Here is a 55,241-nt window from a genome sequence, read left to right as displayed (position 1 = left end):
CGCGACTGAACCCGCCCCACCACCGGATCGTCGTAGAGGCCATCCTCGATCCGGTTGCCGAGGGGCACCAACGCCCAGGCAGCCAGCGCAGCCAGGGGAAGGGCACCGCTCACCGGCCAACGCCAGCGGCGGCAGCCGGGGAACACCCAGCACAGCACCGCGCTGCTGATCAGGGGCATCATCGCCAGCAGGCCAGCGGTGGGCAGCAGGCCGAACCTGGGCAGCAGCAGCAGCGGAAAGAGCAGGGACCCCAGCAAGGCCCCGAGGTAATCCAGGGCCAGCACCCGGGCCAGGGCTTTGCGCAGGTGCTGCTGGCTCTCCAGCAGCCTGGTGAGCAGGGGCACCTCCATGCCCCCCAGCACCCCCACAAGCACGGTCACCACCACCAGGGCCAGCCAGAGCGGGCCATCGACGCTGAACAAAGCGAACAGCGCCAGCGGTCCCAGCAGGCAGAGCGGAGAGAGGCAGAGCTCCACCAGCAGGAAGGCACTCAGGAGCCGCTGCTGGGGCCGCTCGCCGCCGCCCACGAACTGGCTCAGCCAGGCCCCCAGCCCCATGGCCGCCAGGAAGGTGCCGATCACCATCCCCGTGGCCAGGGCCACGTCGCCGAGCAGATAGCTGGCCTGGGTGACAAGCATCAGCTCCAGCACCAGCCCCACGCTGGAAGAGAGCGCGGCGGTGGCCAGCAGCACCCGCACCTGCAGCGGCGAGAAGGGCGGCATGCCTACTTGGCCGTCCCGGGGCCCCGCCCCTGGAATCCAGGCCAGTTGGAGCGACCGCTGCGGGGCACCCACTGGCCGCCCCGGTAACTGCCGCGGTAGCTCACCCCACTGGATCCTGACGGCACCCCCTCCTGCCCCAGCTGGAACAGAAAGGGCCGGCTGACCGCGGTGACCGTGCCCACCGTCACCGCCGAGAGGGTGAGCACCAGGATCAACGTGCGCTCGGGAGCCATCTCAGGCCTCCAGCGTCAGCACCGCCACCGGGTGGGCGCTGAGCACGCCGTCCTCCAGCACCAGCCTCATCCACTCGATCTCCCAGGGCTCACCGCCATCGGCGATGGTTTCGGGCAGCGTCAGCCGCAACCCCAGGCTGGCGGGCTCGTCCACCTTGAGATGGAGCACCTCCTCCACCGTCAGCCAGTGGTCGCCGTCGCTGGAATGGGCCGCCACCGGCAAGACCCTCTTGAAGCCCAGGCGCGAGCGGCCGAGGGCATCGCTCACCTCCAGCTGCAGCTCCGCCTGCAGCCGGGGGGCGAGGGGGCCGGCGTCGCTGGTGGATCGTTCGTAGCGGGCCCTCAGCGCCACACGCACCAGGCCAGGCCCCCCCAGGCGGCAGCGCAGGCGCAAGTGGTTGTCTTCCAGCCGCAGCACCTTGCGCAGGCGCCAGTTGCGGTAGATGGATCTCATGGCGATCCCCGCCATCAGCAGCGTCACCAGGGCGGTGAACCACAGCAGCGGCGCATCGACGCTGTGGTTGCGCACCTCCAGCAGCACCAGCAGGGGGCTCTCCAGGGGCCGGCCAGCCGTATCGAGCAGATCCTCGAGCGTGAGCCGCAGCCGGTACATCCCCGCTTGCGGCGGCCGCAGCGACAGCCGCACCCCGTCGTCGCTCTCCTCCCAGCGGCCACTCTCGCCCCCCTCCGACCAGGTGCCGGTTTCGCGCCAACCGTCCTTCGCCAGCTCCAGCACGGTGGCGCCGCCGGCATCGAGCAGCTCCACCCCCAGGCCCATCGAGCTGTTCACGGGCAGCTCGGCCCGCAGCTTGATCAGCGGACTGCCGAACCCGCCTGATTCCAGGCGCAGGGGTTCGCTGGTGCTCGACTCCTCCGGTGCCACCGCGATCTGCTGGCGCTGGGGCCGCTCCAGCAACGAGAGCAGCAGGACCAGCAGAGGAATGAGGGGCAACAGCCCCAGCAGCAGCGGCCAGCGCCGCACATCCGCCGGGCCGGGCTTTGCACCAGACCGGTCCTTAGCCTGAAGGGCGCTTCGGGATGCCGCCATGGTCAAACCCCTGCTCCAGCTCCTGCTGACGGTCGGGTGGACCGTCGTCGGGGTCATCCTCATCTATGCGGGCCTGTTGCTGTTCGACAAGCTCTCCCCGATCGACTATCGCGCCGAGATCCGCAAGGGCAACGTGGCGGCCGGCGTGGTGCTGGGGGCTGTGATCCTGGCCATCGCCGCGGTGGTGGTGGGCATCCTCACCACCTGATCCGGACCCCCCCGCCTTGGCCTCCCAGCCCGTTGCACTCGAGCCGATCGAGGCCTGGTTCCGCCACAAGGGCTGGCGACCCCTTCCCTTTCAGCGTCAGTGCTGGAAGGCCTATCTGCACGGGCAGAACGGTCTGATCCAGGTACCCACCGGCGCCGGCAAAACCTATGCGGCGGTGATGGGACCCATCGCCGCCATGCTGGCGAATCCAGGACCGGGCCTGCGCCTGCTCTATCTCACGCCCCTGCGTGCCCTCAGCCGCGACCTGGCCCTGGCGATCCGCGAGCCAATCGAGGCCATGGGCTGGCCGCTGACGCTGGGCATTCGCAACGGCGACACCGCCAGCAGCGAACGCAGCCGTCAGCTCGCTCAGCCACCCCAGATCCTGATCACCACGCCGGAATCGCTCTCGGTGCTGCTGGCCAACCGGGCAGCGCAGCAGCTGTTCGCGGGCCTCGAAGCAGTGGTGCTGGATGAATGGCACGAGCTGATGGGCAGCAAGCGCGGCACCCAGACGGAGCTGGTCCTGAGCTGGCTGCGGGGGCAGCGCCCGGGGCTGCGCACCTGGGCGATCAGCGCCACCATCGGCAACCTGGAGGAGGCCGCCCGGGCAGCGGTGGGGGTTGGGGCGACAGAGGACCCCCTGCTGGTGAGGGCGCGGGTGCGACGGGGCACGGAGATCCGCAGCCTGCTGCCGGAGTCGATCGACGGCTTCCCCTGGGGGGGCCACCTGGGCCTGCGCATGTACGAGCAGCTGGTGGCGGCCCTGGATCCGGCCATTTCCACCCTGCTGTTCACCAACACGCGCAACCAGGCGGAGCGCTGGCACCAGTGCCTGCGTTACGCCTGTCCCGAGATGGAGGACGGTCTGGCCCTGCATCACGGCTCGATCGACCGGGCCGAGCGCGAGGCGATCGAAGCCGGGGTGAAGGCGGGGGACGTGCGCTGGGTGGTCTGCACCAGTTCCCTTGATCTGGGGGTCGACTTTCAGCCGGTGGAGAGGGTGGTGCAGATCGGCAGTGCCAAGAACCTGGCCCGGTTGCTGCAACGGGCCGGCCGCTCGGCCCACAACCCCGGTGGCACCTCCCAGGTGCTGTTCATGCCCACCAACGCCCTGGAGCTGCTGGAGGTGTCGGCGATGCGGCGGGGACTGGGGGAGGGGCTGGTGGAAACCCGCCGGCCGCCGGTGGCGCCGCTGGATGTGCTGCTGCAGCACCTCACCAGCCTGGCCTGCGGGCCGGGCTTCGATCCGGAGCGGGAGCTGGAGCGGGTGCGCAGCAGCTGGAGCTACCGCAACCTCGATGAGTCCAGCTGGCAGTGGTGCCTGCGCTTTCTGGAGCACGGCGGCGACTGCCTCGGCGCCTATCCCCGCTTCCGCAAGCTGGAGCGGGAGGAGCCCTGCCTGTACCGGGTCAAGGATCCCGCCATCGCCCGCCTGCACCGACTGGGAATCGGCACGATCACCTCCAGCAGTTCAATCAGCGTCAAGGTGGTGCGCGGAGCCACCCTCGGCCATGTGGAGGAAGGGTTCGTCTCGCGCCTGAAGCCGGGTGATGTGTTCTTTTTCGCCGGGCGGCAGCTGGAGTTCGTGCGGCTGCGCGACATGACCGCCTTGGTGAAAGCCAGCACCCGCAAGAGCCGCACGGTGCCCGCCTGGGCCGGGGGCCAGATGGCCCTCTCCGATCTGCTCAGCGTTCACCTGCGCCGGGAAGTGCACCGCTGTGCCGGCGCCATCCAGTCGGCGGATCCGGCGGCAGCCAGCGCAGAAGATCACCGGCTCGACACGGCTGAACTGCGGGCCCTGGAGCCCCTGCTGCGCCGCCAGGCCGACCTCTCGCGCCTGCCGCGGGAAGATCAGTTCCTGGTGGAGGTGACCCGCAGCCGTGAGGGCAGCCACCTGTTCGCCTACCCCTTCGAGGGGCGCTTCGTGCATGAGGGGCTGGGCTTCCTCTGGGCCGGCCGCCTGACGCGGATCCAGTCGGCCACGATCACGGTGTCGGTGAACGACTACGGCTTTGAGCTGCTGGCCCCCCGCGGCTATCCCTTCGAAGCGCTCTACGAGGACTGGAGCGAGGCCCTGCTCGATCAGACGGAACTCGAAGCGGATCTGGAGGCTTCGATCAACCTCTCGGAGCTCTGCCGCCGCCGCTTCCGGTCCATCGCCCAGATTGCCGGCCTGGTGGTGAATGGCTTCCCGGGGCAGAAAAAGAGCGGTGGTCAGCTGCAGATCAGCGCTGCCCTGCTCTTCGATGTCTTCAACCGCCATGAACCCGGCAACCTTCTGCTGGAGCAGGCCCGCCGCGAAGTGATGGATGAGCAGCTGGAACTGGGTCGCCTGCGCCAGGCCCTCGAGCGCCTCAGCCGCGCCCAGCGACTGCTGGAGCGCACACCACGGCCGGGTCCCTTCGCGTTCCCGCTGCTCGTGGAGCGCCTGAACAACCGCATGAGCAACGAGTCGGTGCTGGAGCGGGTGCAACGGCTGGTGGCCGAAGCCCGGAAGGCTGAAGACGACGGCTGAGCCGGGTCAGCTCGGGATGAGCGGCGAGAGTGGGCGCCCCTGGGCTGGGCCCGATGACCATGACGATCGCGCTTCAGCTGCTGCTGGCGGCGGGTTGGCTCGCGGCCTTCGGGCTGCTGGTGCTTTTGCTGGCACTGGAGCTCACCATGGGCCGCGCTCCGCGCCTGGGGGCCACCCCAGCGGGCGCTTCGAAGGGGGGTGATGCAGCCAACGGTCGCGACATCCTCAGCGTGATCGTGCCTGCCTACAACGAGGCAACAAGGATCAACAGCTGCGTGGGCGCCCTGCTCGCCAGTGAGCTGGGGGGGATGAACTGGCGGCTGGTCGTGGCTGACGATGACTCCAGCGACAGCACCGTCGAGGGGCTGGAGGCACTGATCGAAGCCGGAGCGTTCCCATCCCCGCCCCTGGAGGTGCTGCGCTGCGGGCCCCGCCCAGCCGGCGAGCGCTGGAGTGGCAAGACCTGGCCCTGCAGTGAAGCGGTGCGACTGCTGCCCCAGCGCCCCACTCCCGATCCGGACCCCGCCGCGACGGAGTGGCTGCTGTTCATCGATGCCGATGTGAACGTGGCGCCGGCGGCCCTGGCCAGTGCCGTGGCCGAAGCCCGCCGCAGCGGGGCCGATCTGCTCACCCTCGCTCCGCGGATCCGCTGCGGCTGCCTGGCCGAATGGGTGGTGCAACCGATCGTGGTGGCGCTGCTGGGCCTGGGCTTTCCGATCGCCCGCGCCAACAATCCCGACGACCCCACCGCCTTCGCCGCCGGTCCGTTCATGCTCTTCCGCCGCTCCAGCTATGAGGCCATCGGGGGTCATCGAGCCCTGGCGGCGGAGGTGGTGGAGGATCTGGCCCTGGCGCGGGCGATCAAGCAGCGGGGCCTCAGCCTGCGCTACCTGCTCGGCATCGACCTGCTGGAGCTACGCATGTATCCCGATTTCGGCTCGCTCTGGGAGGGCTGGACCAAGAACTGGCATCTGGGACTGAACCGCAACCCGCTGCTCACCCTCGCCAGTGGCGCCGTGGTTCTGGGCCTGTTCAGCGGCCCCTGGCTGCTGCTGCTGCTGGCGGGGCTGCAGGCGATCCAGCAGCCGTTGGCCTGGCCGTCACTGCTCACGCCGGCCCTGGTGGGAGTGGCCCTGCAGCTGGCGGTCAGGCTCTGGAGCCGCTGGCGTTTCGGGCTCGGCCTGCGCCACTGGTGGCTGGCCTGGCTGGGGGGTCTGGTGATTGCCGCGATCGCTCCGGTCTCGATCTGGAAAACGAGCACCGGCCGGGGCTGGACCTGGCGGGGCCGTTCGCTCAGGCCTTACTGAGCTTCTTGACGATCCAGTTCATCAGCACCAGGGAGCCCACCAGGGCAATCAGCAGGGCGATGGTCATGGGGGAAAACCTTCTGGCGTTATTATGTCGGGTCGCTGAGCAGGGAATCCACCAACACCGTTCCATCCCGCAGCAGCCGCGCCACGGTGAGGTTGTTCACCGGTTCATCGTGGCCACCCTCCAGCAGCCACTCAGCCATTTCCATGCGCAGGGCATAGGCCTCCTCGAATCGTTCATGGCTCTCGAGGGCGTGCAGGCGGCACTCGAGCCAGTGGCGGGTTTCGCCCGGTAGCTGGCGCTGGAGGCGTCGTCGAGTCACTGGAGCTCTCCATCCATGGCTGAATCCTGGCCGAGCGCCTCGCGTTTGGTGTAGCAAGAGGAACACATCCGGTTGGACACTGGACGCCGCTGGATGCCGTCGCGATGAGCCACCACTGCCTTGGGCCTGCCCTGGCGATCACCGCCCTGCTGGCCAGCCCGGGTGGGGTCTGGGCGGCAGCCACCACCTATGACACCCGCCACGACTGCCGCCTCTGGCGGAGCAGCCGCGGCCTGGAGCGGGTCGAGATCGCCAACCGCCTCGGTGCCGCCAACCTGCTCACAAAAGAGCACAACTTCGCGGTGGCCACCCCCGGCGAATCCCGCAGCCTGTACAGCAGCTCCGACATCCGGCGGCTCTGCGCGCTGCAGTGAAGGCGAGGCGGATCCTGCCGTGGGTTCCTACCTAACTCGCCACCGCCACCAGCCAGCGCCCACCCGCCCCCAGCACCAGCGCCGCGGCGCTGCCCCACCACAGGGCCGCCCGGCTGTTCAGCAGCAGGCGGCGCAGCAGCACCAGCGACCCGCCGACCCCCACCACCAGCACCAGGCTCTGGCAGAAGGCAATCACGTGGTGATCGGCGCTCCAGCTGGGCAGAGGCCGCTGGAAAGTGACCGGCAGCAACCGGCCCGCTTCCGCCATCCCCACCGGCAGATGCCGCGCCAGCAGCAGGGCCCAGAGAAAGGGCAGCAGGCCATAAAGCCCGAGGCTCAGGCGCCGGGCGGCCCGGGCCGGCGGCGTCAGCCAGCTCCCGAGCCGAAGCGCCACCAGGGCCAGGGCCGAGGGCAGCGCCAGGGCCAGGGTGGCGAAGGCCAGACGCGGCAGCAGGGGACCCTCCTGCAGGCTGTCGGGGGCCAGGGGCAGTCCCCCCAGCAGGCGATCCCAGAACTTCAGGCAGACGCCGCCGGCCAGCACCAGAATCAGACCTGCCTCACCGTCGGGTGGGGTCATCTCCCGCTGTAAATCAGCGGCGGGAGGCCGCAGGCTCAGTTGCACGGAGCGGTGCGGGCAGGCCTGGGCGCAGGTGAGGCAGAGAACACAGTTGCGATTGTCCTCAAGGTGGGCCGGGTGGGTGCCGAGCGGGCAACCAGCTGTGGCCAGGCCCTCCCCGTCGGCGGGACCGCCTTTGAAGCAGGCATACGTGCTGCAGCTGCCGCTGCAGGTGCCCACCTGGGCGCGCAGCTCCAGCACAGAAAGCTTGGCAAACAGGCCGTTCATCCCCCCCACCGGGCAGAGATAACGGCACCAGAAGCGCTTCTCGAAGCGCAGGGAACCGATCACGGCGCCGGCGGTGATCAGCAGCAAGAGGCAACTGCTCAGGCGGGCGCTGTTCTCCAGATTCGCCAGCTCCTCCCAGAGCAGGATCGCGGCGAAGCCGGCGGCCAGGGCCGGCGCAGCCCAGCGGTCGGTCTCCCCCCTCGGCCAGCGGGAGGGCTGCCAGCCCAGGGCAGCGGCCAGCTTCTGGCTGATCTCGCCCCAGACCATGAACGGGCAGAAGGAGCACCAGAGGCGGCCCACCAGGGGATACCCCAGCAGGATCAGGGGCCACCACCACGCCCAGAACAGGTTCAGCATCCCGTTGTGGGCACGGTCCTGGGGACCCAGCCACAGCCACAGATTCACCAGCACGAACACCCAGCTCACCAGAGCGAAGAGCAGGGCGTTCCACAGCCGCGGTGAGCGCATCCGCAGACGCAGGGACGGCTTCCAGCGCCACAGATCGAAGCGCGGGCGGATCTGACGGGAGGGGAGCCAGAAGACCTCTTCCGGAAGCTCCGGTGGCGGCTCGCCTTCAGCCGGAACCGGCAGCTGGCGCAGGGCCCGCTCCACCAGATCCTCAAGCTCGCGCACATTGCCGGGGAAGTCACGGGTCTGCAGGCGCCGGATTAGCTCCGTGCCCACCACCGGCGCCACCGGCCAGCCCAGGGCCCTGCTCTTGAGACGCAGGTCGTAGCGCAGCCAGTCGCCCAGGTCCTGGCGCCGGACCCTGAGCGGCGGCACCCGGATCAGCGTGCAGACGCGCTCAAAGCCGGGCACCACCGCCTCGGTGGTGAAGAACACCCTGCCGGGGAAGTGGTGGAGGGCTTCGGCTGGATCCGGGGCCTGCCAGCGGCCGCTGCTGGCCAGCTCCAGCAGGGCAGGCAACAACTGGGGATCGACCCGATCGAGCTTGTCGATCAGCAGGGCACCCACCTCGGGATTCTCCAGAAAGGAGGCCTCACCGCCACGGCCGGCGGCACCGAAGAGCTCTACGCCATCGCCCCGCAGCAGCGCGCCGTCAAGCCGAACCATCAGCTGCCGCCTGGCAGGGGAGCCGAAGTGGATCAGGGCGGCGATGTTGTCCTTCTCCAGCCCCGGTTCGCCGCTGATCAGCAGCGGGCCGCCGAGCGGATCCTGGGAGGCCGTACGCACCGCCTCGCGCAAAGCGCTGGCATAACGGCTGTCGCCGACGATGCCGCGACGGGCGCGGCCCACCAGATGGGGCGCCAGACGGAGCAGGCTGTCGGCCACTGGCGCTTCCTGCTGATGAGGCTCCATTCTGCGGCGAGGATTTACACCGCACCCATCCCATGACCCTGACTCTTTACGGAGGAGCCCGCTCGCGGGCCTCGATGCCGCGCTGGTATCTCGCCGAAAAGGAGATTCCCTACACCTGGCGCCTGCTCGACATGCAGGCTGGAGAGCACCGGCAGGAGGCCTTCCTGGCCCTCAATCCCTTCGGCAAGGTGCCGGCCCTGGAGGACACCAGCGCCGAGGCCCCTCTGGGCGGACCCCTGCGCCTGTTCGAGAGCGGCGCGATCCTGCTCTACCTCGCTGATCGTTACGGCCAGGAGTACACCAGCCCCGAGCAACGGGCCCTGGCCGAGCAGTGGGTGCTGTTCGCCAATGCCACCCTGGCCACGGCCCTGTTCGTGGAGTCGGCCCGGGAGCGGGAGTTTCCACGGCTGATGGCCGCTCTCGACCAACTCCTCGCCAAAGGGAGCCCCTTGATCGGTGAGGCCTGGGGTGTGGCCGACTGCGCCGTGAACGCTCACCTGGCTTACCTGCCGATCTTTTTCCCCCAACTCGATCTGAGCCCTTACCCGGCGGTTCAGGCCACGATCGAGGCCACCCGCGCCCGGCCCGCCTACCAGGCGGCGATGGCCACAGACTGAGCGCACGCGGCGATGGCGGATCAACCCCTTGATCGGGCCCCCTTCCACTGGCGGGGGCAGCGGCTGGAGCTGCTGGCAGCCAAGGCCCTCTGGGATCCCCGGCAAGAGCTGCTGCTGCTGGCCGACCTGCACCTGGGCAAGGCCGAAACCTTCCAGAGCCACGGTATCGCCCTGCCCAGCGACGGGGATGCCGGCACCCTCAACGCTCTCCTGACCCTGGCCCACCGCTGGCGGCCCCGGGAGGTGGTGGTGCTGGGCGATCTGATCCACAGCCGCATCGGCCTCACCACCGAGCTGCGCCAGAAGCTCAGAGCCCTGCCCCAGCTGCTGGGCTGCCCCTTGAGGCTGATCGGCGGCAACCACGAACGTGGCAGCTGGATTGAGGGACTGCCCCAGGAGCCGGCCACGGCCCGGGGGGGACTCTGGCTCAGCCATGGCCCCGAAGACCTGCCCCCCGCCGGGTCTGCCGATCTTCTGCACGTCTGCGGTCACCTGCACCCGGTGGCGCTGATCGGCGACCGCAGCGACCGACTGCGCCTGCCCTGCTTCAGCTACAACCCCGGAGGCGGGCGGCTGGTGCTGCCCTCCTTCGGGCAGCTCACCGGCGGACAGCCCTGCGATCCGCGCGAGCAGGTCTGGCTGGTGGCTGACGGGGCGATCGTGCCCTGGCAGGAGCTCAGCCCTCGGCCGCCAGGGCGCGCACCACGTCGCCGCGGGTGAGCACCCCCACCACGGTCTCGCCCTCACGCACGAACAGCCTCTGGGTGGAGCGGTCGTGCAGCAGCTTGGCGGCGGCCGCCAGCGTCACCTCGGCGCTGCAGCTGTGGGGATGGCGGCTCATCACATCGCCCACCGTGTTGCCGAGCACCTGGTGCACCTGCTTGTCCCAGTCGAGGGGATTGCGCAGGTAGATGACGGCGTCGAGCAGCATCACGTAGGGGCCGGCATCAAAGCCGCTCTCCCGCACCATCAGATCCTGCTCACTCAGTTCTGCGATCAGGGCCCCCTGCTCATCGAGCACGGGCAGGCCGCTGATGTGGTGATCACTCATCAGCTTCACCGCCTCCTGCAGCGGCGTGGTCGGTGTCACCGACAGCACGGGTGTGGACATCGCGTCGGCCACCCGTACGGTTCCTGGGGTGTCGGGGGTCATCGGTGCAGAGCGTCTGCAAGGGTTCTAGGCCAGCGTGGGGGCTCGCCCAGGCCCCGCCGCCATGACCCCTTCAACACCTGAATCCGCTGGCGGGCGGCCCGCCGTTCCCCTGGCTCGCCGCCTGGCCGACGCACTCACTGTGGCCAGGGCTTTCCTGGGACTGCCGCTGTTGCTGGCCCTCGGTGCCGGTCAGGCGGGGCTGGGCTGGGCATTGCTGCTGCTGGGCGGCTTCAGCGACTGGGCCGACGGCTGGCTGGCCCGGCGCTCGGGCGGCGGCTCGGTCTGGGGGGCACGGCTCGACCCGCTCACCGACAAGATCCTGATCAGTGCCCCCCTGCTCTGGCTGGCCAGGGAGGGGACCCTGCCCCTCTGGGCGGTGTGGCTGCTGCTGGCGCGGGAGCTGCTGATCTCCGGCTGGCGGGCCGGCCAGGCCAGCGGCGCTCCGGCCTCAGCCGCCGGCAAGGCGAAGACCGTGCTCCAGTTCGCCGCCCTGCTGCTGCTGCTCTGGCCGCTCACCTGGCCCCTGGCCAACGGTCTGCGCAGCCTGGGCTGGTGGCTGTTCTGGCCCTCGCTGCTGCTGGCGCTCAGTTCAGGCGCCAGCTACCTGCGGGCGGGCCTCAGCCGGCCAGCAGAGCCTGATCGGAGCTGAAGTCGGGGGTGGTGGCTCCGCGCAGGGCGTAATCATTGCTGTAGCTGTCGGCCAGGCCGGCTTCGAGATCGAAGGCGGGCGACCAGGCCAGCTCCCTCTGGACCCGGTGGATGTCGGTGAGGAAATGGGCCAGGCGCAGGGGGAAAGCCTTGCGGGCTTTCTTATCGAGCCCAGAAGGATCGAAACTGCGGATCTCCACGGCCTCGGGCTCGACGCCGCAGGCCTTTGCCGCGGCGGCCACCAGGCCCCGGAAGGTGACGCCCTTGGCGCCACTGCAGTTGTAGATGCGGTTGGCCGCGGCCTCCACATCCAGGCAGAGGGCCATCGCCGTGGCCAGATCACTCACATGGCCCAACTGGGTGATGGTGCTGCCATCGCCGGGCAGGGGAACCGGCTGGCCGTGGACGATCCGATCGAAGAACCAGCTCTCCACCGGGTTGTAGTTGCCGGGTCCGTAGATGTAGGTGGGGCGGAAGCTGGTAAAGGGAATCGCCTGCTGGCGCAGCCAAGCTTCGGTGTCGAGCTTGCCGGCATGGCGGCTGGCGGGGTCGGTTGTGGCCTCCTCATCCAGGGGCCAGAGCTCGCTGTCGGCATAGACGCCGGCTGAGCTGACGTACACGAAGCGATAGCTCGGTGCTCCGGTGCGCTCCACCACGGCCTGACTGTCGGCGCAGCTGCGGCCACTGGAGTCGATGATCACGTCGAAGGCGCGGCCGCGCAGCGGCTCGAGGGCAGCGGGGTCGCTGCGGTCGCCAGAGAGATGCTCCACCCCCTCGGGCAGGGGCTGGCGGCCACGGGTGAAGAGGGTGAGCTCGTGCCCGGCGGCGAGCAGCTGAGCCACCAGCGGCTTGCCGATGAAACGGGTTCCACCCATCACCAGGATCTGCACGGTCATTCAGCGGGGAGGGCGCCATTCAAGCGGCCGGGGAGGCTGCCGCTGCGATGCTGAACGCCGAGGATCGCCCGTCAGACCATGCCCCGCTGGACCGAGCTGCTGCGCTCCGTCAACAACCTCAAGCTGCTGGCGGCCATTGGCCGCAGCGGCGGCGATCTGCACTCAGTGGCCGATCTGGTCGACAACATGCTCGAGAGCCCGCAGATGGACGCCTGCGTGCGCCGCTTCCGCGCCGTGCCGGGGGGCGCCGAGATGATGGACCAGCGCTACCCGCCCCTGCAGCCGGACATCGAGCGCATGATCCAGATGCCGGAAGGCAGCCTCGGCCGCGGATACGCCCAGCTGATCCGCGAGCTCAACTACGACCCTGAATTCTTCCGGCCCCGCCCGATCGACACCGAGGCGCGCTGGCTGACCCAGCGGATCGCCACCACCCACGACATCCACCACGTGGTGACGGGTTTCGGCACAGGCCCCGTGGGAGAGAACGGTGTGCTGATGATCACCGCCAACCAGATCGGCTTCCCTGCCTACGTACTGCTCAACAGCGCCGCCCAACTGAACAGTTTCCGCCAGCAGAGCCAGCATGGCGCTGTTCAGCTCGATTTCGAGCAGCTCAGCGCCGCCCTGGCCCAGGCGATGGCCATCGCACGCTCGGCCTCCTGCCTGGCGGCGGTGCGCTGGGAGGAGGGCTGGGAGCGGCCGGTTCAGAGCTGGCGCGAGGAGCTGGGAATCCGCGAGCCGGCCGATCTCGAACCCTATGGGCTGGGTACAACCGTGCAGGTGTAGGGACAGCTATCACCCCTTGATCTCAACGGCCAAACCGCCAATCCCCACACCAATCGCTCCGCTGGGTTACGGGGTGTCTGTAGGCCCACCTTGTGATCCTCTCGTGGCGCTCAGCCTCGTCGAGAGCAACCTTTTCTGAAGGGGGATAACGGCGGCAACTACCCAGGGATGGGAGAGAACTGGAATCCCCATGCCAGCCCTTCCAGAAGCGGCAGTTTCCACAGCACTGATTTTCTCGCCTCACGACATACCTTCCGTTACCGAATTAAGAGCAGTAGCCCAGAAAATTAGGCCCACGTCCAGGCATTGATCCCTGACGACTCAGCGTCCGACCCTGACCCCACGAATCGAGTCCATCAATCCAAAAACATTGAGAAGCCAGACGACTACGGCAACCACAACAACGACATTCAAGATCATCCTGATCTTATGATCCATTGGTATGTAGTTATTGACGAGCCACAACAGCACTCCAACAACCACGAGCGTAACGATGAATGAAGACCAGGAATCACCTTGACACGGGAATCCGCTGTCAAGGCCAACTCCGATTCACCTCCCACCGATCAGATTCCCCTCCTCCCACTGAGAAGACGAAAGATGATAATGATTACAGCAATCACCAGCAATAAGTGAATCAAGCCTCCCAAGGACGTGGAGGTAACCAAGCCAACCAACCACAGAACGACCAGCACAACAATGATCGTTTCCAGCATGATGATTTTGCGAGTGATGTTTTAAAGCGAGGGTCATGGACGCACCCCACCAGAATGGTGGACCGCCTGCGGCCTGGATGCCGCCCAAGAATCGATCAGTTGAGGTTGTCGGCAAGTCGATCCGCCACATCAGCGACAGTCTTCGCCGCTGACTTGGCCCCCGCCTTCAGATCTTCTGCCACATTCATGGCTGATCCCTGCACCTGCTTTGCCTTGCCCTGAATCTGGTGTCCGGTATCACCAGTCAGTTCGCCATAGGCGGACTCAAGACGGCCTTCCGTCTCTTTTGCTTGTGCATCTAGTCGATTGGACATGGTACTCAGTGCGATTGGACTGAAGGAACAAAGATCTGACGCTGCCCAGGTGAGCCCAAGGGGGCCTCCCGAGGGTGTTCCAACCCAAGGTCTAGGCATGCCGCCGTCCTGCAACCGCATCACCGTCCTCTCCTCCTCAACTCCACCGCTCGCAACGGCTCAAAGTCCAGGCGCTGCAGGACGTCTGGGTCGATTATCGATTTATTGCCCGCCTGACTGCTCGGGACAAAATCCCCGGGAACTGGCAGGGCTATTGGCCCGATGGCCTGCTACGCCATCGCTGAGGGATGACCGAGCCAGCAGGATGGCAAAAACCCGAGCCTGAACTAAAATCTCAGGATCGCAGCACAGATGCCAGCTCAACAGCAAGGATATGCGTCTTAATGCAGGCTGCCAACTTCTCTTTGAGGCATCCGCTCCTTCTTCGCTGATCGTGATGCTGCGACCTCGCAGTGGCCCTGGACAGAGGGTTGTACGAGAGGCGAATGAAGTCAAGCCGGATACTGTCGCCACAGATTTCGTTGACATCAATGGCAATCTCTGCCAGCGTCTTCTGATCGCTCCAGGCTGCTTTCAAATCGAGAATACAGTCACAGTCGAAACCGCTGATCGAATTGACATCGCGCCAGGAGCCGCTTTTGTCCCTGTGCATGAGCTACCTGAATACGCTCTGCCGTTTTTGTTGCCAAGCCGTTACTGTCAGTCCGATTTGCTGAGTGACTTAGCACGTACGATTGTTGCAGGCCATGAGTTTGCCTATGACCAGGCCGAAGCAATAAGCGGCTGGATTCACGCCAATGTTGAGTATCGCTATGGCACAAGCAACGCCTCAACATCTGCGCTGGAAACCGTCAGCACACGAGTCGGCGTCTGTCGTGACTTTGTCCATCTAGGAATTGCTTTGTGCCGCAGCCTCAGCATTCCTGCTCGCATGGTGGTGGGCTATCTTTACAAGCTTGAGCCAATGGATCTCCACGCCTGGTTTGAGGTCTTCGTCGGAGGTCGATGGTATATTTTTGATCCCACACAGGCCCTGCCAAAGGGAAATCGGATCGCGATTGCCTATGGCAAGGATGCAGCCGATGTTGCCCTGGCCAACGAGTTTGGACCCGTCAACCTCACTGGGATGAAGGTATGGGTTGAGGCTGCACAACAATGAGACGACGCGTTGCCATGCTGATCTCCATGCCCAGCACCAACACCGAAGCCATCAGCCGCCGTCTGAGGCTCTGAATCAGATGAAAGCGGGCTGCGGCAACGCGAGCGGAAACTCACAGACGGCCTTCAAGGCCCCGATGCAGGAACGCTCAAGCAGTAGCCAGACCTGGCAAGCCGCCAGGAGTGGACGCCACCCAGCGAGGATGAGTGACGACCACGGCTGCAACCGCCCCGCCATGCAGATCATCCCCGCCATCGACCTGCTCGACGGCCACTGCGTGCGCCTGCACCAGGGCGACTATGACCAGGTCACCCGCTTCAGCGACGATCCGGTGGCCCAGGCCCTCTCCTGGCAGGAGCAGGGGGCCGAACGACTGCACCTGGTCGACCTCGACGGGGCCCGCAGCGGGCTGCCCGTCAACGATGCCGTGGTGCGCGCCATCACCGCCGCCCTCACGATCCCCGTACAGCTCGGGGGCGGTGTGCGCACGGCGGAGCGGGCCGACGACCTGCTGGCCTGCGGCCTCGATCGCGTCATCCTCGGCACCGTGGCGATCGAGCAGCCGGAGCTGGTGCGGCAGCTGGCGGCCCGCCATCCCGGCCGCATCGTCGTGGGCATCGATGCCCGCAACGGCCTGGTGGCCACCCGCGGCTGGATTGAGGACAGCCGAACCGTGGCCACCGAGCTGGCCGCCAGCTTCGAGGGCAGCGGCGTGGCGGCGATCATCAGCACCGACATCGCCACCGACGGCACGCTGGCCGGACCCAACCTGCAGGCCCTGCGGGCCATGGCCGGAGCCACTTCCCTCCCGGTGATCGCCTCCGGCGGCGTGGGCTCGGTCACCGACCTGCTGGCCCTGCTCAGCCTGGCCCCGCTGGGGGTCGAGGGAGTGATCGTGGGCCGCGCTCTCTACGACGGCAGTGTCGACCTGGGCGAAGCTCTGCAGGCGGTGGGATCCGCGCGACTGCAGGACCCCATCGATGCCTCACTCTGCTGATCGAAAGGAGCTCACCCCTGCGTGTAGCCAGCTGATCGATCCCTCCCCTTAACATAAGGATTACTCCCGATCTTGCCGTCGTCTCCGTGTCCGTCGCCGTCACCACCACAGCCGTGCCGGTGAGCTCCGGAGAAATCCGATCACTCGGCGGAGAGTCGGCTGGGGCTGCCGGTGAGAGCGCTCAGCTGGATTCGACCCCGTCCGACCTGCGCGCCACGGTGGCCCAGGCGTTCCGACGTTGCCGTGATCTGGGCATGCGCCTGAGCCGCCAGCGGCGGATGGTGCTGGAGCTGCTCTGGAGTGATCGGCGTCACCTCAGCGCCCGCGACATCTTCGAGCGCCTCAATGCCCAGGGCCGCAACATCGGCCACACCTCCGTCTACCAGAACCTCGAAGCCCTGCAATCCGCTGGTGTGATCGAGTGCCTCGATCGCGCCAGTGGCCGGCTCTACGGCTACCGCAGCGATCCCCACAGCCACCTCACCTGCCTGCAAAGCGGCGAGATCGAGGACCTCGACGTGGTCTTACCCGAAGAGCTAGTGCAACAGATCGAGGATCTCACCGGCTACAGCATCGAGTCGTACACCCTCCAGCTCTACGGACGCCGCCGGCCCTGATCCGATCCCAGCCCTGGAGTTTCTCGCGCGCGCTCGTTACCTTGAGCCCATGTACCGGACCGGCGCGTGACTGAGCCTGCGGCCGCCCTTGGGGCTGCCGGGACCCCCGGGTCCCAGGTGCTGCTGCTGGCCCAGCCACTGCTGCGTCAGGGACTGGGCCGCTTGCTCGCGGAGGCGAGCCCCCCCTGCCGGGTGGCGGGCGAACCTTCTGAGCTCGAAGGCGCCCCGCAGCTGGTGATCTGGAGCCTGGAGGCTCCGATCCATCCCGGCAACCTGCTGCTGGAGCTGGAGCGGCTGGAGCAGCGCTGGCTGCCGGCGCCCCTGCTTCTGCTGATTCCCGCACGGCCCGGCTGCAGCAGCGAGTGGCTGCTTCAGCTTCCGGCCGCCGGACTGCTGCAGGAGCCCGAGCCGGAAGCCTTGCTGGAAGCCGTGGGCACCCTGCTTCAGGGAGGGCGGGTGGTGGCCCTGCACGGGGAAGGCAGCTCCGGCGTGAATGCCAACTCGGGCGGCGCCTGGGGAGCTGGAACGATGGGGCTCGGCCAGTGGCTGCTGATCAGCGGCCTGCAGCAGATCGATCAGGAGCTGGAGCTCGGCCGCCGGCTGCTGGACCCTCCTCCCGCCAACCTGCTGCTGCAGCTGATCCTGGAAGGCCGGCAGCGGGAACTGCGCTCCGCTCGGACCGTGCTGATCTGGCTGTGGGGGCCGGCGTCGATGGCCTGGGGGGCCACGGGTCTGCCCCCGGAGCCAAGCCCCCCCGCGCAGGAGCCCCGCCCCCCCAGCGGCGGCAGCACCGCCATCACCCTTCGGCAGCGCACCGCCGTGGCTGTGTGGGAGGCGATTCATCAACGGCTGAGCCAGGCCAGCCAGGGGCCCCTGCTGCGCCAGGGCAGCGCCGAGCTGTTCGCCCTGGAGGGACTGAGCCAGGAGCGGCGGCGGGATCTGTTCCTGGCCCTGCTGGCCCAGCTGGATCAGCTGTTGCGGCAGCTGCGCCAGGAGCGCCTGCGCGGCGACGACCTGCAGGGCCGCTGGCAGAACCTGCAGCCGGAACTGCGCCGCCAGGCCCTGCGCCAGATGGCTGGTCCCTACGTCCAATTGCCCCAGCAGGGGGCCCTGCTGCCGGTGGCCGACACCCTCTCCAGCCAGGGGAGCTTCGAGCTCGACGACCCTGATCTCCCCCCCAGCCAGCCGATGCTGGCGGCCTTGATCTCCGCCCAGCCCCTGCTGGTGGACGGTCGCCTGCTGGCTCCCGACGAACCCCAGGCCCTGCTCTATCTCGAGGCCCTGGTGAGCAACTGGGTGATCCGCAGCGCCGAGCGCATCAGCGCCGATGTGCTTGCCAGTTGCGGTGACTGGCCGGAACTGCGCCGCTACCTGCTGGTGAAGGAGCTGATCGCCACCCGCAGCCTGGAGCGCCTGCGCAACCAGCTCAATGCCCAGCAGCGTTGGAGCGAGTGGTTCGAGAAGCCAATCCAGCTCTACGAAAGCCAGCGGCGGCTCTACCGCCTCGAGGAGGGGGGAACGATCTGCCCGCTGCTGCTCACCGAACCCCGCGACGAGGAACTGCGCCAGCTGGGTTGGCTGCAGCAGAGCGTCACCCTGGCCCTGGAGGCCCGTGATGCCCTGGCACCGCAGCTGCGGGCCCTGCTGCAGCGCGCCGGCGATCTGATCGTGGTGGTGCTCACCCAGGTGATCGGTCGTGCCATCGGCCTGGTGGGGCGAGGGATCCTCCAGGGGCTCGGGCGAGGCATCAGCAGGCCCTGAGGGTCACAATGGCCCCAGCCCATCTGGTGTTCGGTTGCGCCTTCCTGCACGCATCGGCTTCCAAGCCGGTCCCCTCTCCGCCCTCAGAGCCGGTCTGCTCAGCCTGATCCTCGGCGCCTGGCTGCTGCTGGCCACGGCGTCTCCAGCGGCGGCGGCTCTCACCACCAACAGCTACGACGGCAACATCTATTCGCTCTATGCCGGCAATGGCTCGCTGGTGCCGCCACGCAGCAGCCTGGCTCAGGCCCTGGCCGACCACCGGCCCGTGGTTCTGATCTTCTATCTCGATGACAGCGCTGACAGCAAGCAGTTCTCCCCCGTGGTCTCGGAGCTGCAGCGGCTGTGGGGATCGAGGGTCGAGATCATTCCGCTCACCACCGATCAGCTCCAGAACCGGCCCGACGAGGGCAGCAGCGACCCCGCCCACTACTGGAAGGGTCTGATCCCCCAGGTGGTGGTGCTCGATCCCGCCGGCCGCGTGGTGTTCGACGGCAAGGGGCAGGTAAACACTGAATCCATCAGCTCCGCCCTGAGCAAGGCCACCGGACTCAATCCCGCCGGCAGCGCCAACACCAGCGCCACCCGCAGCTTCAATGAGCTGAACAGCGAAGTGGTGCCCGCAGGCTGATGACCATCCAGCCGGTAGCCCCCACACGCCGCGAAAGCGACAGCCTCGGTGCCATTGAGGTGCCAGCGGAGCACTACTGGGGGGCCCAGACCCAACGCTCGATACGTAATTTCCCTTTCGGTGCGGCAATGCCGCTGGCGGTGGTGCAGGCCTTCGGCCAACTCAAGGCGGCCTGCGCCGAGGTGAACCAAGCCGAAGGAAAGCTCGCGCCGAAGCTGGCGGCGCTGATCGTGGTCGCCGCCGAGGAGGTGGCGAGCGGGACTCTGGATGAGGAGTTCCCGCTGAAGGTCTGGCAGACGGGCTCGGGCACCCAGACCAACATGAACGTCAACGAGGTGATCGCCAACCGGGCGATCGAGGCCGCTGGCGGCAGGCTGGGCAGCAAGGCGCCGGTCCACCCCAATGACCACGTCAACCTGAGCCAGTCGAGCAACGACACTTTCCCCACCGCCCTGCACGTTGCGGTGGTGCTGGAACTGGAGAGGCGGTTGATTCCGGCCGTGGAGGCGCTGATCACCGCCCTGCATGCCAAGGCGGAAAGGTTTGCAGGGATCATCAAGATCGGCCGCACCCATCTGCAGGATGCTGTGCCACTCAGCCTGGGCCAGGAGTTCGGCGGCTATGTGGCCCAGCTGGAGCTGGGGCTGAATACTCTGCGCCACACGCTGCCCCAGGTGCACCAGCTGGCGATCGGCGGCACGGCGGTGGGTACCGGTCTCAATGCCCCCCCAGGCTTCGGCGAGAAGGTGGCGGCACGGCTGGCCGAACGGATCGGTCTGCCGTTCAGCAGCGCACCGAACAAGTTCCAGGCCCTGGCGGGCCATGAACCCCTGGCGGCAGCCCATGGCGCCCTCACGGTGCTGGCCGGCAGCCTGCTGAAGATCGCCAACGACATCCGCTGGCTCGGCAGCGGACCCCGATGTGGGCTGGGCGAGTTGAGCTTGCCGGAGAACGAACCTGGCTCCTCGATCATGCCGGGCAAGGTGAATCCCACCCAGTGCGAAAGCCTCACCATGGTGGCCCTGCAGGTAATGGGTAACAACAGCGCTGTGCAGATGGCGGCCAGCCAGGGCAACTTTGAGCTCAATGTGTTCAAGCCACTGATCGCCCACAACGTGCTTGAAAGCATCGAGCTGCTCACCGGCGGCTGCACCAGCTTCCGCGAGCACTGCATCGAAGGGCTCGAGGCCAACGAGAGTCGCATCAGTGATCTGCTCGATCAGAGCCTGATGCTGGTGACGGCCCTCACCCCGGCGATCGGCTACGACCGCGCCTGCGCTATCGCCAAACACGCCCACGAGCACCGGCTGAGCCTCAAGGAAGCGGCCCTGGTGCTTGGCGAGATCAATGCCGAGGAGTTCGACCAATGGGTGAAGCCGGAGGCGATGGTGTGAACCACTGTTGCGGGTCAGGAATTGTCAGAATGAAGGAGTGACTGGGCAATCAAGACTGCACCAACACGAAGACTCTGGCTGCCGAGCATCAGTTGATCGATGCCGACAACGCCCAGACCCCAGTGATCTGCGAACTGCTGGCGGAGGTGGCCCTGATCATCGACGCCATGGATCTGCTGCATAGCGGCCGGGTGGACGGCTTCTGGCTGGTGTCCTCCGACAACGACGTCACACGACTGGCCGCCCGCATCCGTGCGGCGGGGCTGGCGGTCTACGCCTTCGGCGAGAAGAAGACGCCCAAACCCTTCGTGGCCGCCTGCGACAAATTCATCGACACCGAGATCCTGCGCAAGGCTCTTTCTCCTGGGCGCCATTGCTGCAGTGACCCAGGAGGACGGCTGGGTGCCTCTGAGCTTCGATCAGTAGGGCTTCCTGAAGATCTCCAGACCGCTTGCAGTGCAGTGGATCTGGGCACTTCTATGGCGGTATAATGTGCGCAAATCGGCTGGATTGAGCCGAAAAGCTGCACCAAGTTTTCCACATGTACCGCCGCAAGGAAGGCAATCAGCTCTCCTTTGATGATTTCTTCCTCCCATTCGGCGGGAAGCTCTCGGGGGATAACCGCTGGGTGAAGTTGGCGGATCTGATCCCTTGGGATGAGCTGGAGCATCACTACGCCTCGCAGTTTTCAAAGGGGTTCGGAGCGCCTGCCAAGCCTTTTCGCATGGCCCTTGGTGCCTTGATCATCAAGGAGCGCTTGCAGGTCACCGACGAAGAGCTCGTTGAGCAGATCAAGGAAAATCCCTATCTTCAGTTCTTTCTTGGCTTGGAAGGCTTCCAGTTCGAGGCACCGTTTGATCCCTCGATGATGGTGTATTTCCGTCGTCGGCTGCCAGAGAAGACCATCAATGACTGCAACGAGCGGATCGTCCGGCATGGCAAACAACAAATTGCACAGAATAAACAAGGCGACAATGATGATCCTGATGATGGTGACGGATCAGTGCCTGCCGCTCTTGAACGCCCCAGCCAAGATGCGAAGGCGCCCAAGAGGCATCAAGGAATCCTTCTGATTGACGCCACATGCGTGCCCAGCGATATTCGCTATCCCACTGATCTCTCTCTTCTCAATGAAGCCCGCGAAACGACAGAGAAGCTGATTGATGAGATGCACAAGCAAGTGCGTGATGTGTTTGGCCACAAACCAAGAACCAACCGGCGTCAGGCCCGTCGTCAATTCCTGGCGGTGGCCAAGAAGAAGCGTCCGCGCCTCAGCAAGATTCGCAAGGCCATTGGTCAGCAGCTCCGGCATCTGGCTCGAAACCTGTCCAGTATCGATGCTCTGATCGCCTGCGGTGCAAGAGTTTTGGCGGCTGGTCGCCATTGGTATCGCAAGCTGTTGGTGATCAGTGAGCTGGTGAGGCAGCAAAAGATCCTGTATCACTCAGACACCAGAAGTATTCAGGATCGAATCGTCAGTTTGACACAACCCCACATCAGGCCAATCGTTCGTGGCAAGACTAGAAATAATGTTGAATTTGGTGCCAAGATCTCGATCTCGGTCAGTGGCGATGGATTTGCATTCCTGGATCGTCTCAGCTGGGATCCCTACAACGAAGGAGAAGACCTAAAATCCCAGGTACGCACTTTTCACCGTCGCCATGGCTTTTATCCAAAGGTTGTCTGTGCTGATCAGATCTATCGCACACGATCCAACCGCGCCTTTTGCATGAGGCATGGAATTCGCTTGAGCGGGCCGCGTCTTGGCAGGCCAAAAAATGATCCTGATCTCGTCGCTGCAGAGAAGAAGATCGCTCTAGATGATCAGAGGCGGCGCAACGGTGTAGAGGGGAAGTTCGGCCAAGGGAAGCGCCGTTTCGGGCTTGGGCTCGTTCGTGAGAAGCTGGCCGAGACCTCAGGTTGCACCATCGCCATAAATCTGTTGGTCATGAACCTCGAGAAGCTCCTGGAGCTTCTTGTTGTATTGATTGCCATACTCCAAGGCTTGCTAATGGCATGTATCGCCTCTGAGAGGCGTCCCACGCTGCTCATTTCATCGGGACTGAGTTTGGCTACATGCTGAGATGATCACGGCGCAGGCATCTCTGGATCAGAGGCTGGCCCGAGCAATAGCTTTTTCAGGAGGCCCTCAGTAACCACCCAGCCTGACCGCCCGTCACACCAACGGCCACCACCGGGGTCAACGCTGCCGCCATCAGCAGGACTGCCAGCCAGGACCGCCAGACCGGCCGGCCAGCGCGGCTCGATCCGCAGCGATCGGCTCATTGCCGCGCCATGGCCAATTGGATCGCCACGGCCGGATCGATGCGGTGATCCAGGCTCTCGGCCGCCTCATCGATCGCAAGCTGCACGCCCTTGACCTGGCCATTGAAGGCATTGCCGCGGGGACCATAGTCCTCCGACACAGGAGCGCCACTGTCCTCGCCGATGTCGCAACCGTCATCGGCGGAGAAGATCATCGCCAGAGTGGCGCCGATCTGGCCTTCGCCCACCTTCTGGCCGTCGGTGTAGAGCGTGACGGTGCCGCCTTTGCCCAGGCCGCCGCCGGCATAGGCGAACTCCATCCGCACCTGGTGTTCACCAGCAGGGATGGGCGACTCCCCCTCCACGTAGAACCGCTGGAAGCCGCCCCAGTTGTAGCAGTACTTGAGTTTCCCCCCTTTGGCATAAAGGCTCCAGCCGCCGATGTTCGCGCCCTGGGAGATGATCACCCCCTCGGCGCCCTTCTCCGGTACCACGATTTCGGCCGTGACCGAGTGGGATTTGTTCTTGATGTTGAGAACGCAATTCTCCGACAGGCGGCCCATGCCCTCGAACAACAGTTGCGTCTTGCCCTTGATCAGGGTCGGGCGGCCAGCTGTGTCGGGGTTGAGCTTCTCGAGCAGCCGATCGTCGATCGGCAGCACCTTGTAGCGCGTCGCCTCGATCAACCAGAGGCGCTGCAGTTCGTGCAGTTTCTGCGGCATTTCTCTGGCAAGATCCTTCGCCTGGCTCCAGTCTTTACTCGTGTCATACAACTCCCAGACGTCGTCATCGAGGGCAGGCGGAACAGCCTGAACCCAGGGTGTGGAGTGGTGGGTCACGGCCGTCCATCCCTTGTGATAGATGCCGCGGTTGCCGAACATCTCGAAGTACTGGGTTTCGTGCCGCTCAGCGGCGCCCGGATCATCGAAGGTGTAAAGCATGCTCACCCCTTCGATCGGATCCTGCTGGATTCCATCGACGGACACGGGTTCCGGCAGGCCGGCCGCCTCCAGGATCGTCGGTGCCACATCAATCAAGTGGGTGAACTGGGAGCGGATCTCGCCCTTGGCTCTGATGCCCCTGGGCCAGTGGACGACGGTGCCATTGCGGGTGCCTCCGAAGTGGGACGCCACCTGCTTGGTCCACTGGTAAGGCGTGTTCATCGCGTGGGCCCAGCCCACGGCGTAGTGGTTGTAGGACTCTGGCCCGCCCAGCTTGTCGAGCCGCTCCGTCAGGTACTCAGGCGTTTCCAGCGCCTGCAGGCCATTGAAATAGCTCATCTCATTGAAACAGCCGTTCAATGAGCCCTCGGCAGAGGCGCCATTGTCGCCAATGATATAATAAATAAGTGTGTCCTCGAGTATGCCGAGCTTTTCAAGGCTCTCGACAATGCGCCCCACGTGATGGTCGGTATAGGCCATGAAGCCGGCATAGACTTCCATCTGGCGGCTCAGCACCGGGCGGAAGGCCTCCGGCATCTCCTCCCAAGCGGGTATCTCGCCATGGCGGTCGGTAAGTTCGCATTCCGGAGGGATCACACCCAATTGCTTCTGGCGGGCGATCGTCTGCTCGCGCAGAGCATCCCAGCCTGCATCGAATTGGCCTTTGTATTGATCGGCCCATTCCTTTGGCACGTGGTGCGGAGCATGGGTGGCGCCAGGCGCGAAATAGGCGAAGAAGGGCTGATCGGGCGTCAGTGCTTTCTGCTGCCCGATCCAGTTCAGGGCCTTGTCGGCCATGTCCTCCATGAGGTGATAGCCCTGCTCTGGTGTCTTGTCCGGCTCCACCGGTGTGGTGCCTTCATACAGCGTGGGGTACCACTGATTGGCTTCACCGCCGACGAAGCCATAGAAATGATCGAAGCCGCCGCCGCCCGTCGGCCAGGCGTCAAACGGTCCGACGGGGCTGGTCTGCCACACCGGTACTTCATGGCACTTGCCGAACTGCGCGGTGGCGTAGCCATTCAGCCTCAATGTTTTGGCCAGAGGGGCCATGCTGTTAGGCAGAACCGAGCAGTAGCCCGGCGCACCCGTGGCGATCTCGGTGATTCCGCCCATGCCGGCAGAGTGGTGGTTGCGCCCGGTGAGCAGCGCCTGACGCGAAGGCGAGCACAGAGCGGTGCTGTGGAAGCGGTTGAACTTCAGACCGCCAGCAGCCAGTTTCTCTGCCGTGGGCGTCTGGCAAGGGCCACCGAAGGCGCTGGCGGAGCCGAACCCGGCATCATCGATGAGAACGATCAGCACGTTCGGCGCTCCTTCGGGCGGCCGCAACTGCTCGATCGGCGGGAATGAGGTATCGGGATCCTTTGCGTCGTAGGTGATCAGTCCCGGCCGCACCGTGTTCGGCATCGGCAGGTGGGAGCGGTGTTTCCTGGTTTGATTGCTCATGTTCCTGTGCCGTGAACGAAGGGCAGTGACGCTGGGTGTGGCGCGCCCCGATGCCGCAAGGCTGTCAACGCCCTGTGGCCTTGATGAGTCCCCGTGATGAATCGTTGAAGCTGCTACAGCAGGTTCGCCGCCAGCTCCGCCAGAGGGGAACGCTCACCCTTGAGCAGGGTGACGTGGCCCGCCAGCCGCTGACCCTTGAAGCGTTCCACCAGCCAGGTGAGGCCGTTGCTGTCGGCGTCCACATAGGGATTGTCGATCTGATACGGATCGCCGGTGAGCACGATCTTGGTCCCCTCTCCCACCCGGGTGACGATCGTCTTCACCTCATGGGGCGTGAGGTTCTGGGCCTCATCCACCACCATGTACTGGCGCGGGATCGAGCGCCCGCGGATGTAGGTGATCGCCTCCACCTCCAGCAGGCCCATGCCCTTGAGGTCCGACCAGTTGCTGCGCGGACCTCGGCTGGAGCGCATGCTGCCTTGGGACGTTTCTTCACCACCGAGCAGGTAGTCGAGGTTGTCGATGATGGGCTGCATCCAGGGACCCATCTTCTCCTGAAAATCGCCGGGAAGGAAGCCGATGTCCTTGCCCAGGGGAATCACCGGCCGGGTCACCAGCAGGCGGTCGTAGAGGTGATCATCGGCCACCTGATGCAGCCCGGCGGCCAGGGCCAGCAGGGTCTTGCCGGTGCCGGCCTTGCCCACCAGGGTCACCAGACTGATGGCCGGATCCAGCAGCAGATCAAGGGCGAAGGTCTGCTCCCGGTTGCGGGGGCTGACCCGTCCCAGCTTGATCCGGGTCACCTTCTGCAGGGTCCGCAAACCCCTGGCCTCCGCGTCCGCCCGCGCCAGCAGGGTGTGCTGGGGTTGCAGGGCATCCACCAGGGTCACCCCTTCGTTGGGCAGCAGCGGCGGCTGGGGCGGCAACCGCGGCGGCAGCTGGTCGAGGGCCACGGATCCCTGCTGGTGCAGCTGGTCGATCTGCTCTGCCGTCACCACCCACTCGCTGAAGCCCGGGTAGAGGTCGGCGATCGCCACCTTGTCGGTGCTGTAGTCCTGGGCGATGAGACCCACCGCATCGGCCTTGATGCGCAGGTTGGTGTCCTTGGTGACCAGCACCACGGGGGGCTGGTTGCCCATCACGTCCTGGAGGCGCTGCTCCAGCGCCACCGCCAGGATGTTGTTATCGCCATTGCCGGATTTCAGCTCAGGCGGCAGCTGGGCGAGAGTTTCGTTGCGGCAGAACACCACCTTGAGCAGGCCGTGGTGCTCCGCATTGATCTCCACCCCCTCGGAGAGGTTGCCCTTGCCGCGCAGCTCATCGAGCAGGCGGGAGGTCTGGCGGGCATTGCGGCCCCTCTCGGAGGAATCACGCTTGAAGCGGTCGATCTCCTCGACCACCTCGATCGGGATCACCACCGTGTTGTCTTCGAAGCGGGTGATCGCCAGGGGATCGTGCAGCAGCACGTTCGTGTCGAGAACGAAGGTCTTCTTCATCACCCGCGCCGCAATGGCCAGCGGTTGAACCTAGGCCGCGGCGGTGTCCACCCCGCCAGCGCCTGGCCCCAGACACGATCTACGCTCCCGCAGACCCGGCGCCCCTGCCCCTTGCCGTCCCTGCCTCCCTTGCTCTGCGCGCTGCTGCTTCTGGCGCTGCTCTTCGGCCTCACCCTGCTCTGGCTGGAGTTACGCCACCGCCTGCGGCCGGCCTCACCCCTGCGCCTGAGTTCGGGACCCTGGACCACCCGCTGGACCAACAAGGGCGCCGTGACGCTGGAGGGCAGCTTCCGCATCGCCAATCCCCATGCCCGCATGGAGGTGATGGTGCCCGAGCTGCAGTTGCGACCCACCGTGCTCGGCCGCCAGGATCTCTCCCGCCTGAGGGTGAGCACCAGGATCGTCGCCGACCACCCCGACGAGCCGAGCCGGCCCGATGGCTACTGGGCGGCCTACATCGTCAAAGGGCACAAGAGCACCCAGCTCAGGGCCAGCGTGAGCATCAGCCTGCCCGGCGGCGCGACCGGGCCAAGCCCTGAGGAGCGGCACACCATCCTGGAGGACCTGCTCGACACCCTCTGGCTGGAGGTGATCTGGGTCAATTACGGACCGTTCGGTCGCCTGGAGCGGCGCCAGGGCTTCCTGGTGCCGGTGCGACATCCCGAACCACTCGATCCGGCCACTGCTGCCTGGCGCGACGGCGACGGCTGCCAGGTGCTGGCGGTACCCACCCACCTGCTGGGGGTGCTCGATGATCCCGCCGAGGTATTGAGCCGCTATGCCGGGCCGGTGCTGCGTCCAGGCGACATCCTCACCATCGGCGAAACGCCCCTGGCGGTGATCCAGGGGCGTTACCAGCACCCGTCCATGGTGGAGCCCTCCTGCCTGGCCCGGCTGCTCTGCCGCGTCTTTCATCCCACCAGCAGCCTGGCCACAGCCTGCGGCCTGCAGAGCCTGATCGACACCGTGGGGCCGGCGCGGGTGCTCTGCGCCTGGCTGGCCGGCAGCCTGATGAAGCTGGTGGGCAGCAAAGGCGGCTTCTACCGCCTCGCCGGTGAGCAGGCCCGGCTGATCGACGACATCACCGGCACCACCCCTCCCTACGACCAGACGATCGTGCTTGGTCCCGATCAGCCCGAACGCTGCTGTCAGGAGCTTGCCCAGGCTCTTGGGGTGCCGGTGGCGGTGGTTGATGTCAACGATCTCGGGCGGGTCAAGGTGCTCGCCTCCAGCGCTGGCTGCGACGAAGACCTGCTCAGGCGTGCCCTGCGTCCCAACCCGGCCGGCAACGCCAACGAACGCACACCCCTTGTGCTGGTCCGACCCGCCTGAAGCCTCAAGGTCCCTGTCTCGCCCCGATACAGTTGATCATCAGCGGTTCTTCCGTGCGTCACCCCACTCCAACCCGTTCCCCGGGAGGTGATTCACTCGCCGGCCCTGGGGACGTGCAGGTCTCCCCCCTGCAGGGTTGGATGCTGCCGCACCTGCAGGACGCCGCCGTCATCGATCTGCAACCCCTGCTGCAGAAAGCGCTGTTGCTGCAGACCCCTGAGCGGCTGCTGAACACCCTCGTGCGGCGCCCCCCTCTGGCCCCTGAAGTGCTGGTGGCTCACAGCGGCGGTGATCGCCTGCTGGGCCTGAGCGTGGTGCGACGGCTCAACCGCAGCGGCAGTTGCTGGGGGGTGGAGGAGTTGCGTCTCTGCCGCGGAGCCCTGAGCGAACCGGGATCTCCCACCGCCAGGCAGGTGGAGGGAGCCCTGCTGCGCGAGGCCCTCCACCGCTGCCCTGGGGCCTCCAGCTGGATCACCAGGGTCCCCGCCGCTCACCAGGACCGCCTGGCCCTGCTGCGGGAGCAGGGGTTCCAGCCGCTGCTCCAGGAAACCCTCTGGTACTGGGAGCCGGATCCGGCCGAAGCCGGCACCAGCCAGCCGGCGGCCGTGCCGGCCGGCATCGACCTGCAGCTGCGCCCTCTCAACCGACGCAGCGCCCCTCTGCTCTGGCACCTGGAGCAGGCCACCTGCCCGGCCCAGTTGCGCCAGCTGCTGGATCGCCGTATCGAGGACGTGCTCGATCAGAGCGACGGGCGGGGGCTGCTCTGGGTGGACACCAGCCGCCAGCAGGCGGTGGCGGCGGTGCGCCGGCTGCGCAACCACCGCCTGGGTCCAGCGGAGCTGGAAGTGACCCTGCACCCCGGTTGGTCCCATCTGCATGGCCCCGCTCTGGCGAGGCTGGTGAGGCATCAGGCTGGCGGAGTCTCACCCCTGCGCCTGCGCAGCGACACTGACGACCATGAACGCGAAGGCTGGCTCAGCCACCTCGGCGCGGTGGCTGAGGGGGAGGAGCTGTTGATGGCCCGCAGTGTCTGGCGGCGGCAGGATTCGCGCGTGCTCAGCCGCCAGTCCTGGCGGCTCGACACCGTGCTCGACCCCTTCAAGCCCCGCCGCCGCCCCGTTCCCACCCCGCTGCAGCGGGGAGTGGGCGGCCACCACGGCCCCCAGGCCCTCGGCTGTCCCCAGGCCCCGGGCAGCGGCCGTTGAGCCGCCAGCCGCCGCCGCCCCGCTCAGTTCTGGCTCTCGATGTGGGCCGGCGGCGGATTGGTCTGGCCGGCTGCGACCCCCTCGGACTGACCGTCACCCCCCTGGCTCCACTGGCCCGTGGAGCTTTCCCCGCCGATCTCGAGCGGCTGCGCCCCCTGGTGGCCCAGCGCCGCGTGCAGGCCCTGGTGGTGGGGCTGCCCCTCGATGCCAGTCAGCAGCCCACCGTGCAGGCCAGGCACTGCCGCCGCTACGGCCAGCGCCTGGCCCAGGCCCTGGAGCTGCCCCTGGCCTGGGTGGATGAACACGGCAGCAGCTGGGAGGCGGGCGAGCGCCGCGGGCTGCACGGGGACCGCAGCGGCCAGCTCGACAGCGCCGCGGCGGCCCTGCTGCTGGAGCAGTGGCTGCGGGAAGGCCCCGAAGCCCTTCCGGTCAGCCCAGCGACACCGAGGCTCGACCGGCCGGCCGGCGCTGAGACATTCTGATGGGACCTGCTGATTCCCCATGAGTGCCGAAGGACCGTCGATCACTGGATCCGGTGACGTGCCCACGGTGCTCGTTCGTGATGGCCAGAACCGCCAGCTGCTCTGCTTTCTCGAGCAACTGATCCCCCTCGATGGCCACGACTACGCCCTGCTCACGCCGGTGGACACCCCGGTCTGCCTGGTGCGCATCGCCGAGGGCGACGACGAGGAAGACGAGGTGGTCGAGGAGGTCGATGCCGCCGAATCGATCCTCACCGTGGCCGACGTGGTGCTGCAGGAGCACGACCTGACCCTGGTGCGCTCGGCGGTGACCCTCACCGTGAGCGGTGAACTGGAGGAACCGGACCCCGATGACCTCGAGGACGATCTCCAGGGAGATGGTGATGGCGACGAGGAGACCGACCTCTACGAGATGTTGATCCAGTTCCGCGCCGAAGACCAGGAATACGGCCTCTACATCCCCCTCGATCCCTTCTTCGTCGTGGCCCGGATGCAGAACAACGAAGCGGTGCTGGTGGAAGGGGAGGAATTCGAGCGGGTGCAGCCGCGCATCGAGGCCGAGCTCGAGGACCGGGAGAGCGTTGGGTGAAACTCCAGCAGCTGTTGCGCCCTGACTGGGTGCTGAGCACCACCCTGGCCCAGATGCCCCTGGAGAGCCTGCTCGATCGTGGTATTCGCGCCCTGGTGCTGGACGTGGACCGCACCTTGCTTCCCCGCCGCCAGGCCGAGATGCCCCCGCTGATGGAGGCGTGGCTGCGGCAGGCCAAGGATCGTCTGCGGCTGCACCTGTTCAGCAACAACCCCTCCAGGCGTCGGATCGGCTCGGTGGCCCGGCAGCTTGATTTGCCCTTCACCACCTCGGCGGGCAAACCCCGCCGCAGCGCCCTGCGCCGGGTGCTGGCCGACCTCGACCTCCCTCCCGAGCAGGTGGCCCTGGCCGGTGATCGCCTCTTCACTGATGTGCTCGTGGGCAACCGCCTCGGTCTGTTCACCGTGCTGGTGAAGCCCGTCGGTCCGGAGGGTCGACCCTGCCAGCAGGATCGCCTGCAGCGCCTGGAGGTGCGACTGGCGCGGCTGGTGGGCACCGAGTGGAACCGATGACGCCGCCTACCCCCCCGACACGCCGCGTGATCAAGGTGGGCACCAGCCTGCTGCGCGGCACCGCCCAGCGCGACACCGAAGCGGTGATCGCCGGCCTGGCCGCCAGCCTCAGCCGGCGGCGCCAGCTGGGGGAGGCCATCGCCCTGGTCACCAGCGGTGCGGTGGGCCTGGGCTGCCATGCCCTTGGGTTTGGGCAGCGCCCCGAGGAGGTGGTGGCCCTTCAGGCCGCCGCCGCCGTGGGCCAGGGCCGGCTGATGCGTCTCTACGAAACGGCCTTCGCCCAGCACGACACTTCCGTGGCCCAGGTGCTGCTCACCCGCGGCGACCTGGCCTCCCGCCGCCGCTACCAGAATGCCTGCCGCACCCTGGAGCAGCTGCTCAGCTGGGGCGTGGTGCCCGTGGTCAACGAGAACGACACCCTCGCCACCGACGAACTGCGTTTCGGCGACAACGACACCCTCTCGGCCCTGGTGGCGGTGGCGATCGGCGCCGATGAGCTGGTGCTGCTCACCGATGTGGATCGGCTCTATTCGGGCGATCCCCGCAGCGATGCCAGTGCCCAGCCGATCGAGGAAGTGCGCGATCTGCTGGAGCTGGAGCGCCTCAGCGGCGTGGCCCAGGGCGGCGGGCGATGGGGAACCGGCGGCATGACCACCAAGCTGGCCGCCGCCCGCATCGCCACCTCCAGCGGGATTGCCGTGCGCCTGGCCGATGGCCGCGATCCAGCGGTGCTCGAAGCCCTGCTGGCCGGCGAGCGCCTCGGCACCCTCTTCCGGCCCAGCCCCAGCCCCCTGCCCGACCGCAAGGGCTGGCTGGCCCATGCCCTGCTGCCCAAGGGGGAGCTGCTGATCGACCCCGGCGCCGAGCGGGCCCTGATCGAGCGGGGGGCCTCCCTGCTGGCGGTGGGCATCCGCGCCGTCAACGGGGAGTTCGAACGCCGGGATGCCGTACGGCTTCTGTCTCTGGAAGGGCGGGAGATCGGCCGCGGCCTCTCTGCCCTCAGCAGCGCTGAGGTGGCCCAGGTGCTGGGGCTGAGCAGCCAGGCGGCCGAGAGCACCCTGGAGCACGGCGCTGGCGATGCCGTGGTCCACCGCGACCACCTGGTGCTCACCGCGCCGGCGGCAGTCCCGGGCTGAGGGGCCGCCCTACGATCCGCCCGCCGGCCGCGATCCCAGCAATGCGCTTCAGCACCTTGCTCACGCACCTGAGCGAGCTGAGCGAGGCCAGCCCGAGAGACCTGGCCACTGATCCTGAGCTGATCACGGCGGCGGCCGTCGACCGGGCTGGCGCGGCGGAGCTGGCCTTTCTCGAGCCCGGCCACAGCCTGGCGGCAGCTCTCGAAACCTGCGCGGCAGGCGCTCTGCTCTTGCCGGCCGATGCCGCGCTGCAGGAGCTCGCCAGTGCCCGGGGCATCGCCTGGGTGGCCCTGAAGAACCCGCGGCTGGCCTTCGCCGAGGCCCTCGAGGCCCTGCACCCCCCCCGCCGCCTGCCGCCCGGCATCCACCCCAGCGCCGTGGTCGCCCCGGGGGCAAGCCTGGGGCGGGGAGTGCACATCGGTGCCCATGTGGTGGTGGGTGAGGGCAGCGTGATCGGCGATGACTGCACCCTCCACGCCGGTGCCGTCCTCTACGACGACGTGCAGCTGGCCGAGGGCTGCGAGATCCACGCCAATGCGGTGCTGCACCCCGGCAGCCGCCTGGCCCGCGGCTGCGTGGTCCACTCCACGGCGGTGGTGGGCTCGGAGGGGTTCGGCTTCGTGCCCACCGCCAGCGGCTGGCGCAAGATGCCGCAGACCGGGCTGGTGGTGCTGGAGGAGGGGGTGGAAGTGGGCTGCGGCACCACCATCGATCGCCCCTCGGTGGGGGAAACCCGCATCGGCGCCGGCACCAAGATCGACAACCTGGTTCAGATCGGCCATGGGGTGGTCACCGGCCGCGGCTGTGCCCTGGCCTCCCAGGTGGGCATCGCCGGCGGCGCCACCCTCGGCGATGGGGTGATCCTGGCGGGGCAGGTGGGCGTGGCCAACCGGGCCAGGATCGGTGATCGCGCCATCGCCTCCTCCAAGTCGGGGATCCACGGGGAGGTGGCCGCCGGCGAGGTGGTGAGCGGCTACCCGGCCATCCCCAACCGCTTGTGGCTGCGCTGCTCCGCAGCTTTCAACAAGTTGCCGGAGATGGCGAAGACCCTGCGCCAGCTGCAGAAGTAGCCTCGCGCCCAGCGCATTCTTCACCTCCGCGGGCCTGCAGCCAATGACCAGCTACCGCATCACCCTGCTCCCCGGCGACGGCATCGGACCGGAGATCACGGCCGTGGCGCGGCGCCTGCTCGATGCGGTGAGCGTGCGCCATGGCTTCGGCCTCACCTACGACGAGCAGCCCATCGGTGGCGACGCCATCGACCGCACGGGTGTGCCCCTGCCGGAGACCACCCTGGCGGCCTGCCGCAGCGCCGACGCCGTGCTGCTGGCTGCGATCGGCAGCCCCCGCTTCGATGCCCTGCCCCGGGAGCAGCGGCCTGAAACCGGCCTTCTGGGCCTCAGGTCGGGCCTTGGCCTGTTCGCCAACCTGCGCCCGGTGAAGATCATTCCGGCCTTGATCGGGGCCAGCACCCTGCGGCCGGAGGTGATCACCGGGGTGGATCTGCTGGTGGTGCGCGAACTCACCGGCGGCATCTACTTCGGCACACCCAAGGGGCGGGTGGAGGCCGAAGGCCGGGTTCGGGCTTTCAACACCATGGTCTATGCCGACGACGAGATCGACCGGATCGCCAGGGTGGCCTTCCAGTTGGCGCGCGAGCGTGGCGGCAGGCTCTGCAGCGTCGACAAGGCCAACGTGCTTGATGTCAGCCAACTCTGGCGCGACCGGGTGGAGGTGATCGCCGCCGAATATCCCCAGGTGGAGCTCAGCCACCTCTACGTCGACAACGCCGCGATGCAGCTGGTGCGCGCGCCTCGCCAGTTCGACGTGCTGCTCACCGGCAACCTCTTCGGCGACATCCTTAGCGACGAGGCGGCGATGCTCACCGGCTCGATCGGCATGCTGCCTTCGGCTTCGCTGGGCGCCGAAGGGCCCGGCCTGTTCGAGCCGGTGCACGGCTCCGCCCCCGACATCGCCGGGGCTGACCTGGCCAACCCGATGGCGATGGTGCTCTCGGCCGCAATGATGCTGCGGGTGGGCCTGAAGCAGGAGGCGGCGGCCTGCGAGCTGGAAGCGGCCGTCGACCGGGTGCTCAGCGCCGGATACCGCACGGGCGATCTGATGGCCGAGGGCTGCACCCAGCTGGGCTGCTCGGCCATGGGCGAACAGCTGCTGGCGGTGCTCTGAGCGGCTGCACCGCTGGCAGCCGAGTGCTGCCGGACCGGTGACCTGCCAAACTCGATTCCTTCATCCTCCCGCCCTGCGCCGATGTCCAAGCGTCACCCGGTTGTAGCTGTCACCGGTTCCTCGGGCGCGGGGACCAGCACCGTCAAGCGTGCCTTCGAGCACATCTTCCAGCGGGAGGGGATCGTGCCGGCGGTTGTCGAAGGAGACAGCTTCCACCGCTTCGAGCGTGGCCCGATGAAGGAGCAGATGGCCCAGGCCCAGGCTTCCGGGGTCAACTTCTCTCACTTCGGCCCCGAGGCCAACCTGTTCGACAAGCTGGCCGAGCAGTTCCAGTCGTACGGCGAAACCGGTGGCGGCCAGAAGCGCTACTACCTCCACTCCGTGGAGGAAGCTGCCGAGCACAACGCGCGTCTCGGCACCCAGCTGGAGCCCGGCCAGTTCACCCCGTGGGAGCCGATTCCCTCAGAGACCGACCTGCTCTTCTACGAAGGCCTGCACGGCGGCGTGGTCGGCGACGGCTACGACGTGGCCTCCCTGGTCGATCTGCTGATCGGCGTGGTGCCGATCGCCAACCTGGAGTGGATCCAGAAGATCAGCCGTGACAACGCCGAGCGGGGCTATTCAGCCGAGACGATCGTGGACACGATCCTGCGCCGCATGCCCGACTACATCAACCACATCTGCCCGCAGTTCAGCCGTACCGACATCAACTTCCAGAGGGTGCCCACGGTGGACACCTCCAACCCGTTCATCTGTCGCAACATCCCCACCCCGGACGAGAGCTTTGTGATCATCCACTTCCGCAAGGGAGCCCGTGAGAAATGGGGCATCGATTTCTCCTATCTGCTGCGGATGATCAACGGCTCCTTCATGTCGAGCCCCACCAGCATCGTGGTCAACGGCGGCAAGATGGGCTTCGCCATGGAGCTGATCCTCACTCCGATCATTCACCGCATGATCGAGGATAAGAACAAACTCGCCTGAGCGATTAAGCTGCAGGGGCCGATCGGAATGGGTGAGGCCGATTACCTTCGCCACACCTCCATCATTCGACCCCACATCCCCGGCGGCTTCCACCGGTTCCGGAAGGGCGCCCATGCCGTCTTTCGAGATCCGAGGTGCCTCCAATCCCGGCAACCCTCCGGTGCGCTGGGATCAGATCAACAGCGGCGTGGTCATCAAGCAGGCACGCCGCGTCTATTTCCACTACGTGGAGCAATGCCCTGGGGGGGCGGAGCCGATCGGAATCGTGCTCGAAAGCGGCGGTGGCCAGGGCCGGGTGGTGTTTGAGGCACCGGTGCTCCTACCGCATGAGCAATTCGTGCCTCTGGAACTGATCCGCGGCCGCAGCGCTGGTCGACCCCGCACGATCCGAAGTCCCCAGCGTGGCTGAGCGAACGCCAACCGCGCCTTAGTGCCATGCCTGTGAAGCCCGACACGGCCGCCAACCTCCTGATGCCCCTGCTGGTGGCCCTCGTTGGGGCCTGCGTCGGCAGCTTTCTCAACGTGGTGGGCTGGAGGCTGCCACGGCGGGAGTCGGTCGTTCTGCCCGCCAGCCACTGCCCCCGCTGCGGAGTGCACCTGGCCTGGCACCAGAACCTGCCGGTGCTGGGCTGGCTGCTGCTACGGGGCCGCTGCGGTCACTGCCGGGGCCCGATCTCCCCCCGCTACCCCCTGGTGGAACTGCTCTGCGCCGGTCTCTGGGTGGCCGCCCTTCAGGCCAGCCCCACCGCTCTGGGGGACGCGCCCGCCTGGCTGCTGATCGGCGCCGGCTGGCTGCTGATCAGCTGGCTGCTGCCGCTGCTGCTGATCGACTGCGACCATCTCTGGCTGCCGGAACCCCTCTGCCGCTGGGGTCTGCTGCTGGGCCTGGCGGTCACCCTCGCCGCCGGCCTCAGCCAGTCAGGGGAGGTCGCCCGTACCCTGCTCTTCAATCACCTGCTCGCCGCCTGTCTGGGGCTGCTCGCCTTCGAGGGGCTCAGTGCCCTGGCCGAGCGGCTGATGGGCAAACCGGCCCTGGGGCTGGGCGACGCCAAGCTCACCGCCCTGCTGGGGGCCTGGCTCGGGCTCACGGGCATGGGCCTGGCGGTGACCCTGGCGGTGTTCAGCGGTGCGGTGGTGGGACTTCTCGGCCGGCTGAGCGGAAGGCTCCAGCCAGCTCAACCCTTTCCCTTCGGCCCCTTTCTCGCCCTTGGGGGCCTGGCGGTCTGGCTGGCGGGGGAGGGCTGGTGGCTGCAGCAATGGAGCCGGTGGGGCGCCACCCTTTAATGGAGTCACCGCTCCGTTGCCAGGTCCCATCCCGTGTCCCTGTTCGACTGGTTCGCCGATCGCCGCAAGGCCAATCCGGTCGTGCGCGCCACCCAGGAGGTCGAAGACGGGGACGGACTCTGGAGCAAGTGCCCGGAATGCGGGCTTGTGGTGTACCGCAAGGATCTGATTGCCAACGCCAGCGTCTGCAGCGGCTGCTCTTACCACCACCGCATCGACAGTGACGCCCGCATCCGGGTGATCGCCGATGAGGGCAGCTTCAGCGCCATCGACAGCGAGCTAGCCCCCACCGATCCCCTCGCCTTCAAGGACCGTCGCAGCTACGCCGACCGCCTGCGCGACACCCAGCAATCCACCGGGCTGCGCGATGCGGTGGTCACCGGCCACTGCCGCCTTGAGAGCCTGCCCCTCTCGCTGGGGGTGATGGATTTCCGCTTCATGGGCGGTTCAATGGGTTCGGTGGTGGGCGAGAAGCTCACCCGGCTGATCGAGCAGGCCACCGAACGGCGCCAGCCCCTGCTGATCGTCTGCGCCTCCGGCGGCGCCCGCATGCAGGAAGGGATGCTCAGCCTGATGCAGATGGCCAAGATCTCCGGTGCCCTGCAGCGCCACCGCCAGCAGGAACTCCTCTACATCCCCCTGCTCACCCATCCCACCACCGGCGGGGTAACGGCGAGCTTCGCCATGCTGGGCGACCTGATCCTGGCCGAGCCCAAGGCCCTGATCGGCTTTGCCGGCAGGCGGGTGATCGAGCAGACCCTGCGCGAAAAGCTGCCCGAAGGCTTCCAGACCGCCGAGTACCTGCAGGAGCATGGGTTCGTTGATCTGATCGTGCCGCGCACCCGCCTGCGCAGCACCCTGGCCAGCCTGCTGCGTCTGCACGGCGTCACTGCCATCCCGACCACGGCACCGGTGGCGGCATGAACGGTCTGCAACGGTGTCTGCGTGCCGCCGTGCTGGCGGCAGCGGTGTTGCTGATCGCCCTGGCGGCGGGACCCGGCCCCGCCAGCGCTGGCCCGGTGAACTGGCAGGAGGTGCCCGAGAGCACCGCCGGCCGCCAGTGGTGGGATACGGGCAGCCTGCGCCTCAGCCGTGGCGGTGAGCTCTCGGTACTCACCCGGTTCCAGCCGGCCTCGGAGGATCGAGGCCAGCTCTACGTGATGGAGCTCGACTGCGGTCAGGAGCTCTACCGCGACACGTCCGTGAACGGCCTGCCCCGCTTCAAGGCCGAATGGCAGCCCACAGGCGGAGATGACCTGATCAGCGAAGTGCTGGATCAGGCCTGCGCGGCCGGCTCCGAGCTGCTGGCGTCCCGTTGATCCTCTGAACCCCGAGCTGCCATGAGTCAACCCCTCCAGGTCGCCGTGGCCGGCCTCGGCTTCGGTGAGAAGGTGCACCTGAGCGCCCTGCGGGCCTGCCCGGGCACCGAGCCGGTGGCCCTCTGGCACCCCAGAGCCGAGCGCCTGGAGGCCGCCTGCCGCGCCGCTGAGTTGCCGGGCCACAGCGACTTTGCAGCGCTGCTGGCCGATCCGACCGTGGAGGCGGTGGTGATCGCCACCCCGCCAGGCCCCCGCTTCGAGCTGGCCCTCGCCGCCCTCAAAGCCGGCAAGCACCTGCTGCTGGAGAAACCCGTCGCCCTGGAAGTGGCCCAGGTGAGGGAGCTGAGGCGGCTGGCGATTGAGCGGGGCCTGAGCGTGGCGGTGGATTTTGAGTACCGGGCGGTGCCGGTGTTCCAGCAGCTGCGGGCGCTGCTGAGCCAGGGAGTGCTGGGGGAGCCTTGGCTGGTGCGCTTCGATTGGCTGATGAGCAGCCGTGCCGATCCCAGCAGGCCGTTCAGCTGGGCCTCGCAGCGCTCGCAAGGGGGCGGTGTGCTCGGCTCGCTCGGCACCCATGCCTTCGACAGCCTGGAGTGGCTGGTGGGGCCGGTGCGCCAGCTGAGCGCAAGCCTCTCCACCGCCATCACCCAGCGGCCCCTGCCTGGACGCACGGGGCACTTCGGAGTCGTGGATGCCGACGATGTGGCCCTGCTTCAACTGGAGCTGGAATCAGCCTCCGGGGCGTCGGTGCCGGCCCAGCTCAGCCTCTCGTCGGTGACCCGCGCGGGCCGGGGCTGCTGGCTGGAGTTCCACGGCAGCGAGGCCAGCCTGATCCTGGGCAGCGACAACCAGGCTGACTATGTGCACGGCTTCCACCTCTGGCTGGCCCGGCCGGGGGAGCCGCCCCAACCGGTGCCGCCCGATCCGGCCCTGGCCTTTGGCCGCACCTGGGCCGACGGCCGCATCGCCCCGGTGGCGCGGCTGCAGGGCTGGTGGAGCGACAGCGTGCGCGAGGGCCGGCCGATGCTGCCGGGCCTGGCCGAAGGAGAGCGCAGTCAGCTCTGCTGCGACCTGGCCCTTGAGGCCGCCGCCAGCGGCCTGCGCCAGAGCCTCGGCCGCTGAGGCCTGAATCACAGGGGATCAACTAGACTCGCGCCCAGCCTGCGTCAAGGTCCCGACGCCGGTGATCCGGTCCTCCGGGGCCGACCCTGACGCACCACCCACCCAACCTCCAGAGGTTTTTCCCATGGCCCTCGTTCCGCTTCGGCTGCTCCTCGACCACGCCGCTGAGAACGGCTATGGCATCCCGGCGTTCAACGTCAACAACCTCGAGCAGGTCCAGTCGATCATGGAGGCGGCGCACGAAACCGACAGCCCCGTGATTCTGCAGGCCTCCCGCGGCGCCCGTCAGTACGCCGGTGAGATCTTTCTGCGTCACCTGATCATCGCCGCCACCGAAACCTATCCGGACATCCCGGTGGTGATGCACCAGGACCACGGCAACAGCCCCGCCACCTGCTTTGGCGCCATCACCAACGGCTTCACCTCCGTGATGATGGACGGCTCGCTCGAGGCCGACGCCAAGACCCCCGCCAGCTACGACTACAACGTGGCCGTCACCAAGGAAGTGGTGGATGTGGCCCACGCCGTGGGTGTGAGCGTCGAGGGCGAACTGGGTTGCCTCGGTTCCCTGGAAACCGGCAAGGGTGAGGCCGAGGACGGCCACGGCTTCGAGGGTGCCCTCTCCCGCGAGCAGCTGCTCACCGATCCCGCCGAGGCCGCCGACTTCGTGGCCAAAACCAAGGTGGATGCCCTGGCGATCGCCATCGGCACCAGCCACGGCGCCTACAAGTTCACCCGTAAGCCCACCGGGGAAGTGCTGGCCATCTCCCGGATCGCCGAGATCCACAAGGCCATCCCCAACACCCATCTGGTGATGCACGGCTCCAGCTCCGTGCCCCAGGAGTGGCTCGACATGATCAACAAGTTCGGAGGTGCCATCCCCGAAACCTATGGCGTGCCGGTGGAAGAGATCCAGAACGGCATCAAGAACGGGGTGCGCAAAGTGAACATCGACACCGACAACCGTCTGGCCTTCACCGCCGCCGTTCGTGAGGCGGCCTTCAAGGATCCCGCCAACTTCGACCCCCGCCACTTCAACAAGCCGGCCCGGGCCTACATGAAGAAGGTGTGCCTCGACCGCTACCAGCAGTTCTGGTGCGCCGGCCAGGCCAGCAAGATCAAGCAGCAGAACATCAACTACTACGCCGCCCTCTACGCCAAGGGCAGCCTCGATCCCAAGACCGCCGTCGCCGTCTGAGGCCTGAGGTTCACTTCTTTGCTGAACATCTGAACAGCGTTAGCTGATCAACCAAGGGCCCGAAGGGGCCCTTTTTTATGGCTTGCAATCCCTGTGACCAGCGCTCAGGGAATGGGCTCGAGGGCAGAGAGGGGCAAAGCCGGGAGTGCCGTTTCGGCTGACGTGGCCATCAGCGAGTCAAGCGCCTTGGCAAGATCGGGCTCCATCGCGAAGCGGCGGCCATCGGTGACCACCACCCGCACCAGCGTGGGCAGGTCGTTGTTCTTCGACTGCAGATAGATCGGCTCCACATAGAGCAGTCCCTTGCCCACCGGCAGCACCAGCAGGTTGCCGCGCACCAGCTGGGATCCCGTGCGGTTCCACAGTCCGAACTGGAAACTGATGGTGGGGTCCTGCTCGATCAGCGCCGAGATCTGCTGCGGGCCCAGCAACAACCGCTGCTGTGGAAAGCGCACCAGCACCAGTTCGCCGTAGTGGGGTGGATCGTTGCGAACGGCCAGCCAGCCCACCAGATTGGTTCGCCGCACCGGCGAGAAGGGCAGCAGCAGCACGAATTCGGGCCGCTGCTGGCGGGGAAGCTGCAGCGTGGCGTGATAAGGCTCCACGGGAATGTTGCTGGATCCGTAGATCTCCAGCGGCACCGCCCAGACGTCGTCGCCGTTGTAGAAGGTGCGCACATCGGTGACGTGATAGCGCAGCAGCCGCTCCGACTGAATCGTGAATTGGGTGAGCGGCACGCGGATATGGCTCAACAGAGCCTGGGGCATGGCCTCAAGCGGCTTGAACAGCTCGGGAAATGCCCGCTGCCAGGTGCGCAGGATCGGGTCGGAAGGATCGTTCACATAAAGCCAGAGCCGGCCATCGTGGGCGTCCACCACCGCCTTGACCGGATTGCGGAAGTAGCGAATGCCGCTGGGATTGGCATCGCTGTAGGGATAACTGCGGCTGGTGGTGAACCCATCGAGCATCCAGTACTGGTGCTGCTCAGCGCGGAAGCCCGGCTCGTTCTCGACCCTGGCGGTGACCAGGTAAGGCTCGGTTTCGAAATGCAGGAAGGGGGCCAGGGCCTCAAGCCGCTGGTTCACCTGACGGCGAATCAGCAGCCGCGACTCGGGGGTGAAGGATCCTGTCAGCAGCACCCTGGGCTCCCGCAGATAAACGGCCGCCTTGAATCGCTGCCAGGAGTTGTTCAGCAGAATTCCTCTCTCCCCGTCGTAATGGGTGTAGACGTTGAGCTCCCCGTCAGGGAAGTCGAACTCCTGCACCTTGGTGGGCGCAATCACGTAGGGCGCAGGCGCCGAGGCGTAGTAGAGGCGGGGGCGGCCCACCGGCAGGGCCGCTCGAGCCGCCTCATCGCTGATGCCGAGCTTCGGGATGCCCTGGACGCGGCCGCTGCTGCCCAGGTCTTTGACAAAGAACTGGGGCAGGCCATCGCTGCCGAAGCTGTTCACCGGCGAGACGGTGAAGCCGTAGCCATGGGTGAAGACCAGGTGGCGGTTCAGCCAGGTGCGCGACCCGGCCGGAAGCGCGCCGCTGTCGAGTTCCCGGGCCGCAATCAGCACCTGCTGAGAGCCGTTGCGCAGGGGATCGCCCAGAAGGGGATAGCGGTCGACCGCCGCCGAAGGGAAGGTGTAGTAGAGCCGAAGTTGCTGAAGCTGGCGGTTGGCGGCCAGCAGCGGCTTGCTGTCCCAGAGCCGGATGTTGGCCAGGGTGCCCTGCGACCCCGCCAGGTCGGCCGACGTGACCTTCTGCTGGGGCTCAAGGATCTGTTCATAGAGCCCCTCCAGCCCGAAAGCGCGGCGGGTGGCCTGGATGCTTCGCTGCAGGTAAGGGGCTTCCACCTCCAGCTCCCGCGGTTGGACCCAGAAGCGCTGCACCTGGGGCGCCACCAGGAATTCGGCCACCGGCACCAGCAACAGGGTCCCCAGCAAGGGCAGCAGCACCGCCTGGCGCAACCACTGGCGGCGCACCGAGAGCAGCAGACCGGCAGCCGAGAGCAGCATCAACGCCGCCAGCAGCAGGCGCAGAGGCAAACGCACATGCAGGTCGACGAAGCCGGCGCCGGAGGCGACGCCGCTGCCCTCGACCATCAGATCGAATGGAGCGAGAGCGCTGCTGAAAGCCATCACCAGTGCCAGCACGGCAATCTGGGGCTTGAGTGCGGCCTGTTGATCGCGGCTGAGCCCCACGAAGCGCAGATCACTGAAGCTGCTGCCTTCGGTGAAGGTGAGCCAGAGGCAGGCGGCCAGGCCAACGGTGGTCTGGGCGATCAGCACACTCAGCAGCAGATGAAGCGCGGGCAGGCGCAGAACCGTGAAACTGAGATCGAGATGGGTGAGGGGATCCCCCTCCCCGAACCGCACCGCCAGCAGGGCGGGCAACCACAGGCTCCAGCCCCTTGCCAGGGCGGTGGCTGATCCGGCCAGGGCAGCCACCAGCACCAGCCTCAGGGTCGGCAGCGGCTTCACCAGCAGCGGCAGCAGCAGTCCGGCGGCCATGGCGAGCAGCAGCGGCAGCGGCAGCTCGGCCAGCACCGGAAAGCCACTGAAGATCTCACCGCTGAAGGGGGCGCTGATCAGCCCCCGGGCCTGGACGATCAGGTAAGTGAGTCCGGCGGCCAGGAGCAGCTCCAGGCCCACCAGCACCAACACCAGGGGCAGGGGCTCCAGCCGCAGCATCGCCTGGCGCGGCATCACCTTGGTGGCACTGGCGCTGCGCAGTCGCCAACAACGCTGCAGCTGCTGCATCTGCAGGGAAACCCCCAGCCCCATCACCAGCAGGAACGCCCCGATCTGCAGCCACCAGCGGCGCCACAGCACCGATTCGAAGCCGAACTGGGCGAACCAGTCGAGCTCAAGGCCCAGCCGGGAGATCAGCACCAGCGCCAGCGGGGGGAGCGCCAGCACAGCCAGGGCCGCAGGCAGCGACAGCAGGCGCGGAAAACGGGAGGCCACGGAGTGAGGTTAGGCAGCGGCGGGCAACAACGCCTGCGCCGCTCTTCAGCACGGCGGGGGCTGTCCGGGCCAAATACCCGACCCAGCAGATCGGCTTTAACGGAGCCTTCCTGCCGGCGCTGTTAGCTTGGCCCCACAGCTGTTGTCGGGCCTTGACCGCCACCCTCTCCCGCACCACCTTCACGGGCCTGCGCTGCAAGGAATGCGGCCACCCCTATGAGGCCGGTGCCCGCCACGTCTGCGAGGACGTCTGCTTCGGCCCGCTGGAGGTCGTCTACGACTACGACGAGATCCGGCGTCGCGTCAGCCGGGCCTCGATCGAGGCCGGCCCCACCTCGATCTGGCGCTACCGCGAGTTTCTGCCGATCGAGGGTGATCCCATCGATGTGGGCACGGGCTTCACCCCCCTGCTCAAGGCCAACCGGCTGGCTCGCCGCCTGGGCCTCAAGAACCTCTACATCAAGAACGACGGCGTCAACATGCCCACCCTGTCCTTCAAGGACCGGGTGGTGTCGGTGGCGCTCACCCGCGCCCGCGAACTGGGCTTCACCACGGTGAGCTGCGCCTCCACCGGCAACCTGGCCAACTCCACCGCAGCCATCGCCGCCCACGCCGGCATGGAGTGCTGCGTGTTCATCCCCAGTGATCTGGAGATGGGCAAGGTGCTGGGCACCCTCATCTACAACCCCACTCTGATGGCGGTGAAGGGCAACTACGACCAGGTGAACCGCCTCTGCTCCGAGGTGGCCAACACCTACGGCTGGGGCTTCGTGAACATCAACCTGCGCCCTTACTACTCCGAGGGCTCCAAGACCCTCGGCTATGAGGTGATCGAGCAACTGGGTTGGCAACTGCCGGATCACATCGTGGCGCCCCTGGCCTCCGGCTCCCTGTTCACCAAGATCCGCAAGGGCTTCGACGAATTCATCAAGGTGGGCCTCGTCGACGAGAAGCCGGTGCGCTTCAGCGGCGCCCAGGCCGAAGGCTGCAGCCCGATCGCCCAGGCCTTTGCCGAAGGCCGCGACTTCATCACCCCGGCGAAGCCCAACACGATCGCCAAGTCGATCGCCATCGGCAACCCGGCCGACGGCCCCTACGCCATCGACCTCGCCAACCGCACCAACGGCACGATCGCCGCAGTGAGCGACGCTGAAATCATCGACGGCATCAAGCTGCTGGCTGAAACCGAGGGCGTGTTCACCGAAACCGCCGGCGGCACCACGATCGCGGTGCTCAAGAAGCTGGTAGAGCAGGGCAAGATCGACCCCAGCGAAACCACCGTGGCCTACATCACCGGCAACGGCCTGAAAACCACCGAAGCCGTGGCCTCGTCCGTGGGCGAACCGCACACAATCGAGCCCCAGCTCGCCAGCTTCAATGCCGCCTGGGAGCGGGCCCAGTCGCTGCACCGCGCCAGCTGGGAGCCGATCGGCGTCTGAGGCAGCCGATCCATCTCCCCACCACCATCCTTTCGTGGCGGCTGCCGCCGCCTTCCACCGTCATGGCGATTCAGGTTCTGATCCCCACCCCCCTGCAAAAGTTCACCGCGGATCAATCCAGCGTCGAGCTGGAGGCCACCAACGTCGATGGGCTGCTGCAGGCCATGGAGGGCCGCTTCCCCGGCATCCTCGCCAGGCTCACCGATGAGAGCGGCAAGCTGCGGCGCTTCCTGAACGTCTACGTGAACAGCGAGGACATCCGCTTCCTCGACAACCAGGCCACGGCCCTCGCCGACGGCGATGAGGTCAGCATCGTGCCCGCCGTCGCCGGTGGCTGATCAGGCTCCGCTCACAACGGCGCCCCGCCCCCGCACAGGTGTGCCCGCAATCACCCAACGGGGTGGTGCTCGTCCATAGGCTCAGCGCACGTTCCGTGCGGCTGGATTCATGACCCAAGCTCCCGAAGCCCCGGTGGCCCTGCGGCCTGATGAGAGCGCCGCCCTGTCGATGGCTCCGGCCGGCAAGGCCCTGCTCTTCGACTACCGCCAGGCGGCCAATCCGGTGCGGCGTGGTCTGACCGAGCCGATTCCGGAGGGGCACTGGGGACCTGAGCTGCACGCCAGCGGCCCCAGCGCCATCCTTCCCCTCGATCTCAGCCACGAGCTGGGTTGCCGGGGTCCGGCCACCAGCCCGGCCCTGAGCGCCAACTTCATCCGCATCCTGGCCGGTGAGTCGATCAGCGCCGGGGCCAACGCCACCAGCTTCCTGTTTTATGTCTGGCGTGGTGCCGGCCGTTGCCGGCGGCCGGCGGGCGTCCTCGGCGGTGCGGTCGATCAGGAGTGGAGCCAGGGGGATCTGTTTGTGTTGCCCTGCGGCGAGGCGGCCCAACTGGAAGCCCGTGAAGAGAGCGTTCTCTACTGGGTCCACGACGCCCCTCTGCTCAGCCACCTGGGGGTGAGCGCCGATCAGCCCCGCTTCGAGGCCACCCATTACCCGGGCGAATGGCTGCGGCGGGAGCTGGCTGCCCTGGCGGCGGAACCCAGCAGCGCGCGCAGCAACCGGCTCAGCCTGCTGCTGGCCAACAGCGACCTTCCCTCCAGCCGCACCGTGACCCACACCCTCTGGGCCATGTACGGACTGGTGCCGGCCGGGGCCGTTCAGCCCCCCCATCGCCACCAGTCGGTGGCCCTGGATCTGGTGATCGCCTGCGCCCCGGGCTGCGCCACCCTCTCGGGGCCCGAGCTCAATCCCGACGGCACGATCCGCAACCCCCTGCGGATGGAATGGGAGCCTGGTGCCGCCTTCGTGACCCCGCCGGGCCACTGGCACGGCCACGTCAACGAGAGCGGCGAGGACGCCCTGCTGCTGCCGATCCAGGATGCCGCCCTGCACACCTATCTGCGCAGCCTCGACATCCGCTTCACCTGATCAACCCTCTGGCCGGATCCGGCTCTGTGTCTCAGGCGTGCCCAGGCACCGGCACGGCCGCAGGGGGACCGGACTCGGCGGGGAGAGCCCCGGTGGCCTCGAAACGATCGACGATGACCCGGAATTCATCTCCCCCGAGGGTTTCCTGCTCGATCAGCCGGTCGACCAGCTCATCCATGAGGGCACGCCTGGGGCGCAGGAGGACCAGCGCCTGATCCAGGGCATGTTGTGAGAGCTGACGCACCTGAAGGTCGATCTGACGGCCGGTGGATTCGGCGTAGCTGGGTCGGGTGTGGAGCAGATCACGGCCGAGGAACACCTCATGGCCATCCCCCTCCAGAGCCACCTGACCAAGGGGAGAGAAGCCATAGCGGGTGACCATCTCGCGGCTGATGCGGGTGGCCATCTGCAGATCACCGGAGGCGCCCTGGGTGATCTCGCTGGGACCGAAGACCACCAGCTCGGCGGCGCGGCCGCCCATGACCACCACCAGACGGGCCTCCAGGTAGGCCTTGCTGATTAGTCCCGAATCGAGGATCTCCTCATCGGGCATGGTGCGGGCGAAGCCCCCGACACCGCCGGAGCGGGGCAGCAGGGTCACCTTGTCGAGCTTGTCGGCATGGGGCACCAGACAGCTGAGCAGGGCGTGGCCGATTTCGTGATAAGCGATCAGGCGCTTCTTGGCGCTGTCCTGGAGAGGGGCCACCGCCAGGCCCATGGTGATGCGTTCCAGGGCGTCGCTGAGCGCCTGATCGTCGATGCTGCTGCGATGACGGCGGGCGGTGAGGATGGCCCCCTCATTGAGCAGGTTGGCCAGATCGGCGCCGGAAAATCCTGGGGTGCGCGCGGCCCAGGTGCTCAGCGACACTGACGGATCGAGGGGGCGGCTGCGGGCGTGCACTGCCAGGATCGCTTCGCGGCCACGGCGGTCAGGCAGGTCCACCTGGATCTGGCGGTCGAAACGCCCTGGCCGGGTGAGGGCCACATCGAGCACATCCGGGCGGTTGGTGGCCGCGATCAGGATCACACCCGAGTTCTGCTCGAAGCCATCCATCTCCGTGAGCAGCTGGTTGAGGGTCTGCTCCCGCTCATCGTTGCCGCCACCGATGCCGGCGCCGCGCTGGCGCCCCACCGCATCCACCTCGTCGATAAAAATGATGCAGGGAGCTTTCTCCTTGGCCCGCTTGAACAGATCGCGCACCCGGCTGGCGCCCACCCCCACGAACAGCTCCACGAACTCCGAGGCCGCCATCGAGAAGAAGGGAACCCCAGCCTCGCCGGCGATCGCCTTGGCCAACAGGGTCTTGCCAGTGCCGGGCGGCCCCACCAGCAGCACCCCCCGGGGGATCTTGGCGCCTAGGGCCGTGAAGCGCTCCGGTTGCCGCAGGAAGCTCACCACTTCCTGCAGTTCAGCCTTGGCCTCATTGATGCCGGCCACGTCCTCGAAGCGGACACTGACCGAGCCCTCCGGCTGCAGGCGGGGCTGGCTGCGGCCGAAACCCATCGCTTTGCTGGCCACCTGGGAGGAGCGGCGCAGCAGCAGTGTGAGCCCACCCAGCAGCAGCACCACCAGCAGCACATTCACCAAAAGCCCGGCGGTGGCGTCGTCCTGGCGGTCATCACGCACCGTGAGCGGTACGCGGCTCTGCTCGGCCGTGCGCAGCAGCAGCGAATCATTGGCGAAGACGGGCACCCGGATGCTGCGGCCGTCCTTGAACTGAACCTGCACCTCCCGCTGCCGGGGGGAGAGTTCCAGCTCCTTGATCGTGCCCCCCTCGATCAGTTTCAGCAGCTCGCTGTAGGAGGGCGGTGGTTCGGACTGGCCCACAAGGCGGCCGATCAACCCCCCTTCCCGGGGCGGGCTGGACGGTGGGGTGGTGGCCTCCGGCTGGGCCGGTGCCGCGGCCAGGAGAGCACGGACACCCTCCGGCCAAAGAGGGAGCACCGGACGCGGGCTGCTCACAGGGTTCTGCTTCTGGGGCGAGCTTAGCGATTTGACGAAAGGCCTCACGACAGCGGAAGATTATTGTTTGGCTGATCGGGCGGGATGGCTGTTCCCAAGAAGAAAACCTCCAAAGGCAAGCGCAATCAGCGCCATGCCCACTGGAAGGCGAAGGCAACCGTGGCCGCCCGCAAGGCGATGTCGCTTGGTAAGGCCGTGTTGAGTGGTCGTGCGCAAGGCTTCGTGTATCCGATCGACGAATCCGCCGACGACACCGAGAGCTGAGCTCCGCTCAATTCAGCCCTCAACCGGCTCCTTTGTGCGTGATCACGATGCGTCGTCCGCCGACCCGCTCCAGATGCAGCGGCGCTTGCCATCGAGCTTGATCAAGGCGGTGGCGGCCGAAGATCCTGGCACTGTTCTCTCCAGTCCAACCTGATAGAGCTCAGGGGGCAGCGAGGCAAGGGTGGCCCGGACCATGGCCGCCACCTCTGAAGCCTGGAGTCCCTGACCAGAGGATCGGCGCTGGCGTGCTTCGGCCTGGAGGCGCCAGCGCAATGGCAGGCTCCAGCGGCTGGGCCGGAGCAACCAGAGCCCATCGAGCTGATTCCAGAGCGGCTGGTAAGCCTGCAACTCCTGGTCCCAGCGGGGCAGCCAGGCCAGTTCCGCAGGACTCAGTGAGTTGTTCCACTCGTTCAAGGGCTTGGCCATCGCCATGGAAAGGGCGCTCACCCCCAGGGCCCGGCAGCCCACCAGCCAGCCCTCCAGCACGAGCACGTCAACGGCTTCGAAGCGGCGCCAGCCGGCCCGATCCCCCTGAGCGGCGCGCAGACGTTTGTCGAAACGGGGCAGCTGCAGCGGCTCCCCCGAGCGCCAGCGCCGCAGGCACTCCAGCAGCAAGGGCACGTCGTGGCTGCCGGGCGGAACGCGACTCACCCCGAAAGGATTGCCCGCCAGCCGCTGCAGCCTCTGCTCAAAGGGGAGGTAGGCGTCATCGATCGAGACCACCGCCAGGCGCAGGCCGAGGCTGGGGGCCAGCCGCTCCAGCTCCCGGCCAAGGGTGGTCTTGCCTGCGCCCACCGGCCCGTTCAGCCCAATCAGCAGCGGATACCGCAAGCCAGCTCCGCCGTTGCCAGACCTGGAGTAACAGCTGCTGAGCAGGGGCAGGATGAGGCCCCAGAGCAGGCTGGGATGGGGCGGCCCCTGCCAGGCCCCGAGCCGCTGACGCCACTCCTCCGCCCAGGCGAGGGGATCGCTGACGCCGCAGCGGACCAGCAGCCGGCGGTGGGGCTCCGGCGGGAAGCACCAGGGCCAGGGAGGGCCGCTCACGAGCCGAGCTTGAACCCTTCCAGCACCACGGCGTAGACCACCCCGATGCGCAGGTTGTCGCAGAGCACCCAGCCCAGGGAAGGTTCACCCCGCACCCAGTGGCTGCGCAGACGAGCCACCAGCTCCACCAGCACCACCAGCAGCAACACCATCAACGGGCGTGGCCCCACCTGATAGAGCACGAAGGAGGTGACGTTGTTGCCGGCAAACAGGCCGAGCAGCAGGGCGAGCAGGGCCAGACTGCGGTGGCGCCAATTGCCGCGCCATCCGGAGAGAGCCGTGCGGCCGCTGCTCTCCAGTGCCTGCTGCAGGCGGGTGGATTGCACGGGCAAGGGGCTCATGGCACTGGTGGCAACTGCTCCAGGTAGGAGAGCGTGATCAGGCCGCCGGCACAAGCGGGCCCTCGCAGCACCCTGATCGGCGCCGTGGGCTCCCCCAGGCCATCCGTCAGGCTGGAGGCGGCACGGAACAGCGAGGCCGAGTCCTGGCTGGAGGCGGTACTGAGGGTCACCAGGCAGCGCAGACCGGCTGCGGTGGCCGCCGCCAGGCCCGCCTGGGAATCCTCCAGGGCCACAGCCTGGCCGGGGTCCAGCCCCAGGCGCTGAAGGGCCAGCACGTAAGCCTCGGGATCGGGCTTCTTGGCGCCCACATCGTCTGCACAGATGCGCAGCGGCAGCAACCGGCTCTGGTCCCTGAGCTGATTCTCCAGCAGGGCGGCCACCGCCTCACGACCGCTTGTCGTCACGATCGCCTGCTGAAGACCGGCCGTCGCCGCCGCCTTGATCAGGCGCCGCACGCCCGGGCGCAGCTGAACCTCACCAGCCACCACCAGCTCGCGGTAGTGGGCCTGCTTGGCTTGGTGCAAGGCGTCCAGCAGCGAGGCCTCAGGCTCCCCTCCCTGCTGGCGCTGAAGGAACCAGCGCAGCCGCTCACGCCCGCCGCTGATCGCCAGCAGCTCGATGTAGGTGGAGCGGTCCCACTGCCAGGGCAGGCCCTGCTGCGCAAAGGCCCGGTTGAAGGCGATCCGGTGGCCGTCGAGTTCGGTCTCGGCCAGCGTGCCATCCACGTCCCAGAGCAGGGCGCGCAGGGAACCCTTGACGTCACGGGCTTGCATCGGCTGAGGCTAGGAGCTGAGGGTGAGCCGATCAGAATGGGTCCACACTCCCGAGGTTCCTCTGCCCTTCACACCGCCCGAGCAGCGCTGGCAACTGCCCGTCCCCCTGCAGCCCAGTCAGGACGAGGACCTGGCCAGGGAGATGGCGGCCCTGGGCCTGCCACCGGAATTGCTGGCGGTGTTGCGCCGGCGGGGCTACGACAGCCCCGAGGCGATCAGGGAGCTGCTGGAGCCCCCGCCCGCCCCCGACCCCCGGCTGCACTTCGCCGACCTGGCCGTGGCGGTGCAGCGGCTCATGCGGGCCTGCGCCGAGGCGGAGGCAGTGGCGATCTGCGGCGACTACGACGCCGATGGCATGACCAGCACGGCCCTGCTGGTAGGGGTGCTGGAGCGGCTGGGGGCCCGGCCGCAGGCCGCCATCCCCAGCCGCCAGGACGAGGGCTACGGCCTCAATGCCGGCATGGTCGAACGCCTCTGGGGCGAAGGGGTACGCCTGCTGGTCACGGTCGACAACGGCATCGCCGCCCGGGAGGCCCTTGATCGGGCCCGCGATCTGGGGGTGGAGGTGATCCTCACCGACCACCACACGCTCCCCGCCGAGCACCCGCCCTATCTGGCCCTGCTCCATCCGGCCTGCACCCCCGAGGGTTCCCCCTACCGGGGCCTGGCGGGGGTCGGGCTGGCCTATCTGCTGGCGATGGTGCTGGCCACGGAGCTGGGTCGCGCCGATGCCACCGCCATGGCCCTGGATCTGTTCTGCATCGGCACGGTGGCCGACATGGCCCCCCTTCTGGGGGTGAACCGGCGCTGGCTGCGGGATGGACTCAGGCGATTGCATGCGTCGTCCCTGCCTGGCCTGCAGGCGCTGCAGAGGCTGGCGGGTCTGGGGGAGGAACCCCTCGATGCCACAGCGGTGGCCTTCAAACTGGCGCCGCGCATCAATGCCGTGGGGAGACTGGGGGATCCTGCCCTGGTGGTGGATCTGCTCACCACCAGCGACCACGACCGAGCCATGGCCCTGGCCCAGGACTGCGAGGCCCTCAACCGTCAGCGGCGGGAGCTCTGTGAGGCGATCGAGGCGGAGGCGGTGGCCCTGGTCGAAGCCGATGGCCCCGAGCCCAGCCCTTTTGTGCTGCTCGCCCAGACCCATTGGCATCACGGAGTGATCGGCATCGTGGCCGCCAGACTGGTGGAGCGTTATGGCTTGCCCGTGGCCCTGCTCGCCGGGGAGGGGGGCGGCAGGCTGCGGGCGTCGGTGCGGGCACCCAGAGGCTTTGCGGTCGATCAGGCCCTGAGCCACTGCGGCACCCTGCTGGAGCGCCATGGCGGCCATCCCGCCGCCGGTGGCTTCAGCGTGAAAGCAGAGCGGCTGGCCGATCTGCATGAGCAGCTCAACAGGCTGGCGGCCAGCTGGCTGGGCGACCGGGGCAGCGGCTCGCCGGTGGAGCCGGAGGCCTGTCTGGCCCTGCACCGCATCGGCCGTGGCTTCTGGCGCGACCTGCAGCGGCTGGAGCCCCTCGGGGCGGGGCTACCGGCGCCGGTGTTCTGGAGCAACGCCTGCCGGGTGATCAGTCAGCGGCTGCTGCGCGGCGGCCACCTTCAGCTGGAGCTGGAGCAGCAGGGCAGCCGTCTGCGGGCGATCGCCTGGCGCTGGCAGGGGGAAGGCACCGTGCCGGAGCTCGTGGATGTCGCCTACCGCCTGCGCAGCGACAGCTGGCAGGGGGAGGAGCGCCTGCAACTGGAGCTGGTGGGGTTGCGCGGCAGTGGCGGCGGGGATGTCCTGCTCAAACGGCGCCAGCGCTCCTACTGGTGCCGGCGCCAAGGGAATGGCGTGCTGATTCGCAATCAAGAAGGCCGGGAGCTCCATGTGGAGCTCCCGGCGCTTGATCAGCCGGCCTACCTGCGCGCACTCATCGACGAGGCAGCCCTGGCTCTTGGGATTCAGGCCTGAGCCCGATCAGAGAGCGCCGCGCTTGTAGAAGAGGATGAAGATCACGGCAGGGCCCGCCAGGGTGATCAGGGCCAGCGCCAGGAAGTTGGCGATCAGATGGAAATCGATTCCCATGGATGCGGCGCTCGGATAAAGACAGTCCGGGATTCAGCGTACGGGTCGCCGAGACCTCAGCCCACACCGCCCCCATGCCACTGTGACGCCTTGTCACAGCGGTGGGAGCTGATCGGATGGGCGCAGGACCCCACTGGAGCTGCATCAGCGGCTGCGGCGCCTGCTGCCGTCTGGACCCGGAACAACGGGGCGAAGCCCTCGACGCCCTCAGTGAGGAGCAGCGCCAGCTCTACCTCTCGATGGTGGGGGCGGACGGTTGGTGCCGCCACTTCAACACGGGCTCGAGAACCTGCCGCATCTACGCCGATCGGCCCGGGTTCTGCCGGGTGGGAGCCCTCGCCCAGCTGTTCGCCGTACCGCCCGAGCAGGGAGAAGCCTTCGCGATCGCCTGCTGCCGGCAGCAGATCCGAGAGGAATATGGAGGGCGCTCGCTCGTGATGCGTCGCTTCGAGCGCTCCACCCGTCAGCCTGGCGGCCAACCTGCGCCCCCAGCACCCAGCGAGCACCAGAACCAGCCATGAGCGACCTCGTCGATCCGGATCTCAGCGCTGGCCAGGAGGCCAGCGCCATCACTGAAGCCAGCTTGAGCCCTGAGGCCAGTGCCAGCTCCGAGCCAGAAACCCCGGAGTCGTCGGATTTTGTGGCGGTGGCCGCCACCACCTTCACCACGGTGTTTCTTGCCGAGCTGGGCGATAAGACCCAGCTGGCCGCTCTGCTGCTCTCCGCTGAATCCGGACGGCCCGGCGTGGTGTTCGCCGGGGCCGCCCTGGCCCTGATCTGCTCCAGCCTGGTGGGCGTGCTGCTGGGGCGCTGGCTGGCGGCGGTGCTGCCGGCCCAGCGCCTGGAGCGGATCTCCGGCGTCCTGATGGTGTCCCTCGGCCTCTGGCTGGGGGGGCAGGCCAGCCTCGGCCTGCTCCAGCCCGTCCTCGACTTCCCCAACCCCTGAGCCCCCTGGCGCAGCCATGCAGCTCCCACTTCTGGCCTCCACCTTCCTGACCGTGTTCGTGGCCGAGCTTGGCGACAAGACCCAGCTCACGATCGTGACCATCAGCGGCACCTCCAGCAACACCCTGGCGGTGTTTCTGGGCAGTGCTGGCGCCCTCGTGCTCGCCAGCCTGCTGGGGGCCCTGGCAGGCGGTTCGCTCTCCAGCCTGATTCCCACCGATGCCCTGCAGCTGGCGGCCTCCCTGGGCTTCCTGGTGATCGGCCTGAGGCTGATCCTGCGTTCCGGAACCGACGCTCCGTAAAGTTGTTGTCGGAGACATCGATGCCCCGGGGCTTCGCTGCACGCCCTGTCGGCATCATGCCGCGCGCCTCACCTCCAACTCCGCCTTGACGTTTCGATGAAGTTCACGGTCGCCCACCTGCTCGAGCAGCTCCCCGCCGCCGACGCCCTGCCGGTGGCCAAGCTGGAGAAAGCGCTCGGCCTGAGCCTCAACCCGGATAAATCTCAGCTGCGCATCGCCCTGGAGGGCCTGAGCCGGCTGGGGGTGTTGGTGGAAACCGAGGACGGCATCCAGCGGCGCCAGGACGACACCCTGATCGAGGCGCGTCTGCGCTGCTCCAGCAAGGGCTTCTGCTTCGCCCTGCGCGAGGACGGCGGTGAGGACATCTACATCCGCGATCACCAGCTCAACCACGCCTGGAACGGTGACCGGGTGCTGGTGAAGATCACCCGGGAGGGGGGCCGCCGCCGCTCTCCGGAGGGTGGCGTTCAGTGCATCCTCGAGCGGGCCACCACCCACCTGCTCGCCCAGGTGGAGCAGCAGGACGACCGTCTCCTGGCCGTGCCCCTCGACGACCGGCTGCTGACCTCGGTGGAGCTGCCGGGTTCCGATGCCAGTTACCTGGACCCCGAGAAGCAGTCGGTGGTGGAAGTGCTGCTCGACCGCTATCCGGTGGCACAGTTCCCGCCCTTGGGGCACGTGGAGCGGCGCCTGCCGATCAACGGTGGCGAAGAGGCCGATCTGGATCTGCTGCTCACCAAGCATGGTCTGCGCCAGCGGCCGGCGGCGCCCCGCTCCAGCCTGAAGGCCCCCGGCGAGAAGGACCGCACCGACCTGACGGCCCTGCCGACCCTGGTGCTGAGTGGCTGGAGTGGCGCCGACGCCCCGATCCTGCCTGCCATCTCCCTGGAGGACGGCGAAGAGGGCCTGCGCCTGTGGATCCACGTGCCGGCGCTGGCGGAACGCTTCACCCCCGGCGGCAGCCTCGATCTCTGGCTGCGGGAGCAGGGGGAGTCGATCTGCCTGGGCCGCCGCTGGCTGCCCCTGCTCAGCCCGGCGTTGAGCAAGGCCGCTGCCTTCAGGCCCGGTGAAACTCAGGCCGCCGTCTCGGTGGGGCTGCGCTGCAACGAGAGTGGGGAGCTGAGCGACTACCGCTTTGCCCTCACCAGCATCAAGGTGGATGCCGTTGTCGATGGCAGCGCCCTGCAGGCCCTGGCAGACCGCAAGCCCAAGGCCCGCACCGTCCCGGCGGCGCTCAAGCCGATCAAGGATCAGCTGCCCCAGCTGGAGCGGCTGCTGGAGATCACGACCCTGCTGCGCCAGCACCGGCTGGAGAGCGGCTCCCTGGAGCTGGATCTGCCCCGCCCCAGCCTCGACTCCCTCGGCGACCTCTGCGTCCCCGCTCCTGAGGAGCGCCGCCAGGGCTGGATGGTGCAGCTGCCCGAGCACCAGCCCACGGCCCTGCTGCGGGAGCTGCTGATCCTCGCGAACCGCGCCCTCGGCGCCCATCTCTGCGCCCTGGGGCTGCCGGCAATTTTTGCGGTCAACCCGCCGGCCGATGGCACCGAGATCAACGAGGTGGCCAAGGCGGCCCTCGGCCTCGACATCCCGGTGGAGCTCAGCGACGACGGCAACGCCCCCGCCCCGCGCGACCTGGCAG

58 protein-coding genes (1 of these 58 cut by a window edge) are annotated in these 55,241 nt (G+C 67.4%); 40 read left to right on the top strand and 18 right to left on the bottom strand.

The features are described 5' to 3' along the window. The 3 genes in view from WH5701_RS04030 to WH5701_RS04020 are tightly spaced (at most 2 nt apart) and all read right to left on the bottom strand, a layout consistent with a single transcriptional unit that may run on beyond the window. Window positions 1-722 carry the beginning of a polyamine aminopropyltransferase gene (locus WH5701_RS04030; RefSeq protein WP_006170694.1) on the bottom strand. Its footprint begins 811 nt before the window's first position, so 722 of the gene's 1,533 nt are visible here — the first part of the coding sequence; the start codon lies at window positions 720-722; its stop codon lies off the left edge, out of view. 2 nt (window positions 723-724) lie between these two features. Continuing rightward, the gene (locus WH5701_RS04025) at window positions 725-955 is read right to left on the bottom strand and encodes a hypothetical protein (RefSeq protein ID WP_006170693.1); all 231 of its coding nucleotides are present in this window, start codon (window positions 953-955) and stop codon (window positions 725-727) included. 1 nt (window position 956) lies between these two features. Continuing rightward, window positions 957-2,003 carry a hypothetical protein gene (locus WH5701_RS04020; protein WP_156776532.1) on the bottom strand — a complete coding sequence of 349 codons (1,047 nt, stop codon included), beginning with the start codon at window positions 2,001-2,003 and terminating at the stop codon, window positions 957-959. Here WH5701_RS04020 and WH5701_RS04015 point away from each other — a divergent pair. From WH5701_RS04015 to WH5701_RS04005, 3 genes are read left to right on the top strand one after another with little or no spacing between them, the layout of a single operon-like run. After that, on the top strand, window positions 2,002-2,211 hold the full coding sequence (locus WH5701_RS04015; RefSeq protein WP_006170691.1) for a DUF350 domain-containing protein: 210 nt from the start codon (window positions 2,002-2,004) through the stop codon (window positions 2,209-2,211). The two genes, WH5701_RS04020 and WH5701_RS04015, sit on opposite strands and share 2 nt — an antisense overlap. A 16-nt stretch (window positions 2,212-2,227) precedes the next feature. Then, on the top strand, window positions 2,228-4,729 hold the full coding sequence (locus WH5701_RS04010; RefSeq protein WP_006170690.1) for a ligase-associated DNA damage response DEXH box helicase: 2,502 nt from the start codon (window positions 2,228-2,230) through the stop codon (window positions 4,727-4,729). Between the two features lie 59 nt (window positions 4,730-4,788). Beyond that, a complete protein-coding gene (locus tag WH5701_RS04005) occupies window positions 4,789-6,036 on the top strand; it encodes a glycosyltransferase family 2 protein (RefSeq protein ID WP_156776659.1) in 1,248 nt (415 codons plus the stop codon). Between the two features lie 89 nt (window positions 6,037-6,125). Here the strand turns inward: WH5701_RS04005 and WH5701_RS04000 are convergent, their stop codons facing one another. Further along, the gene (locus tag WH5701_RS04000) at window positions 6,126-6,362 is read right to left on the bottom strand and encodes a hypothetical protein (protein ID WP_006170687.1); all 237 of its coding nucleotides are present in this window, start codon (window positions 6,360-6,362) and stop codon (window positions 6,126-6,128) included. Between the two features lie 104 nt (window positions 6,363-6,466). On the opposite strand from WH5701_RS04000, the gene WH5701_RS03995 reads away from it, so the two are divergent. Beyond that, window positions 6,467-6,736, top strand: a complete 270-nt coding sequence (locus WH5701_RS03995; RefSeq protein WP_006170686.1) for a hypothetical protein — start codon at window positions 6,467-6,469, stop codon at window positions 6,734-6,736. Between the two features lie 31 nt (window positions 6,737-6,767). Here the strand turns inward: WH5701_RS03995 and WH5701_RS03990 are convergent, their stop codons facing one another. Beyond that, window positions 6,768-8,900 (bottom strand): 4Fe-4S binding protein, encoded by a 2,133-nt coding sequence (locus tag WH5701_RS03990; protein ID WP_006170685.1) that lies wholly within the window; start codon window positions 8,898-8,900, stop codon window positions 6,768-6,770. Window positions 8,901-8,932: 32 nt separating this feature from the next. On the opposite strand from WH5701_RS03990, the gene WH5701_RS03985 reads away from it, so the two are divergent. Next, on the top strand, window positions 8,933-9,517 hold the full coding sequence (locus WH5701_RS03985; RefSeq protein ID WP_006170684.1) for a glutathione S-transferase family protein: 585 nt from the start codon (window positions 8,933-8,935) through the stop codon (window positions 9,515-9,517). 12 nt (window positions 9,518-9,529) lie between these two features. Next, a complete protein-coding gene (pdeM, locus tag WH5701_RS03980) occupies window positions 9,530-10,237 on the top strand; it encodes a ligase-associated DNA damage response endonuclease PdeM (RefSeq protein WP_006170683.1) in 708 nt (235 codons plus the stop codon). Here the strand turns inward: pdeM and WH5701_RS03975 are convergent. Further along, window positions 10,194-10,628: a CBS domain-containing protein gene (locus WH5701_RS03975; RefSeq protein ID WP_006170682.1), complete on the bottom strand. Its 435-nt coding sequence runs from the start codon at window positions 10,626-10,628 to the stop codon at window positions 10,194-10,196. The genes pdeM and WH5701_RS03975 overlap by 44 nt on opposite strands. 103 nt (window positions 10,629-10,731) lie before the next feature. On the opposite strand from WH5701_RS03975, the gene WH5701_RS03970 reads away from it, so the two are divergent. Continuing rightward, window positions 10,732-11,319: a CDP-alcohol phosphatidyltransferase family protein gene (locus WH5701_RS03970; RefSeq protein WP_006170681.1), complete on the top strand. Its 588-nt coding sequence runs from the start codon at window positions 10,732-10,734 to the stop codon at window positions 11,317-11,319. Here WH5701_RS03970 and WH5701_RS03965 read toward each other — a convergent pair. Continuing rightward, entirely contained in the window at window positions 11,288-12,208 is a 921-nt protein-coding gene (locus tag WH5701_RS03965; protein ID WP_037980243.1) for an NAD-dependent epimerase/dehydratase family protein, read from the bottom strand. The genes WH5701_RS03970 and WH5701_RS03965 overlap by 32 nt on opposite strands. Before the next feature lie 84 nt (window positions 12,209-12,292). On the opposite strand from WH5701_RS03965, the gene WH5701_RS03960 reads away from it, so the two are divergent. Continuing rightward, complete coding sequence (locus WH5701_RS03960) at window positions 12,293-13,003, top strand: Coq4 family protein (RefSeq protein WP_006170679.1); 711 nt, start codon at window positions 12,293-12,295, stop codon at window positions 13,001-13,003. A gap of 321 nt (window positions 13,004-13,324) precedes the next feature. On the opposite strand, the gene WH5701_RS18670 is transcribed toward WH5701_RS03960, so the two are convergent. The 3 genes from WH5701_RS18670 to WH5701_RS16660 all read right to left on the bottom strand — a co-directional run bounded on the left by WH5701_RS18670 (window position 13,325) and on the right by WH5701_RS16660 (window position 14,033). Beyond that, on the bottom strand, window positions 13,325-13,498 hold the full coding sequence (locus tag WH5701_RS18670) for a Thivi_2564 family membrane protein (RefSeq protein WP_304411995.1): 174 nt from the start codon (window positions 13,496-13,498) through the stop codon (window positions 13,325-13,327). Window positions 13,499-13,569: 71 nt separating this feature from the next. Then, window positions 13,570-13,719: a lmo0937 family membrane protein gene (locus WH5701_RS17500; protein WP_006170678.1), complete on the bottom strand. Its 150-nt coding sequence runs from the start codon at window positions 13,717-13,719 to the stop codon at window positions 13,570-13,572. A gap of 95 nt (window positions 13,720-13,814) precedes the next feature. Then, window positions 13,815-14,033 (bottom strand): CsbD family protein, encoded by a 219-nt coding sequence (locus tag WH5701_RS16660; protein WP_198005128.1) that lies wholly within the window; start codon window positions 14,031-14,033, stop codon window positions 13,815-13,817. A gap of 373 nt (window positions 14,034-14,406) precedes the next feature. Between WH5701_RS16660 and WH5701_RS03955 the strand changes: the two genes are divergently transcribed. The 8 genes from WH5701_RS03955 (at window position 14,407) to WH5701_RS03920 (ending at window position 22,672) form a co-directional block, all read left to right on the top strand. Next, a complete protein-coding gene (locus tag WH5701_RS03955; RefSeq protein WP_037979569.1) occupies window positions 14,407-15,192 on the top strand; it encodes a transglutaminase family protein in 786 nt (261 codons plus the stop codon). 235 nt (window positions 15,193-15,427) lie between these two features. Next, on the top strand, window positions 15,428-16,189 hold the full coding sequence (hisA, locus tag WH5701_RS03950; protein ID WP_006170673.1) for a 1-(5-phosphoribosyl)-5-[(5-phosphoribosylamino)methylideneamino]imidazole-4-carboxamide isomerase: 762 nt from the start codon (window positions 15,428-15,430) through the stop codon (window positions 16,187-16,189). Window positions 16,190-16,443: 254 nt separating this feature from the next. After that, window positions 16,444-16,806: a Fur family transcriptional regulator gene (locus WH5701_RS03945; RefSeq protein ID WP_156776658.1), complete on the top strand. Its 363-nt coding sequence runs from the start codon at window positions 16,444-16,446 to the stop codon at window positions 16,804-16,806. 66 nt (window positions 16,807-16,872) lie between these two features. Next, a complete protein-coding gene (locus WH5701_RS03940) occupies window positions 16,873-18,567 on the top strand; it encodes a DUF3685 domain-containing protein (RefSeq protein ID WP_006170671.1) in 1,695 nt (564 codons plus the stop codon). Window positions 18,568-18,601: 34 nt separating this feature from the next. Continuing rightward, on the top strand, window positions 18,602-19,195 hold the full coding sequence (locus WH5701_RS03935) for a thylakoid membrane photosystem I accumulation factor (RefSeq protein ID WP_006170670.1): 594 nt from the start codon (window positions 18,602-18,604) through the stop codon (window positions 19,193-19,195). Further along, window positions 19,195-20,589 carry a class II fumarate hydratase gene (fumC, locus tag WH5701_RS03930; protein WP_006170669.1) on the top strand — a complete coding sequence of 465 codons (1,395 nt, stop codon included), beginning with the start codon at window positions 19,195-19,197 and terminating at the stop codon, window positions 20,587-20,589. The genes WH5701_RS03935 and fumC overlap by 1 nt, the downstream gene beginning before the upstream one ends. A gap of 92 nt (window positions 20,590-20,681) precedes the next feature. Continuing rightward, window positions 20,682-21,080: an NYN domain-containing protein gene (locus WH5701_RS17130; RefSeq protein ID WP_006170668.1), complete on the top strand. Its 399-nt coding sequence runs from the start codon at window positions 20,682-20,684 to the stop codon at window positions 21,078-21,080. Window positions 21,081-21,130: 50 nt separating this feature from the next. Then, window positions 21,131-22,672: an IS5-like element ISSysp4 family transposase gene (locus tag WH5701_RS03920; RefSeq protein WP_006170113.1), complete on the top strand. Its 1,542-nt coding sequence runs from the start codon at window positions 21,131-21,133 to the stop codon at window positions 22,670-22,672. A 199-nt stretch (window positions 22,673-22,871) separates the two neighbouring features. Here WH5701_RS03920 and WH5701_RS03915 read toward each other — a convergent pair whose 3' ends face one another. Beyond that, window positions 22,872-25,202, bottom strand: coding sequence for an arylsulfatase (locus tag WH5701_RS03915; RefSeq protein WP_006170667.1), 2,331 nt, complete (start codon window positions 25,200-25,202; stop codon window positions 22,872-22,874). A gap of 152 nt (window positions 25,203-25,354) precedes the next feature. Next, on the bottom strand, window positions 25,355-26,737 hold the full coding sequence (locus tag WH5701_RS03910) for a PhoH family protein (protein ID WP_006170666.1): 1,383 nt from the start codon (window positions 26,735-26,737) through the stop codon (window positions 25,355-25,357). A gap of 111 nt (window positions 26,738-26,848) precedes the next feature. Between WH5701_RS03910 and WH5701_RS03905 the strand changes: the two genes are divergently transcribed. The 15 genes from WH5701_RS03905 to fba all read left to right on the top strand — a co-directional run bounded on the left by WH5701_RS03905 (window position 26,849) and on the right by fba (window position 40,084). Continuing rightward, the gene (locus WH5701_RS03905; protein WP_006170665.1) at window positions 26,849-28,069 is read left to right on the top strand and encodes a hypothetical protein; all 1,221 of its coding nucleotides are present in this window, start codon (window positions 26,849-26,851) and stop codon (window positions 28,067-28,069) included. Between the two features lie 113 nt (window positions 28,070-28,182). Then, window positions 28,183-29,274 carry a hypothetical protein gene (locus tag WH5701_RS03900; RefSeq protein ID WP_006170664.1) on the top strand — a complete coding sequence of 364 codons (1,092 nt, stop codon included), beginning with the start codon at window positions 28,183-28,185 and terminating at the stop codon, window positions 29,272-29,274. After that, entirely contained in the window at window positions 29,271-29,756 is a 486-nt protein-coding gene (gene ruvX / locus WH5701_RS03895) for a Holliday junction resolvase RuvX (protein ID WP_006170663.1), read from the top strand. The genes WH5701_RS03900 and ruvX overlap by 4 nt, the downstream gene beginning before the upstream one ends. 19 nt (window positions 29,757-29,775) lie before the next feature. After that, entirely contained in the window at window positions 29,776-30,345 is a 570-nt protein-coding gene (locus tag WH5701_RS03890) for a DUF3727 domain-containing protein (RefSeq protein ID WP_037979558.1), read from the top strand. Further along, window positions 30,342-30,857: a YqeG family HAD IIIA-type phosphatase gene (locus WH5701_RS03885; RefSeq protein ID WP_006170661.1), complete on the top strand. Its 516-nt coding sequence runs from the start codon at window positions 30,342-30,344 to the stop codon at window positions 30,855-30,857. The genes WH5701_RS03890 and WH5701_RS03885 overlap by 4 nt, the downstream gene beginning before the upstream one ends. Further along, window positions 30,854-31,993 (top strand): glutamate 5-kinase, encoded by a 1,140-nt coding sequence (gene proB / locus WH5701_RS03880; protein WP_037979555.1) that lies wholly within the window; start codon window positions 30,854-30,856, stop codon window positions 31,991-31,993. Before WH5701_RS03885 ends, proB begins: the two co-directional genes overlap by 4 nt. A gap of 41 nt (window positions 31,994-32,034) precedes the next feature. After that, window positions 32,035-33,063 (top strand): UDP-3-O-(3-hydroxymyristoyl)glucosamine N-acyltransferase, encoded by a 1,029-nt coding sequence (lpxD, locus tag WH5701_RS03875; RefSeq protein ID WP_006170659.1) that lies wholly within the window; start codon window positions 32,035-32,037, stop codon window positions 33,061-33,063. A gap of 43 nt (window positions 33,064-33,106) precedes the next feature. Continuing rightward, window positions 33,107-34,180: a 3-isopropylmalate dehydrogenase gene (gene leuB, locus WH5701_RS03870; protein WP_006170658.1), complete on the top strand. Its 1,074-nt coding sequence runs from the start codon at window positions 33,107-33,109 to the stop codon at window positions 34,178-34,180. An 81-nt stretch (window positions 34,181-34,261) separates the two neighbouring features. After that, window positions 34,262-35,164 carry a phosphoribulokinase gene (locus WH5701_RS03865; protein ID WP_006170657.1) on the top strand — a complete coding sequence of 301 codons (903 nt, stop codon included), beginning with the start codon at window positions 34,262-34,264 and terminating at the stop codon, window positions 35,162-35,164. A gap of 112 nt (window positions 35,165-35,276) precedes the next feature. Beyond that, on the top strand, window positions 35,277-35,573 hold the full coding sequence (locus WH5701_RS03860) for a hypothetical protein (protein WP_006170656.1): 297 nt from the start codon (window positions 35,277-35,279) through the stop codon (window positions 35,571-35,573). Window positions 35,574-35,599: 26 nt separating this feature from the next. Next, on the top strand, window positions 35,600-36,448 hold the full coding sequence (locus WH5701_RS03855) for an A24 family peptidase (protein WP_006170655.1): 849 nt from the start codon (window positions 35,600-35,602) through the stop codon (window positions 36,446-36,448). Window positions 36,449-36,481: 33 nt separating this feature from the next. Continuing rightward, entirely contained in the window at window positions 36,482-37,372 is an 891-nt protein-coding gene (accD, locus tag WH5701_RS03850; RefSeq protein WP_006170654.1) for an acetyl-CoA carboxylase, carboxyltransferase subunit beta, read from the top strand. Further along, entirely contained in the window at window positions 37,369-37,767 is a 399-nt protein-coding gene (locus WH5701_RS03845) for a hypothetical protein (RefSeq protein WP_006170653.1), read from the top strand. The genes accD and WH5701_RS03845 overlap by 4 nt, the downstream gene beginning before the upstream one ends. 21 nt (window positions 37,768-37,788) lie before the next feature. Continuing rightward, window positions 37,789-38,886 carry a Gfo/Idh/MocA family protein gene (locus tag WH5701_RS03840; RefSeq protein WP_006170650.1) on the top strand — a complete coding sequence of 366 codons (1,098 nt, stop codon included), beginning with the start codon at window positions 37,789-37,791 and terminating at the stop codon, window positions 38,884-38,886. A gap of 124 nt (window positions 38,887-39,010) precedes the next feature. Continuing rightward, window positions 39,011-40,084 carry a class II fructose-bisphosphate aldolase gene (gene fba / locus WH5701_RS03835; RefSeq protein WP_006170648.1) on the top strand — a complete coding sequence of 358 codons (1,074 nt, stop codon included), beginning with the start codon at window positions 39,011-39,013 and terminating at the stop codon, window positions 40,082-40,084. A gap of 104 nt (window positions 40,085-40,188) precedes the next feature. Here fba and WH5701_RS03830 read toward each other — a convergent pair whose 3' ends face one another. Beyond that, window positions 40,189-43,038, bottom strand: a complete 2,850-nt coding sequence (locus tag WH5701_RS03830) for a UPF0182 family protein (protein WP_006170646.1) — start codon at window positions 43,036-43,038, stop codon at window positions 40,189-40,191. 152 nt (window positions 43,039-43,190) lie between these two features. Here WH5701_RS03830 and thrC point away from each other — a divergent pair, with 152 nt between their 5' ends. From thrC to WH5701_RS03815, 3 genes are all read left to right on the top strand, one after another. After that, window positions 43,191-44,477 (top strand): threonine synthase, encoded by a 1,287-nt coding sequence (gene thrC / locus WH5701_RS03825; RefSeq protein ID WP_006170644.1) that lies wholly within the window; start codon window positions 43,191-43,193, stop codon window positions 44,475-44,477. 62 nt (window positions 44,478-44,539) lie between these two features. Continuing rightward, the gene (locus WH5701_RS03820; protein ID WP_006170642.1) at window positions 44,540-44,815 is read left to right on the top strand and encodes a MoaD/ThiS family protein; all 276 of its coding nucleotides are present in this window, start codon (window positions 44,540-44,542) and stop codon (window positions 44,813-44,815) included. A gap of 109 nt (window positions 44,816-44,924) precedes the next feature. Then, window positions 44,925-45,905, top strand: coding sequence for a hypothetical protein (locus WH5701_RS03815; RefSeq protein ID WP_006170640.1), 981 nt, complete (start codon window positions 44,925-44,927; stop codon window positions 45,903-45,905). Between the two features lie 31 nt (window positions 45,906-45,936). Here WH5701_RS03815 and ftsH read toward each other — a convergent pair whose 3' ends face one another. Next, window positions 45,937-47,748 carry an ATP-dependent zinc metalloprotease FtsH gene (gene ftsH / locus WH5701_RS03810; protein WP_006170638.1) on the bottom strand — a complete coding sequence of 604 codons (1,812 nt, stop codon included), beginning with the start codon at window positions 47,746-47,748 and terminating at the stop codon, window positions 45,937-45,939. Window positions 47,749-47,952: 204 nt separating this feature from the next. On the opposite strand from ftsH, the gene rpmF reads away from it, so the two are divergent. Beyond that, a complete protein-coding gene (gene rpmF / locus WH5701_RS03805; RefSeq protein ID WP_006170637.1) occupies window positions 47,953-48,132 on the top strand; it encodes a 50S ribosomal protein L32 in 180 nt (59 codons plus the stop codon). A 42-nt stretch (window positions 48,133-48,174) separates the two neighbouring features. On the opposite strand, the gene WH5701_RS15655 is transcribed toward rpmF, so the two are convergent. Genes WH5701_RS15655 through WH5701_RS03790 form a run of 3 tightly spaced genes read right to left on the bottom strand, consistent with a single transcriptional unit; the run spans window position 48,175 to window position 50,290 of the window. Next, window positions 48,175-49,176, bottom strand: coding sequence for a hypothetical protein (locus WH5701_RS15655; protein ID WP_006170636.1), 1,002 nt, complete (start codon window positions 49,174-49,176; stop codon window positions 48,175-48,177). Then, entirely contained in the window at window positions 49,173-49,517 is a 345-nt protein-coding gene (locus WH5701_RS03795) for a DUF565 domain-containing protein (RefSeq protein WP_006170635.1), read from the bottom strand. Before WH5701_RS03795 ends, WH5701_RS15655 begins: the two co-directional genes overlap by 4 nt. Then, a complete protein-coding gene (locus WH5701_RS03790; protein ID WP_006170634.1) occupies window positions 49,514-50,290 on the bottom strand; it encodes an HAD-IA family hydrolase in 777 nt (258 codons plus the stop codon). The genes WH5701_RS03795 and WH5701_RS03790 overlap by 4 nt, the downstream gene beginning before the upstream one ends. Before the next feature lie 22 nt (window positions 50,291-50,312). Here WH5701_RS03790 and recJ point away from each other — a divergent pair, with 22 nt between their 5' ends. After that, window positions 50,313-52,241 (top strand): single-stranded-DNA-specific exonuclease RecJ, encoded by a 1,929-nt coding sequence (recJ, locus tag WH5701_RS03785; RefSeq protein ID WP_006170633.1) that lies wholly within the window; start codon window positions 50,313-50,315, stop codon window positions 52,239-52,241. A gap of 6 nt (window positions 52,242-52,247) precedes the next feature. On the opposite strand, the gene psb30 is transcribed toward recJ, so the two are convergent. Beyond that, complete coding sequence (gene psb30 / locus WH5701_RS03780; RefSeq protein WP_006170631.1) at window positions 52,248-52,355, bottom strand: photosystem II reaction center protein Ycf12/Psb30; 108 nt, start codon at window positions 52,353-52,355, stop codon at window positions 52,248-52,250. A gap of 116 nt (window positions 52,356-52,471) precedes the next feature. Here psb30 and WH5701_RS03775 point away from each other — a divergent pair, with 116 nt between their 5' ends. From WH5701_RS03775 to WH5701_RS03760, 4 genes are all read left to right on the top strand, one after another. After that, window positions 52,472-52,876, top strand: a complete 405-nt coding sequence (locus WH5701_RS03775) for a YkgJ family cysteine cluster protein (RefSeq protein ID WP_006170628.1) — start codon at window positions 52,472-52,474, stop codon at window positions 52,874-52,876. After that, window positions 52,873-53,301, top strand: a complete 429-nt coding sequence (locus tag WH5701_RS03770; RefSeq protein ID WP_006170626.1) for a TMEM165/GDT1 family protein — start codon at window positions 52,873-52,875, stop codon at window positions 53,299-53,301. The genes WH5701_RS03775 and WH5701_RS03770 overlap by 4 nt, the downstream gene beginning before the upstream one ends. Before the next feature lie 16 nt (window positions 53,302-53,317). Then, window positions 53,318-53,602 (top strand): TMEM165/GDT1 family protein, encoded by a 285-nt coding sequence (locus WH5701_RS03765; RefSeq protein ID WP_006170625.1) that lies wholly within the window; start codon window positions 53,318-53,320, stop codon window positions 53,600-53,602. A 96-nt stretch (window positions 53,603-53,698) separates the two neighbouring features. Next, window positions 53,699-55,241, top strand: a 1,543-nt coding sequence (locus tag WH5701_RS03760; protein ID WP_006170624.1) for an RNB domain-containing ribonuclease, incomplete at its 3' end; no start/stop codon positions are given.

Origin of the sequence: Synechococcus sp. WH 5701, assembly GCF_000153045.1 — a bacterium.
GTDB lineage: Bacteria > Cyanobacteriota > Cyanobacteriia > PCC-6307 > Cyanobiaceae > Regnicoccus_A > Regnicoccus_A antarcticus.
Note: the sequence above shows the minus strand (reverse complement) of the source record. Positions and strands in the feature narration are given on the sequence as shown.

Excerpts from the sequence above, each read along its gene's own strand:
- WH5701_RS04025 (WP_006170693.1), bottom strand. The coding sequence starts at position 955 with ATGGCTCCCGAGCGCACGTTGATCCTGGTGCTCACCCTCTCGGCGGTG.
- WH5701_RS04015 (WP_006170691.1), top strand. The coding sequence starts at position 2,002 with ATGGTCAAACCCCTGCTCCAGCTCCTGCTGACGGTCGGGTGGACCGTC.
- WH5701_RS04020 (WP_156776532.1), bottom strand. The coding sequence starts at position 2,003 with ATGGCGGCATCCCGAAGCGCCCTTCAGGCTAAGGACCGGTCTGGTGCA.
- WH5701_RS04005 (WP_156776659.1), top strand. The coding sequence starts at position 4,789 with ATGACGATCGCGCTTCAGCTGCTGCTGGCGGCGGGTTGGCTCGCGGCC.
- WH5701_RS03995 (WP_006170686.1), top strand. The coding sequence starts at position 6,467 with ATGAGCCACCACTGCCTTGGGCCTGCCCTGGCGATCACCGCCCTGCTG.
- WH5701_RS03990 (WP_006170685.1), bottom strand. The coding sequence starts at position 8,900 with ATGGAGCCTCATCAGCAGGAAGCGCCAGTGGCCGACAGCCTGCTCCGT.
- WH5701_RS03985 (WP_006170684.1), top strand. The coding sequence starts at position 8,933 with ATGACCCTGACTCTTTACGGAGGAGCCCGCTCGCGGGCCTCGATGCCG.
- pdeM (WP_006170683.1), top strand. The coding sequence starts at position 9,530 with ATGGCGGATCAACCCCTTGATCGGGCCCCCTTCCACTGGCGGGGGCAG.
- WH5701_RS03975 (WP_006170682.1), bottom strand. The coding sequence starts at position 10,628 with ATGTCCACACCCGTGCTGTCGGTGACACCGACCACGCCGCTGCAGGAG.
- WH5701_RS03970 (WP_006170681.1), top strand. The coding sequence starts at position 10,732 with ATGACCCCTTCAACACCTGAATCCGCTGGCGGGCGGCCCGCCGTTCCC.
- WH5701_RS03960 (WP_006170679.1), top strand. The coding sequence starts at position 12,293 with ATGCCCCGCTGGACCGAGCTGCTGCGCTCCGTCAACAACCTCAAGCTG.
- WH5701_RS17500 (WP_006170678.1), bottom strand. The coding sequence starts at position 13,719 with ATGCTGGAAACGATCATTGTTGTGCTGGTCGTTCTGTGGTTGGTTGGC.
- WH5701_RS16660 (WP_198005128.1), bottom strand. The coding sequence starts at position 14,033 with ATGTCCAATCGACTAGATGCACAAGCAAAAGAGACGGAAGGCCGTCTT.
- WH5701_RS03955 (WP_037979569.1), top strand. The coding sequence starts at position 14,407 with ATGCGTCTTAATGCAGGCTGCCAACTTCTCTTTGAGGCATCCGCTCCT.
- hisA (WP_006170673.1), top strand. The coding sequence starts at position 15,428 with ATGCAGATCATCCCCGCCATCGACCTGCTCGACGGCCACTGCGTGCGC.
- WH5701_RS03945 (WP_156776658.1), top strand. The coding sequence starts at position 16,444 with ATGCGCCTGAGCCGCCAGCGGCGGATGGTGCTGGAGCTGCTCTGGAGT.
- fumC (WP_006170669.1), top strand. The coding sequence starts at position 19,195 with ATGACCATCCAGCCGGTAGCCCCCACACGCCGCGAAAGCGACAGCCTC.
- WH5701_RS03920 (WP_006170113.1), top strand. The coding sequence starts at position 21,131 with ATGTACCGCCGCAAGGAAGGCAATCAGCTCTCCTTTGATGATTTCTTC.
- WH5701_RS03915 (WP_006170667.1), bottom strand. The coding sequence starts at position 25,202 with ATGCCGAACACGGTGCGGCCGGGACTGATCACCTACGACGCAAAGGAT.
- WH5701_RS03910 (WP_006170666.1), bottom strand. The coding sequence starts at position 26,737 with ATGAAGAAGACCTTCGTTCTCGACACGAACGTGCTGCTGCACGATCCC.
- WH5701_RS03890 (WP_037979558.1), top strand. The coding sequence starts at position 29,776 with ATGAGTGCCGAAGGACCGTCGATCACTGGATCCGGTGACGTGCCCACG.
- proB (WP_037979555.1), top strand. The coding sequence starts at position 30,854 with ATGACGCCGCCTACCCCCCCGACACGCCGCGTGATCAAGGTGGGCACC.
- lpxD (WP_006170659.1), top strand. The coding sequence starts at position 32,035 with ATGCGCTTCAGCACCTTGCTCACGCACCTGAGCGAGCTGAGCGAGGCC.
- leuB (WP_006170658.1), top strand. The coding sequence starts at position 33,107 with ATGACCAGCTACCGCATCACCCTGCTCCCCGGCGACGGCATCGGACCG.
- WH5701_RS03865 (WP_006170657.1), top strand. The coding sequence starts at position 34,262 with ATGTCCAAGCGTCACCCGGTTGTAGCTGTCACCGGTTCCTCGGGCGCG.
- WH5701_RS03860 (WP_006170656.1), top strand. The coding sequence starts at position 35,277 with ATGCCGTCTTTCGAGATCCGAGGTGCCTCCAATCCCGGCAACCCTCCG.
- WH5701_RS03855 (WP_006170655.1), top strand. The coding sequence starts at position 35,600 with ATGCCTGTGAAGCCCGACACGGCCGCCAACCTCCTGATGCCCCTGCTG.
- WH5701_RS03845 (WP_006170653.1), top strand. The coding sequence starts at position 37,369 with ATGAACGGTCTGCAACGGTGTCTGCGTGCCGCCGTGCTGGCGGCAGCG.
- WH5701_RS03840 (WP_006170650.1), top strand. The coding sequence starts at position 37,789 with ATGAGTCAACCCCTCCAGGTCGCCGTGGCCGGCCTCGGCTTCGGTGAG.
- fba (WP_006170648.1), top strand. The coding sequence starts at position 39,011 with ATGGCCCTCGTTCCGCTTCGGCTGCTCCTCGACCACGCCGCTGAGAAC.
- WH5701_RS03820 (WP_006170642.1), top strand. The coding sequence starts at position 44,540 with ATGGCGATTCAGGTTCTGATCCCCACCCCCCTGCAAAAGTTCACCGCG.
- WH5701_RS03815 (WP_006170640.1), top strand. The coding sequence starts at position 44,925 with ATGACCCAAGCTCCCGAAGCCCCGGTGGCCCTGCGGCCTGATGAGAGC.
- rpmF (WP_006170637.1), top strand. The coding sequence starts at position 47,953 with ATGGCTGTTCCCAAGAAGAAAACCTCCAAAGGCAAGCGCAATCAGCGC.
- WH5701_RS03795 (WP_006170635.1), bottom strand. The coding sequence starts at position 49,517 with ATGAGCCCCTTGCCCGTGCAATCCACCCGCCTGCAGCAGGCACTGGAG.
- WH5701_RS03790 (WP_006170634.1), bottom strand. The coding sequence starts at position 50,290 with ATGCAAGCCCGTGACGTCAAGGGTTCCCTGCGCGCCCTGCTCTGGGAC.
- psb30 (WP_006170631.1), bottom strand. The coding sequence starts at position 52,355 with ATGGGAATCGATTTCCATCTGATCGCCAACTTCCTGGCGCTGGCCCTG.
- WH5701_RS03775 (WP_006170628.1), top strand. The coding sequence starts at position 52,472 with ATGGGCGCAGGACCCCACTGGAGCTGCATCAGCGGCTGCGGCGCCTGC.
- WH5701_RS03770 (WP_006170626.1), top strand. The coding sequence starts at position 52,873 with ATGAGCGACCTCGTCGATCCGGATCTCAGCGCTGGCCAGGAGGCCAGC.
- WH5701_RS03765 (WP_006170625.1), top strand. The coding sequence starts at position 53,318 with ATGCAGCTCCCACTTCTGGCCTCCACCTTCCTGACCGTGTTCGTGGCC.